Consider the following 57,671-nt stretch of genomic DNA (forward strand, 5'->3'; position numbering starts at 1 on the left):
CCGCGGCCGGCAATGCAAAGTATGCCCTTCTTTTTTAAATCGCAGGCCAGTAGAATGTGACCTTCGTAAATCCAACACTGGCTACGAGGTCGTCAGGCATGCCTAAAAGCGAAGCCAACTGCATCTTCTGCAAGGTCCGGTCGGGCGAGATCCCGTCGGAAAAAATCTACGAGGACGAACTGGTCTTCGTGATCAGGGACGTTAAACCGCTGGCACCGGTACACCTGCTGGTGATTCCCAACGAACACATTCAGACCCTACTCGACGTTCCGGACGAGCGGATCGACCTGCTGTCGCACATGCTCGACGTAGCGCGCAAAATGGCGATCCGTGAGGGGATCTCGAAAAAGGGATTCCGCATCCTGATCAATACCAACTCCTGGGGCGGTCAGGTGGTGTTCCACCTGCACTTGCACGTCATCGGCGGCAAGCCGCTCAAAGGCTGAAATGCATCTCAAGCTTACCCTGGTTTCGATATTCGTTGCGCTGTTGCTGGCCTGCCCGGTCTACGCCGCGCAGCAGACCGCGGCGCAAACATGCGCTCAGGACACGGCCTGCCTAATCGACCTGCTGCAAAACGGCGGCATGTCGCACAAGCTGCAGGCCGCCCGCGAACTGGGCTCCCTGGCCGACCCGGCGGCGGTCAACCCGCTGTATGACGCGGCCCGGTCCAACGACCAAATGCTGGCAACCATCGCCGTGGCCTCCCTGGGACGGATCGGCCAGCCCGCCGCAGCCGAGCTGATTAAACTCGCGGGCCAAAGAAACCCCTTTGTACGCGCCGCCGCGGTCGAGTCGCTGGGCAACCTCAAGGGCGACGAGGTCGCCAGCGCGCTGGTCCAGGCCACGCACGACAAGGACCGCAACGTACGCGCCGCCGCCGCTATCAGCCTAGCGGGTACGGGCTCGAGCAGGGCCTACATCGCCATCGAGCCGCTGCTGCGCGACCGCTCGCGCAGCGTGCGCGCCTCGGCCGCCAAGGCGCTGGGAATCCTGGGCGACCCCAAGGCCGCACCATCACTGGCCGAACTGCTCGACGACATGGACCTCGAGGTTGCCCTCGAGGTCGTGGCCGCGCTGGTCAAGCTCGGGCCCGAGGCCTCGAGCGCACCGCTGATCGAGCTGACCGGCAAGGGGCCCTCGTTCATCCGGGCGCGCGCTTGCACCACCCTGGGCATGCTGCGCGAGCCGTCCGCGGTCAAGCCGCTCATCGACTGTCTAACGGCCTCGGATCCCAATCTGGTACGCGCTGCGATCTACGGGCTGCAGCTGATCGGCGATGCGCGGGCAATCGCACCTTTGAAAAATCTTCGCTACAATCTCCAGCAGGTGGACGGCAAGCCGATCTATCAATGGGCTGCCGAGGCCATCGCGAACATCGAATCGCAGCAGGGCGTCCGGTAGTAAGCCGCCGGGGCGCCCGCCCCGGTTGCAAATGAAACTCTTCGAACCCAGGTTCTCCAAAACATTCTGGTGGTGCCTGACACTGCTGTGTCTGGGGTGCATCGTGGCGCATCACGCGGCGCACAATCTGTGGCAGATCATCTTGCTGCCCAGCGAAACCCGGGTGGCGCGGTTGGTCCCAGGGACGGTTAGCATTGAGCGCCTGGAGCGCGTCGGGACCTGGCGGCTGAGCGACTCGGCGGGGCAGGTCAACTACGCCATCTTAACCACGGCGGTGGAACCCGAGGTGGAAGGCTACCGCGGGCCGATCAGCGTACTGATTGCCATCGACTCTCAGGGACGAATCAGCGCCGCAGAGCTGCTTGAACATCACGAGACCCCGTACTACATCAACCTGCTGCTCGAACAGCGCTTTATCGACCGGCTGGTGGGGCTCGACCTGAGCGCGGCTGATCCGCAAGTGGACATGGTTTCCGGGGCCACGGTCAGTTCGCAGGCGATCCTGCGCGACGTGAGCGCCTCGTCGCTCACATTATTGCACGGCCTCGGGACGCTACAGGTCGACGCGCCGCCGTTGCAGATCGATTGGTACCGCGCTGCGCTGGCGCTAAGCGCACTGCTGTTTGCAATCGCAGCCTTGGCCTTACGCTCCAGGCTCCCTTGGCTGCGCTGGGTAGTGTGGATCATCAACTTGGCGCTGGTCGGGCTGTTGTTAAAAGCGCCGCTAAGCTTTGCCGGACTGGCCGACCTGGTCGCGGGCAGGCCGCCGGGCGCGCTTAATATCGACGCGGCGCTGATCCTCTACGCGGCGCTGCTGGGCTCGCTGCTCTTCGGACGCTTCCACTGCCGGGCGGTCTGCCCGTTTGGCGTTATGCAGCGCTTGGTTGCCGCGGCGTCTCCGGTTGCACGTCGCTCGACCGGGTCCGCGGGCGCAAGCGCCGTGTTCCTCGCGCAAATGCCGCTGCTGGTGCTCGCCGGTCTGACAATCGCCACCTTCGGCTGCGGGCTGTGGTCGATCGCGCCGTTCGAGCCATACGCGCTGCTGTTCAGCGGCTGGCGCGATCCGCTACGCCTGGCCTACGCCGGGCTGGCGTTGCTGCCGTGCCTGTTCTTCCCGCTGTTCTGGTGCCGCTTCGTCTGTCCCACGGGCGCGGGCCTCGACCTGGTATCGCGCCTGGCACGGCGTCGGATACGGCCCTGGACCGCGACAAAGGATCGCGACGATGAGCAGTAGAGCGCTGCTGCTGGTCTGTTTCGCCCTGGTGCTCATGGCTGCGCTGCTGGTCGCCTGGTACAATTTCGAGGCTGAGCAGGCGGTGATCACCGGCCACCGCAAGTTCGACGTCGATCGAGTTGAGCAGCTGATCGACGAGTCGCGGCTGTCGGGCAGAGAGGCCGCCTACTACCTTGATCAGCAGGAGATCGAAAGTGGCCGCTGAGGCAATGGTCCAGTGCCTGCTGTGCCCCAAGAGCTGCCGGCTGCTTCCCGGCGAGCGCGGCGACTGCCGGGCGCGGGTCAACCTCGACGGCAAATTGATCAGCCTGGTCTACGGCAAGGTCTGCTCGGCCAACATCGATCCGATCGAGAAGAAGCCGCTGTTCCACTTCCTGCCGGGCAGCAGCGCCCTGAGCGTGGCCACGGCCGGATGCAACCTGCACTGCCTGAACTGCCAAAACTGGAGCATCAGCCAAGGCGACCCCGAGGATGTGGAAAACTTCGACCTGCCGCCGGAGCAGCTGGTGCAAAGCGCGCTGTCCAACAACTGCAGCATGATCGCCTACACCTACACCGACCCGGTGATCTTCTTCGAGTACGCCCTGGACTGCTGCACCCTTGCCGCGGAACGCGGCCTGCGCAACGTGCTGGTCAGCGCCGGGTTTATCAACCGCAAGCCGCTGCAACAGCTCGCACGGGTGACGCACGGCGCGAACATCGACCTCAAGGCGTTTTCCGACGACTTCTATCGCCGGGTGACCACCGGCCGACTGCAGCCGGTGCTCGACGCACTGGTGACGCTCAAGTCCGCGGGCGTCTGGCTCGAGATTACGAACCTGGTGATCCCCACGCTCAACGATGACGAGGCGCAGGTTAGACAGATGTGCCGCTGGATCGTACGCGAGCTGGGACGCGACACGCCACTGCATTTCTCGCGTTTCTTCCCGCGCTACAAGATGCGCGACCTGCCGCGCACGCCCGCCGCGACCCTGCAGCGGCTGCGCAGTCTGGCGCAATCCGAGGGACTGGACTACGTGTACGTGGGCAACCTTGGAAATCCGCAGTTCGAAACAACCTACTGCCCAAGCTGCGGCGCGGCCGCCATAGTCCGCCGGGGGTACTCGATCGTGCAATACGATTTGCACAACTCAGCGTGCGCCGCATGCGGCCGCCGGCTCCCAGGAGTATGGGAATGAGCGCCGGATCGCGTAGGCGTTTTATCCGCGGGCTGCTCTTTGCCCTGGCTGCAATCGGCGTGGACCGACGTCGGGGCTCGAAGCGCAGGCCGCTTGGCGATACAATCAACGGCAGGCTGTCCAAACACGAGGCAGCCCACTACACGGTTTTGAAACGGAACAGAGGGAAACACCAATGAGACCCGTCTTGATCGGCGTTGCGCTGGTCGCCGTACTGCTGCTGGTTCTTTGCAGCGGCTCGTGCAAGTCGGCCGAGGAACCGGCCGAGCAACAACCGGGGGCCGAGCAGGGCCGTCCGGTTGGTGCGAACAAAGACAGGAGCGATGTGATGGAATCGGTTGCAGCCGGACGTTTCTATCCCGGGCAGAGCCGCAAGCTGACCCAGGAAGTCGACGAGTATCTGCGCCAGGCCGACGTGGAACAGATCGAGCAGGACGTCTTCGGCCTGATCTGTCCCCACGCCGGATACGTCTACTCCGGGCCGGTGGCGGCCTACGCCTACAAGGCGGTGCGCGGCAAGGTCTACGATCGGGTGGTAATCATCGGACCGAGCCACTACGCGGCCTCCTCGGGCGTCTCGGTGCTGGACAAGACCGAATACCGCACCCCGCTGGGCTCGCTGAAGATCGACACCGAGTCCGCACGCGAGATCGTGCGCAAGGCCAGCTGGGCCGACGACGCGATCGGCCTGTTCAGCCAGGAGCACAGCATCGAGGTTCAGTTGCCGTTCGTGCAGACGGTGATCCCCGACCCGCAGGTGGTGCTGATCGCCATGGGCTCCCAAAGCCTCGAACTCTCCACGCGGCTGGCGCAGCTGCTCGACGAGCTGTTCGCGGATAAGCGCGTGCTCTACATCGCCAGCAGCGATTTGAGCCACTACCATCCCTACGATGCGGCCCAGGCCATGGATCACCAGACGCTGGATTTCATCGAGCGCATGGACTCGGCCGGTCTATACCAGGCGACGCGTTCGCGCGATGTCGAGCTGTGCGGCCTGGGTCCGGTGCTGACGTTGATGGAGCTCTACCGCCTGCGCGGCGGCCAGGACGTGCGCGTGCTGCACTACGCCAACTCCGGCGATACCTCGGGCAGCAAGGACCGGGTGGTGGGCTACGGCGCGGTGGCGTTCGTCGGCGGCGTACAGCGTTCGGCGGGCACGGGCGAGGGCGGATCGCAGGACGAGTACCTGACCAAGCAGGAGAAAGTCGAGCTGCTGCGCTACGCACGCCAGACCGTGGAGACCTTCGTGCGATCCGGGGATAAACCCGATTTCGAACCGCAGAGCCCCACGCTGCGGGCCGACGGCGCGGCCTTTGTCACGCTGAAAAAGCACGGGGACCTGCGCGGCTGCATCGGGCAGATCATCGCCCGCGAACCGCTGTGGCAATCGGTGCGCGACATGGCCGTGGCCGCGGCCAGCCAGGATCCGCGCTTCCCGGCGGTGCGGCCCGACGAGCTGGACGAGCTGCACATCGAGATCAGCGTGCTCACGCCGCTTATCAAGGTCGAGAACGTCGAGTCGATCGAGGTCGGACGCGACGGGCTGCTGATCCGCAAGGGAATCCGCCAGGGTCTGCTGCTGCCGCAGGTGCCCACGGAGTACGGCTGGGACCGCCGAACCTTCCTCGAGCAGACCTGCCGCAAGGCCGGGCTGGACTTCGACGACTGGCAAAGCGGAGCCGAGATCTACAGCTTCCAGGCGATCGTCTTCTCCGAGTGAACCCTTGCCCGGCAAACGCGCAACAGCCGCGGAATGCGGCGCCTGAGCCAGCCTTGCCTTTTGCGCCGGGCGGCTGATATTTTGGAACCACAATGACATGCTCTTTGAATCCTGAAGATGCGAGGGGGGTCTACCTCAAGACCTTCGGCTGCCAGATGAACGAGCTGGACTCGGCCAAGATGCTCTCGCTGCTCGTAGCGCACGGCTATCGCCGGGTGGACGATCCGCGGCAGGCGTCGCTGATAGTGATCAACACCTGCTCGGTGCGCGAGAAGGCCGCGCAAAAGGCACGCTCGGAACTCGGTCGGCTGGCGCGCTTCAAACGCCATCGACCCGAGCTGGTGATCGCCTACGTCGGCTGCGTTGCGCAGCACGAGGGCGGCGCGGCGCTGGCGCGCGAAGCAGGCTGCGACATAGTGCTGGGCACCGGCGACCTGGACCAGCTGCCGCAGTTGGTTCAGCGCGTCAAGCGCCACGGCAGTCGGCTGGCGTTGACCGACGGGCTGGGACGCGATCCGTTCGCCCACGTGCTGCACGAGCCCACGGGGCCCAGCGCCTTCGTGGCTGTGATGCGCGGCTGCGACAACTACTGCTCTTACTGCGTCGTGCCCTTTGTCAGAGGTCCGGAGGTCAGCCGTCCGCGGCCGCAGATCCTGGAAGAGGTCAGGCACCTGGTGCGCGGCAATGCGCGCGAGATCGTGCTGTTGGGACAGAACGTCAACTCCTACGGCAAGGGCCTCTACAGCCGTCTGCGTTTTGCCGACCTGCTGCGCTCGGTCGCCGCGGTCCCCGGGGTAGAACGGGTGCGATTCGTCACCAGCCACCCCAAAGATCTGGACAGCGCGCTGATCAGGGCGATGGCCCAGGTGCCGCAGGTTTGCGAGGCGATCCATCTGCCGGTGCAGTCCGGGTCGGATCGGGTGCTGCGGCGGATGAACCGCGGCTACAGCACGCAGCGCTATGAGGAACTGATCGCCGAGCTGCGCGAGTCGCTGCCCGAAGTGGTTCTGACTTCCGATCTGATCGTCGGCTTCCCCGGCGAGACGGACGAGGATTTCGAACGGACCTGCGAGCTGATCGAGCGCGTGCGGTTCGCCGACTTCTTCTCGTTCATCTACTCGCCGCGGGCTCCGGCGCGCGCGGCAAAGTGGGAGGACGACGTTCCCGAGCCGGTCAAGCTCCAGAGACTCCAGCGGCTGCACAAGCTACAGCGCCCGATCACCATGGATCACCATCGGGCGTTAATCGGCCATAGAGTGGAAGTCCTGGTCAGCGGCACCAGCAAGCTCGACCCCGCGCATCTCAAAGGTAGGACCAGGGGCGGACAGATCGTGAACTTCGTCCCGCAAGAGGCCCGGGTCGGCGAGTTGGTCAACGTGTTGGTGTGCGCGGCACACGCCAACAGCCTCTCGGGCAAACAGTGCTGAAGCGAGTGAGGCACGCAAGATGTTAATCGAGATGAAAATCAACGGGCTGGCAATGGATCCCTACACCAACATGCCGATTGTGATCCTCAAGGACCTGGAGCTGAAGCAGTCGCTGCCGATCTGGATCGGCATCCTTGAGGCCAGCGCCATCGCCACGGAGCTTGAGCACATCGTGCTCTCGCGCCCGATGACCCACGATTTGCTGAAAAACATCCTCGATCAGCTCAACGTCCAAGTCGAACAAGTGCAGATCGTCGACCTGCGCGACAACACGTTCTACGCCAAGATCAAGCTGCTGATCGACGAACAGACGATCGAGATCGACGCGCGCCCCTCGGACAGCCTGGCGCTGTCGTTGCGCACCGGCGCGCCGATCTGGGTCGACAGCTCGGTGATCGAGAACTGCCGCAGCATCGAGCTTTCAACCGAAACGACCGAGATCGACTGCGAACAGCACGAGAAACTCGCCGAGCTGCTCGAGACCCTCAACGACAAGGACTTCGGCAAATATAAAATGTGACCCTGGATTATTTTCCTTGCCCAGATTCAACCAACTATTTTCGATCCTACGCGGATCGCCCGCGGCCTGGCTTTACGTGCTGGCTGCCGCAGTGACGATCTTCGTTGCCAGCTCGCTTGAGTCGACCGGCGTGCGCCAGATTGTTGCGCACCAGGACAAGCTGCTGCATTGCGCGGTGTACGCGGTTCTGGGACTGCTGCTCGCCCGAGCCCTGGGCATCAGCCGAAACTGGAACAGCAGCAGGGCGCTGCTGCTGACCGCCGCGCTACTCAGCGTTGCGTACGGTCTGAGCGACGAGCTGCATCAGTCCTTTGTTCCCACGCGGCATTGCGACGCGTGGGATCTGGCGGCCGACGCCTTGGGCGCTGCGATCGGCGCTGCGCTGTACGTCTTTATCTCCGCGCGCCCCAGAGCAATTGACAAGGGTAGGGCGGCTGAATAGAATAGCGCCCCGGCCAAGTACGCCGTAGCGGGGGAGTATATCCTGTGGCACGAAAAAAGGTTAAAATTACAAGGAAAATGCTGAAACAGCCCGACGAGTTCGTCAGCACGACTACTGAGGCGATCTCCTGGGCTGCCGAGCATTACCGCCTGCTGGTCGCAGTGGGAGCGGCTCTGTTGGTAGTGCTTAGCGCCGTGTTGATCGTGCGCAACATCCAGCATACCCAAATGGTCAAGGCCAACGAGTTGTTCGGCCAGGCCAACGTCGCCTATAACGCGTTCGTCGATCCAACGGGGGAGGGCGTTGACGCTGAGGGCGTGCGGCACCAGATGGTGTTCAAAACAGAGCAGGACAAGTTCAGCAAGTCGCTGGAGAGCTTCGAGCTGGTGACCGAGAAATACCCCGACACCTCGGTGGGCATGCTCTCGCTGATGTTCTGCGGCCACTGCCTGGTCAAGCTCGGCGAGTACGAGCGCGCGCGTGAATATTACGATCGCTTCCTTAAAACCGAATTCGACGACCTGTTCATGAGGCAGCTGGCGCAATCGAGCATCGGCGAGACCTACATGGCGCAGTCCCAGTGGGACGCGGCGTCGCAGTCCTTCGAACTGCTGTCCAACGAGGCGCTGGACAGCCTGCGGCCCTCGATCCTGTTCAACCTGGGCATGAGCCAGGAACTCGGCGATAAAACCGATCAGGCGATCGCGACCTATGGCACACTGGTCAGGGAGTACGCTGGCAATCCGCTGGCAAAGTCGGCCATGGAACGCACCGCGGCCCTGGGCGGCAGCCCGTTTGGCTCCGGCGCGAATCCTGACGAGCCGAACATCCGGCTGATGCCGATGGATCAAACCCTGGACATCGGGGAATAAGGCTGGTTTGCAGATGATCGTGATCAGCGGCAGACAAAGGGCGACCCTGGCGATACTACTGATAACGGCCCTGGCGCTGCTGCTGTGCGGATGCAACAGCGGCACGATCGGCGCGCGGGTGATCGTCTCGCCCGACGCCTTTGTCCAGCGCGCCGCGTTGCCCTACAAGGTCAAATGGGTCAAGGATCTTGGCTCGGGCGAGCGTTACATCGACGACACGCCGTTCGAACGCTCAGTGCCCCTGGTCGTGGACGAGACAATCTACGTGGGCTCCACAGCCGAAATCTTTACCGCGCTCAACGCCCGCACCAGCAACCTGATCTGGCAGTTTCAACCCGAGGGAGCCGTGGAGTCCACGGCTGCGGTCGATAGCGACAAGGTCTATTTCGGCGACAGTAACGGCAAAATTTACGCCCTGAATCGTGATTACGGCGACCTGGTCTGGTCCTACCGCACCAAGGGCGAGATCCTCTCGAAATTGACCGTCAGCAACGACGTGGTCTACGCGGCCACGAGCTTCAACCGCGTGCTGGCGCTGAACGCGAACAGCGGCGAGCTGCTGTGGCTGGCCGACCACGATCCGGCCGACGACTTCACCATTCGCGGAGTCTCCAGTCCGCTGGTGACCAAAAATGCGATCTACGCCGGTTACGCCGACGGCAGCCTGGCGGCCATCGACCCGGCGACGGGTAAGGAGCTGTGGTCGAACACGCTCAAGCGCGGACAGCGCTTCATCGACGTGGACGCCACGCCGATACTGCACAAGGGTCGGCTCTACGTGCCCAGCTTCGACGGCAAGCTGTATTGCCTTGAGGCCGACACCGGAACGATCGTCTGGAGCTTCGAGCACGGCGGCGTGAGCCGGGTGGCGATCCACAACGGCCGGATCTTCTTTTCCAGCGACGATAATCAGTTCTACGCCGTGAGCCTGCAAAACGGCGAGCTGATCTGGTCGTTCAACGTCAAGGCCGACTACGAGCTCGACTCGATCTACAAGAGCAAACGCTCGCGCAACCAGATCCCGGGCCAAGCGGCGATCGTCAACGACGTGGTGGTCTTCGCCAGCATGTCCGGCTACGTCTATGCGCTGGACATGCAAAGCGGCGTAAAGCGTTGGACCTACTTGCCCGGCGAGGGAGTCACCAGCGGCGTGGTCGCCTATAAAGACCGGCTGTATTTCCTGTCCAACGCGGGCAAGCTGTACTGCCTGCGTCAGTCCGGGCCGCCGCAGGGCTACTGATCGATCCACAAAAAGCGTGGGGCATTTTCCGGAACAGGGTATTTTTTCAAACGCTCTAGTTGACATAATATATCTTATCGGAACTTCTATTCGGATTAAATCCTATGCCCTCATGGCCCTATCGGTTAAACTCCCACGCCGTACACAGATCCCGCTTGGAGCGTCCAAACCTTGTTACTTAAGTCGATAGTCCTGGGCATCGTTCAGGGGCTCACCGAGTTCCTGCCCGTGTCCAGCTCCGGCCACTTGGTGATCGGCCAGCGGTTGCTCGGGCTGGAGCCGGACTTGCTGTTCGACGTACTGGTTCATTTCGGCACGCTGCTGGCCGTGCTGGTGGTGTTTCGCCGCGACATTTACCAAATCATCATTGACTCGTTGCGTTTTATCAGACGACCTCGAGGAGCGTTGACCAACGGCTCGCGCATGGCGTTGATGATCGTGATCGCCAGCGTGCCCACGGCCCTGATCGGCCTGGCATTCAAGGATTGGTTCGAGTCGCTTTTTCAGCGACCGGCGTTGGTCTCGATCACTCTGGCGCTTACCGGCGTCTTGCTGCTGGCCACCCGCTGGTCCGCGCATCCCAGCCGCGACCTGTCGCGGATGACGATCTGGATCGCGCTGTTGATCGGCACGGCCCAGGCCCTGGCGATCATTCCGGGAATCAGCCGTTCGGGAGCCACAATCGCCGCCGGGCTGTTCCTCGGACTCGAACGCGAGTTGGCGGGCCGCTTCGCCTTTCTGATCGCAATTCCGGCGATCCTCGGCGCTGTAGCTCTTCAGGGATCATCCATTGACCTGACCGGACTTGATACGAGCTATGTTTTAGCCTTATTCTTAGGCGTGGCAGCCAGCTTTATCAGCGGGCTGATCGCGCTTTACGCCTTGATCGGCATCGTACGTCGCGGCAAGCTGTACCTGTTTGCAGCCTACTGCCTGCCGCTGGCTTGCATATACGGCATTTTCTGTTTAATTACAGGAGTTTAGCATGAAAAGGGCTCTAATAACGGGCATTACCGGCCAGGATGGCTCGTACCTTGCGGACCTGTTGCTTGAAAAGGGGTACGTGGTCTCAGGCATGGTGCGCCGATCAAGCACCGAGACTTTCAGCAGGATTGAACACATCCGCGATCAGATCAGCATCGTTCAGGCCGACCTGCTCGACCAACTAAGCCTGATATCGGCCATTGAGAAGACCGAGCCGGACGAGGTCTACAACCTGGCCGCGATGAGCTTCGTACCCACATCCTGGAACCAGCCGGTACTCACCGCGGAGTTCACCGGCGTGGGCGTGACGCGCGTGCTTGAGGCGATCCGACAAGTCAATCCCAAGATCCGCTTCTATCAGGCGAGCAGCTCGGAGATGTTCGGCAAGGTCCAGCAGGTTCCGCAGACCGAGAAGACCCCCTTCTACCCGCGCAGCCCCTACGGCGTGGCCAAGGCCTACGGACACTTCATCACGGTCAACTACCGCGAGAGCTACGACCTGTTCGCCTGCTCGGGCATCCTGTTCAACCACGAATCGCCGCGTCGCGGCCTGGAGTTCGTCACGCGCAAAGTTACCAACGGCGTGGCGCGGATTAAGCTCGGACTGGCCGATCGACTCGATCTGGGCAATCTCGACGCGCACCGCGACTGGGGATTCGCCGGCGATTACGTCGATGCGATGTGGCGCATGCTTCAGCAGGACGAGCCCGACGACTACGTCGTAGCCACGGGCCAATCCCACAGCGTGCGCGACCTGGTCCAGGCCTCGTTCGATCACCTGCAGCTTGATTATCAACAGTACGTACATGTCGATCAGTCGCTTATTCGTCCGGCCGAGGTCGACCTGCTGATCGGCGACGCGAGCAAGGCCAAGCAGAATCTCGACTGGACGCCCAAGGTCGATTTCGCCGGTCTGGTCGGAATGATGGTCGACGCGGACATCGAGCGGCTCAAGGAGCAAACGGCCTAATGCGGTTGCTGGTCACCGGGGCCGAGGGGTTTGCCGGCAGCCATCTGCTGCAACGGCTGATCGAGGACGGCCACGACGTGGTGGCCTCGATCCTGCGCAAGGACCATCCGTGCAACCTGGTCCACGTTCCCGGCGACTACCAGGTCCACGAATGCGACCTGCGCGACAATCAGGCCGTGACAACGCTGGTCCACGAGGCGCGGGTCGACGCGATCTGCCATCTGGCGGCGATCGCCTTTGTGCCCCAAGCTTTGGCCGATCCGCGACGAGTGGTCGAGACCAACGTACTGGGAACGCTGAACCTGCTCGAGGCGATCCGCACCCTCGAATCCGACAGACCGCGCCTGCTGTTCGTCAGCAGCGCCGAGGTCTACGGCATCCAGCCCACCGAGGCTTTCCCGCTGACTCAAAACACGCCCATTGCGCCGGTCAACCTCTACGCCTCGACCAAGGCCGCGGCCGAGGTGCTGGTCGGCCAGTACGCGCGCGCTTTCGGCGTCGAGTCGATCGTCGTGCGGCCGTTTAACCACGCCGGACCGCGCCAGGAGCCGTGCTTCGCCCTGCCCAGCTTCGCGCGACAAATCGCCTCGATCGAACACGGCGCTCAGCCGCCGGTACTCAGCGTGGGCAACCTCGACGCCCGGCGCGACCTGCTCGACGTGCGCGATGTGGCCCGGGCCTACGAAGCACTGATCGCAGAGGCGCAGCCCGGCTGCGTCTACAACCTGTGCTCGGGCAAGGCGCGGCGCATCGGCGACCTGCTGCAAAAACTGCTCGATCTTTCAACAGCCCAAATCGAGGTCCGGCCCGATCCCGCGCGCATGCGCCCCAGCGACATTCCGCTGATGGTCGGCAACAATCAGCCGATCGTGAGCGACCTGGGCTGGCGACCGCAAATCGAAATCGAGACAACCTTGAGCGACATCCTGGAATACGCGCGCGCCTCAATCGAATAAGGTCCGGCACAGGCCGATGCGCCCTCGCCCCCCCTCCCTCATTGATCGCCGCAACCTGTTGCCCGCGCTGCTGGTCGGCCTGCTGTTGCTCGAACTGTTGCTGGGGCTGGCCTGGGTCGAGCTCGGCGGCGTGGGCATGGGGATCTTCGAGATCCGCAACGCCCGCGAGATCGCGGGCCACATCCCCGGCGACCTGCCCGGATTAATCCAGCGCTGGAACGCCCACCACTACTACCCGCCGGGCTACGACAGCGCCCTAGCCCTGGTCTACGCCGTGGTGCAAAACGATGCTTCGGGCCTGCTGATCTTCAACTGGCTGCTGCTGTGCCTGGGCTGCTGGGGGATGGTCGATCTGCTGGGCAGGCGCGAGGGCGCGATCGCCGCGATGCTTTTCAGTCTATTACCCGGGGTGTCGTTGGGTCTGCACCTGGCCGCGCGCGAGTACGCCCTGACCTGTCTGATGCCCTGCCTACTCGCCGCGCTGTATCACAGCGACGGACTGCTGCGGCTGCGGCGCACGTTGCTCGCCGCGCTGTGGTTCTGTCTGGCAATGTACGCCAAATGGACCTTCGCGGCCCAGGCGCTGATCCCGGGGATGGCGTTTCTAATCGCCGGAAGCAGCGTTCGGCCGCTGCGTCTGCGCACCAGGCTGGTCAACCTCTGCGTCGGCGGCGCCCTGTGTCTGGCTCTGCTGTCCGCGTGGTACCTGCGCGGCCTGGATACTCAGGCGTTGCTCTTCGCCTCGGCCAACGACCCCAGCGATCTGAGCCTGTGGCAAACGCTGAGCTATTATTTGCGCAGCTTGGTGAACGACCAGCTGCTGTGGCCCGCGGCGCTGCTGGGCCTGGCCGCCCTGCCCCTGGCGCTGTACAGCCGCCGGAGGATGGCGCTGCCCGCGTTGCTGTGGTTGATCGGCCCGATCGTGGTCTTTACGCCCTTGGCCCATTGCGAGGCGCGCTATATCCAACCGGTGGTGGGCGCTGTCGCGCTGCTCGCGGCCCTGGCCCTGACCGCACTCCCCTCGCGGCGCGTATTGCAGCCGCTTACCATTGCGGCGCTGGTGCTGCTGGGGTTGTACGGGGTGACCCTCGATAAATTCCAGCGGCCGATGCTGCTGCGCGACAGCGGCACGCGCGTGCAGGTCAACGGGCTGTCCTGCTTCGGCCTGGCCCGGGAATACGTCGACTGGCTGGATCAGACCCTGCCGCGCTACGGCGTTGAGGGTGCTCCGGCGCGGGCAATGCTGCACCCGCTGTCAGCCAACGACGTGCTGCTCGGACCCGAGATCGTAGGCTACGAGCTGTTGCGCCAACGCCGACGCGCGTCCGGCCCGTGGTCGGTTGAACTGATGACCCACGAGCGTTTGGGCGAGTTCATCTGCGATCTGGGTTCGTACGACCTGCTGCTGATCCCCGATCAGTTGGCGCAAGCCACGCTCGACACTCAGCGCAGCATGGCCCGCGGCTGGCTCTCCGAACAGGATCCTGCGCTGGAAGAGCTGATCGATTGGTCCGACCCGGCGTTGCTCGGATCGATTGAGCGCCAAATGCGACCCGTGGCGCGTTTTACCTCGTATTGTGCGGCGGGCGGAAATCGCGGATCGGGGATTACGTTGTATCAGCGCAAGATCCCCGGCGAGCCCCCTGCCCCGCAATGCGCACTGGGACTGCTCAGCGAATCGCCGACTCTCTACTGATAGTTCGTGTTGATTACAGGTCGATCGGTTTGTCGTAGCCGCTGAGCTCGACGTAGCCCTGGCCCGAGACCGTCTGGGAGCCCAGCGTCCCCTGCACGCCCACGGCACCCTCCCAATAGGTGATCTGGGTCAGCCGCGGCCGGACCTCCTGGTCGCGCAGCACCGGCAGCACCACCAGGTCCACGTCGTATTGCGGCACCTTGATCCGCCACGAGGATGGGTACTTGGCGCGCGACTCCTCGCTGGTCCAATAGCTCAACGGCCTGATCTCGAAGCTCTCGGAGTAGAAGTGCTCGTAACTGCCATCGGGCATTACGATCGTCCCGGACGAGCACGGATCGATCCCGCCGTCGCTGGTGTGCAGCGTGAACAGCATCAGCTCGTGATCGTTGTCCAGCTGAATCGAGAACCAGTCCCAGCCGACCAGGTTCTCGGCGATGGTCGGCGAGAGCACCTCGTGGTCCATCCAGGCCTGGCCGCTGACGCGTAGCGGCTCGCCGTCGCGCACCATCGTCCCCTTGACCTCGAGCCTGGTCAACGAGGTGTAGTACGAGGCGCCGCCTTGCTCACCCTTGCGCGAGTAGCCGTTCTCGCCGTGAAGCACCGGCGGCTTGAGCGGGTTGACCAGCAGGTCAATGCCGTAGCCGGGCATCTGCGCGCTGAGGTACCAATCCTCGCCCAGTTGCATCGCCCGCCAGTCCTCGTTCCAGAGCACGAATTTGTCGCTCGACGCACCGCCGCGCAGCGGCTTTTTCAGCCCGATGCGCTCCGCTTGATTAAAGGTGCGGCCCTGCATGTCGGTGATCGTGAAGTGCGATACGTAGGCCGGATTGGAGACCCACCAGACCGGCACACCCAGCCGGAACTCGCCCTCGGTGTGCTTCTTGAAAAACACCAGCTCGAATCCGTAACGCTCGCCGTTGTCGGCCTCGAGGTGTCCGGTGAAGTACCACCACTCGAGGTAGTAATTATCGTGGGCCCAGTGATCGCGCGGAAAGCTCAGCTGATAGTCGGGTTTGACCGGATTGTGCAACGGCGAGTTGGGGCAGCCGCCCAGGGTCGTGAGCGCAAAAATCAGCGCCAACAACAGAACGATCCTGCGCATCAGGCCACGCTCCCGACCTCGAGCTTGGTCAGCCACTTCAGCGGTTTTACATATCCGGTGAGTTCCACAAAGCCCTTGCCCGTGACCGGCACGCCTTGGCAGGTGCCGCTGACGCGCACGCTGCCCTCCCAATATTGCGTAAGGGTCTTGCGCGTGCGCATCTCCTGTTCGGGCATTATCGGCGTGATCTCCAGATCGACCTGCTTGTCCGGAATGCGTAGCCTCCAACGCACCGGATAGGTAACCTTGCTGCGCGGGCTGGTCCAGCTCTGGAGCGTCTGAAGCTCTATCTGCTCAAAATCGATCGGCTCGGGCGGGCCCTGAGCCGGCACCAGCAAGCCCTTACTGTAAGTGTCGTAACTGCCGTCGTGCAACGCCAGCATGTAGAGCATCAGCTCGACGTCGTTGTCCAGCCGCAACGAGAACCAGTCCCAACCGCGTTGCTCGGGTCGCAGCTGATAGCTGCCGAACTCGTGATCGTGCCAGGCCCGGCCGTGGACCGCCTGGGGCACACCGTCCACGAACAGCACGCCGTCGGCCTCGAGGTTGGTGTAGCTGATGTAGTGCGTGCCCCGCTGCTCTCCCTTGGCGAAGTAGCCGCCCCGGCCCTGCAGCACCGGCGGCTTGTTCGGCCGCAACAGCAGCGTTAAATCAAAACCCTTCATCCGCACACTGAGCAGGAAATCGTCGTCGATCTGTTTTAACGACCAGTCGCCGTTCCAGACATAGAGCCAGTCGTACATCACCCCGGCGTTGCCGTTCTTGTCCTCGTGATCGCGGGCGCGCCGCTCCTCGTAAAAGTGCGTCCCGGCGTTCTCGTCGATGATCGCGAAGTGCGCCATGTGCGCCGGGTTGCTGTAGTTCTTGATCGCGATGGATCCGGCGATCTTGTCCTGGTCCGTGCGGCGGGAGAAGAAGGTCACCTCGAAGGCGTACTCCCGGCCGTCCTCGGCGTCCAAATGCCCGGTGAAATACCACCACTCGGTTCGGTAATCGCGATGGCCCGCGTTGTCTTGCGGCAGCTCGATGCGGTTGTGCGGATCGGCCCGTCGATAGACCACGTGCTTTGAAGCGCACCCGGCGATCATCGCCAGCGCCAGCATGACCGCCGCAAGGCGCAGGGCGCGTCGAGCGCGGTTCAGACGCAAGGCGTCAGCCCCTCTTGCAGTTGATCGGGCAGCGGTCTGCCGGTGCGTAGGGCTGCCAGCTCCCAGGTGTAGTCGTAGAGGTGCAGCCCCTTGGAGCTGGCGATGATCTCGCCGTCGTCCACGCCGATCTCCTGGGCCATGTCCTCCTTGACCATCTGCAGCGCGGCCAGGTTGCTGGGTAATCCGGCCCACAAATCCCAGGAACGGAAGTAGAGAATGAAGTGCAGCTTGCCGTCGCGGATCCGCGTGTCCACGCCGCGCAGGCACGGCGGGTCGTCGTAGTCCAGGGTCTTGGCGCTGCCCACGGCCATGTAGGCTTGGTTGGTATTCGGACCCTGCTCGCGATACATCTTAATCACCTTGGGGATCTGCACGGCCAAGTCCTCGCCGTAGGTGTAGATCTCGTTTTCGCTTTTAGCGTCGGTGATCAGCTTCTCCAAGTACTGTTGCACGTACTCCATATCGGTCGGCGGCGGGATCGACATGCCCGGCGGCATGTCCGGGATCAGCGGCCGCTGTGAGGGATGCTTGATGCAGATCGAGACGAAGTCGTACTCCAGCCGCCGATGCCCCTGCCAACTGCCGCGATCGATCTGGTAATCCGAGCCCTCATCGAAAATCGAGTAGACCGCTTGAAACCACGCGTCCGGAATATCCCGGGCCTCGATATGTACACATTTCATCGTTTTTACGAGTCCCCACAGATGTGTCGAGCGTAGTTCTATATAGCACAGCCCCAGAAGCATGAGAAGCGGCTCCGGCCGCGGTTGGACGCTGCCTCATTCGGTTGTGGACACAGTGTAGCTGCCGGTGCGCTGGTTGCTGTGGGCTCCGCACTCGTCCTCCCAATAAACCTGCCAGGTATGTTCACCGACCGTCTCCGTGGGCAGTCGCAGCCCATAGGTCGTGCCCGATTGCTCCGAAGAACATGCCAGCCAGTCGGGCAACAGATCGTCCATCACCTGCCATTGCTCCGAGTCGAAGCGATACCAGAATTCGCCGCCGCTCAAATTGCAGTCGCGGTCGTTGTAGTCGAAGGTCACGCCCAGTTCGTCAAAGTCGAAGACATCCACCGGACGCCCGCTGTAGGTCATCTGCTCGTCCAGCGTGCCGTTGACCCAGACGTAGACCTGTCCCAGTTCCGGCGCGGCGTTGCACAGCGAGCAGGATGTGTCGTAGTACAGCGTGAACTTCTCCTTGGTCGAGAGCCCGTGCTTGTCGTAGATCTTCACCGCTCCCAAATGCGGGCCCCGGTAGTCCGGACAGGGGATGTCGTGCGTGGCGCGGAAGTGCCCGCGGTCCACCGGGTCGCGCTCGAGTCTGATCCACAGGTAGCCGTCGAAGAAAAACACTTTGCTCGAGTCCACGTCGCTCAAACCCTCCGGGTCGTCGACCCAGGCTTCGACGTTGACGAAATCGCCCGGGATCAAAGGGTCGTCGGCATCGAGTCCGCTGGTCAACTGATAATCGAGTATTTGCGGATGTCGTGTTTCGTCTTTCTGCTCAGCGCACCCCGCGGCAAGCAGGACCGCGCAGAGCAACAATGCCGGCAGTCTGAAAATGCGCATGCTCATTCCTCCCCGCCGGAGTTCGACTGTAGATAGACGATACCTTCCATTGAGGTCAGGCGACCTACGTCGTCCCGGGCAATGAACCAGACGCTGTGCAGCCCATCCTGCTCGATGTTGTCAAACGTGTGATGCACGACCCACAGCCACGGCCGGTTCGGATCGACCACCATGTGGCTGGTCGAATACGGCCCCTGGAATTCGACGGCCGCCACGTCCTGGTACCCCTCGGGGTCGTTGACCTCGGCCTCGACCAATACGCGATCGCCCTGGGCGCAGGGATCCTGCTGATCCTGACAGTCGTCGATCGATACGCTGACAAACCACGGCGGCCCCTCGTCCCACTCCGGCTCGTCCTGGTCCAGCCACGGCTGATCGTCGTCTTCTTCCCACGCATCGTCATCGTAGTCGCAGTCCAGATCCATGTAGCACGCCGGTCCCAGCAGCAGCAGCAGCACCAATCCCGCGAAAATCGATCTATGCATCGTCCTCCCCCTGTGTTGCGCAATAGCACACGCAAAGTACGGGCCAAGAATCGGGCTGCTCTCTTAATCTTCTTGTTATTGATGGTTAATCCGCCTTGGTTGCCCGCTACGTCAACAATTAATATCCGCCCGGGCAACTCAATTTTTCGTTACCAGTCACGAATCTCTAATAGTGGCTATGCGCCTGGTTGTCATGGATCACGGAATATTGTATTAAGGACTTCGCATTTGCCGATCGAAATTCGATCACAAAAAATAAAAGCATATCTAAGGACACCACTTCCATGAAGAGGATACGCCTATGATCAAGTTCAGCGAAATGCAGCTAAAAACGCCGCGCTTCATACGTGACGTGTACCTTGTCACCGGGGGGATGAGCGAATTCCGCCGGGCCTTCCCCGAACGCAGGACCGAGGAGCTGTGCATCGAGTCTCTGCAGGAGGCGGCGGGCTACATCGGCATGACCGCGCAGGAGTTGAAGAAGTACATCCACACCTGCTACTACGGCCACTTTGCCGACCACTTCGGCGATCAGCTGCTGGGCGAAGCGGTAATCCACGACCGCCTCGGGCTGGATCCTTTGGGCAACATCGGCGTCAAAACCGGCGGCGCCACGGGCGGCTCAACAATCTGGGAGGCTGCCAAAACCATTGCCAGCGGTTATTCGGATTGCACCCTGGCTATGGGCTGGGAGCGGATGGACGAGGTGCCCACGGACGAGGGCAACCATCTGATCTCCTGCGCCGCTGATAAAGACTGGGAAACTCCCCTGGGCCACATCTACACCGGCTACTACGCGGTGATGGCACAGAAGTACTGGAAGGTCTTCGGCAAAGAGCAGGACTCGTTCCGCCGCACCATGGCCGAAATCTCAGTCAAGAACCACGGCTACGCCTGTCACAATCCCTTTGCCCACTCGCCGATGAAAATCACTGTCGACGATGTGATCAACTCCCAGATCGTTGCCTATCCGTTGCGCGCGCTGGACTGCTGCCTAATGAGCGTGGGCGCGGCCTGCGTGATCCTCTGCGACAAGGAGACGGCCTACAAGCTCACCGACGATCCGCTGCTGCTGTACTGCGCCGCTGGATCGCACACTCTGCGCCCGGCCGATCGCCGCAACATGGAGATCCCGTTGCTGCCCAACGAGAGCCCGGACCAGTATGCGAACCTCGAAACGGAGTTCCCGGGCAGCGAACGCTATCCAGGCTTCACCGGCTTCCTCGCCGCACGGATGGCCGCCTATTACGGCTATCGCATGGCGGGCATCAAAGATCCCACCGAGGATCTTGACTTGGTCGAGCTACACGACGCATTCACGATCAGCGACATCCAGACCTATGAAGATGTGGGCATCCGGCCCTACGGCCGAGGCCGCGAGTACGTGGAGAGCGGCGATTGCTACCACACCAACCCGCAGACCGGCGGACCGGGCAAGCTGCCGGCCAACATCTCCGGCGGGCTGATCGGCTGCATGCACGCCGTGGGGGCCACCGGCATCATGCAGGTGATCGAAAGCATGCACCACGTACACCATCGTTGGGCCGAGATCCACGGCGACACCAAGCGTTGGGAACGTTACGGCAAGCAAAAACCCGCCGACTGGCAGGATCTGCAGGTCAAGGACGCCAAGCGCGCCCTGGCCATCAGCCACGCGGGAGTCGGCAGCCACGTCACCGCCACGATCCTCGTCAAGCCCGATGCGCGGCTGGACAAATAGGGAGGTCAATGATGGGTAAAAGAGGCACAGTGTCGGTCAAGAACGACCGCTATTACTTCGACGGCGACTTCCACGTCATCTATCCCAACACGCCGATCTGCAACCAGGACGGCGATCTGTGCGGCGTGACCAACCCGCGCGACATGACCTACGTCCACTCCTACGGCGGCGAAGCACCGTTCTTCGCGGGCATCGCAAAGGGCAAGCTGCTGGCCACGCGTTGCGACAACCCGGACTGCGAGTCGGGCTACAAATCGATCAACATCCCGTTCCGCACACACTGCCCGGATTGCCTGGACAAGGCCACGGTGATCGACCTGACCCAGGTCGCCAACGACACGGCCAAGGTCCATACCTTTATGCTCTGCGAGCGCTCCGGCGCGTTCAACACGCTGCCAAAGCCGATCAAGTTCATCAACGTCGAGTTCCAGGGAGCGGCGACGATCCTGATGAGTTACTTGCCGGTGGGCGAACCGCAGATCGGTATGCGCGTGGTGCCGATCTTCCGCACGGTGGAGCCGACCTACACCATCACCGACTTGGCGTTCGTACCAGAGGGGACCGCGGCCGCGGACCTGCCCGAGGGCTTCACGTTCTCCAAGTAGTCTTGCTATTGAACGGCTGCACACGGGGCGTCCCTTCCGGGCGCCCCGTTTTTTCATTGCTGCGCCGACTGTCCGACCAAACCGTTCTCGACCAGATACTGCGCCAGCAACCGGGCCATCACCGCGCTGCCGTACTCGTTGTAGTGGCAGTAGGTCTGGAACAACTCTTCCCAGTGATGGTCGGCCAGCAGCAGCGGCTCAATTAGCAAAAACGGGGCCGAGTGTTTGCGCGCCACCTCTTCCATGGTCAGGTCGAAGGCCTGCGTGTGCTGCGTGGTGGCCTCGGCCACAAATACGATACGGCCACCGCGATTTTCGATTTCGTCGGCCAGCTCGTCGAGGTTGCGAAAGTACTCTTCAGGCGAATTGACCAACTGCTCGCGAAATTTCAGCCGGGCCAGAATCGCCAGCCGCACGGCGATGTTATACAGCGACGAACGCGCTAACAGCCGCTGCATTGAGGCGATCATGCGTACCTGCTGCGGATCGGACGCTCCGCCGTAGGTCTCGAACCACTGACGCTGGGTCATCACTCCGCGGCGGGACTGCTCGTAGTCGTTGTTCCCGGTGTAGACGATCACCAACTCCGGTTCCAGGTCGCGGCCCACGTCGCGGAACATCACCATCAGTTGGTAGCTGGTCCAGCCGCTAACCCCGCTGTTGATCACCTGTGCGTTGACCCCGGATTCGATCAACCGCTGCTCAAGCTGCCGGGTCCAGCGCGCTTTGGGTGCAACGTCGTGCCCCTCGGTGCTGCTTCCGCCCAGACAGAGGATCACCATGCGCTCGTCCCCTGCCCTGCTTTCGATCTCGATCTTCTCCGCGCGTTCCTGCAAATCCCACAGATAGATCCGCTGGTTGATGTCCAGCGGCAGCCAACCCAGGCGCTGGTCCTCGAGCATGTCGGCGGTCAGACCCCGCGGCTTTGCAATGGCCTGTAGCGGACTGGCGCGGACAACGGCCTCGGCCGTCAACAGGCCGCCGAACGCCAGTGTGAACAACAGTAGGTTGGCGAACCTGATCCTCGGTAAAATCAGCAGCGCCTGCATTGCCAGCAGAACGCCGAGCAGCAGCCCGAGGTAGAGCAAAATGTTCGCATGCAAAATAATCACCGCCGGAACGCTGAGCACCAGCGGTAAAAAGACCAGTGCGTTTAACAGGCCGGCGCGCCCCCTGCCTCGCGTGCCCAGCAGCAGGCTCAGAAATGCGAACGAAAAGATCCAGGCGATCAGCGGCCATGTCAGCACCCGATCGACCGCCACCAACGTCGAACACAGTCCCGCGAGCACGATCACGGCGGCCACGGTCAACGGTCGCGTTCCTGGCTTTGTCGCATCCTGCACAGGCCGCGCTACGTTGCTCAACAGCTCCTGCCCTACTCGTAGCGGTACTACGTAAAGCAGCAGCCCGGCCCAGACCAGCTCCATCGGCACGTCGAAATACACGGCCAGCGCGCCGACCGCCAGGAACACGATGTAGGTCAATAGACGCAGAGCAGCCAGGGCCTGCCGTCGCAACACAGTGCACAGCGCCGCGTCCGCGAACAACGCACCGCCGCAGAGCAGCAGCACGGGGAACAGGCGTTGGATGACGAACTCGTTTACTCCGGGAGTGGCGCGCAGCAGCAGCGGATCCGCGGGCCAATAGACAAGGGTTGCCAATGCCGCGAGATAGCCGCCCGCCAGGGCAAAAGGCATCAACAGTGCGCCGAGCATTCCGCGCGCCAGACGCGCGAGCTGCGTACCTCCGGAGCCCGCCGTCGTCAGTTCCATTTCAGCGCCCGTCTCGTTCGAGGGCAGCCTGGAATAACGCCCTGGCCCGGGCCGCGGCCGGACGTCCGGCCTGCTCGTCGACGATCTGCTGCATCAGCTCCAGCGCCAGATCCATGCGCCCCTGCTGCAACGCGCACTGCTGCCTGACCAGCAGGTAGTCTGCGCGCAGACGGGGCGTCTGTTCCCGCTGGGCCACAGTGGCGTCGAGCAGCTCCAGCGCCTCGTCGCAGCGTTGCAGCTCGGCCAGGGCCCGGGCCTTCACCGCATCGGCCTCACGCGGGTCTTGTAGTCCAAGGGGGTTGTGTTGCACATGACGCGCGACGCTTAGCGCATCTTGGGCTTCGCCGACTTGCAGCAGCTCGCGCGCCATCGCCAGCAGCTCGCCCGGCGGTCTGTCGGTCGGAGAGACCAGGAACGCGGCGGCCAATCCCAGCAGCGCCCCGCAAACAAAGCACGCGACTGCCGCCCGGACCGGATTATTCATCGATTGAGGGCGTTAACTATCGGAACGTTGAGGGGCGTTCTCCCTGATGAACTTGGCGATGCTCTCGATCTTGGTGCCGGGCGTGAAAATTTCGCGGACGCCCAGCTGCTTGAGCTGTTCGATATCTTCGTTAGGGATGATCCCTCCGCCGAAGAGCATCACGTCGTCGAGCTTGTCGTGCTTCATCAGCTCGAGCACCCGCGGGAAGAGCGTCATGTGGGCTCCGGATAGTATTGAGAGCCCGATCACGTCTACGTCCTCCTGAATCGCGGCGCCAACGATCATCTCGGGAGTCTGATGCAGCCCGGTGTAAATCACCTCAAACCCCTCATCGCGCAGTGCGCGGGCCACAACCTTGGCCCCGCGGTCGTGGCCGTCGAGCCCGGGCTTGGCGATCAGGATGCGGATCTTGCGTTCCATGACTGGCTCCTTAGAGATAGGCCGGGTCAACGTATTCGCCGTAGACCGGTTTTAACGCTCCGATGATCTCGCCCTCGCTGGCGTAGGCCCTGACGCAGTCCAAGATGTGGGGCACGATATTCTCGTCGTTGCGCGCCGCGCGGGTCAGCTCCTCGAGGGCCTTGTCGCAAACCGCGGCGTCGCGCTCGTTGCGCACCTTTTGCAATGCCGCCACCTGTTCGCGCTCAACCTGCGGATCGATCTTCAGCGTCTGGATCGGCGCTTCCTGGTCATGCACGTACTTGTTGACGCCGACCATGGTTTTAATCCCGGCGTCGAGCTGCCGCTGGTAGTGGATCGCCGCGTCCGCGATCTCGCGCTGGGGATAGCCCGACTCGATCGCGGCGATGATTCCGCCCATCTCGTCGATGCGCTCGATGTAGGCCATGGCCTCGCTCTCGAGCTTGTCGGTCAACGCCTCCACCGCGTAGCTGCCGGCCAGCGGATCGATGATGTTGGCCGCGCCGGACTCCTCGGCGATGATCTGCTGGGTGCGCAACGCCACGGTGACCGCCTCCTCGGTGGGCAGGGCGTAGGTCTCGTCCAGGCTGTTGGTATGCAGGCTCTGGGTCCCGCCCATTACAGCTGCCAGCGCCTGGATCGTGGTGCGCACGATGTTATTCAGCGGCTGCTGTGCGGCCAGCGAGCAGCCCGCGGTTTGGGTGTGGAAACGCAACATCCACGAACGCGGGTCACGCGCGCCGAACCGTTCGCGCATCACCCGCGACCAGATGCGTCGCGCCGCGCGGTATTTGGCGATCTCCTCGAACAGGTCGTTGTGAGCGTTGAAAAAGAAACTCAACCGCGGGGCGAAGCTGTCGACGTCGAGTCCGGCGTCCACGCAGGCCTGCACGTAGCCGATGCCGTCGGCCAGGGTGAAGGCCAACTCCTGCACCGCAGTGCTGCCCGCCTCGCGGATGTGGTAGCCCGAGATGCTGATCGTGTTCCAGCGCGGAACGTGCTCGGAGCAGAAGGCAATGATGTCGGTGATGATCTTGATGCTCGGCCGGGGCGGAAAGATCCAGGTCTTTTGCGCGATGTACTCCTTGAACATGTCGTTCTGGATCGTGCCGCCGATCTTGTCCCAGCTCACGCCCTGCTTTTGGGCCACGGCCATGTACATGCACAGCAGGATCGCTGCCGGCGGGTTGATCGTCATGCTGGTCGTAACTTTATCCAGCGGGATGCCGTTGAACAGCACCTCCATGTCGCGTAGCGTGTCGATCGCCACGCCGCAACGCCCGACCTCGCCGGCGCTCATCGGATCGTCGCTGTCGTGACCGTAGAGCGTGGGGAAGTCGAATGCCACCGAGAGCCCGGTCTGCCCCTGCCGCAGCAGGAAATGGAAGCGCTCGTTGGTCTCGCGCGCCGAGCCGAACCCGGCGAACTGCCGCATGGTCCACAGTCGGCCGCGGTACATCGTGGGCTGCACGCCGCGGGTGTAGGGATACTCCCCGGGCCAACCGAGCTTTTCGGCCGGGTCGAAATCGGCCATCTCGTCCGGCCCGTAGATCGGATCGACCTCGAGGTCGGAGGTGGTCGTAAAACGAAAATCGCGTTTCTTGGGATTCTCATCTTCGGGCCGATAGACCCGCTGAATCCATTGCTGTTTCTTTTTCATTGATTCAAAGTCCGCTACTGGATTTCGGCTCAGCGTCATTTGCCGTGGAACACGTGGTAAACGTCCTCAAAGTTGATGTTGAAGCCGATCTCCATGTAGTCGTAAGCGTTCTTGTAATAACCGCGGCCGTCGCCCAGCGAGTTGCCCGGCAGGACCTTGGCCACCTCGCGCTCGGCCATGAACAGATGCGCGTAGGCGAAGTCGAGGCTGAAGCCCCAATAGTTGATTGTGAATCCGCCGCAGGCTCCGTGCTTGTCCGTGTCCGGCCCGCCAAGTCCCGTGGTCTCCTCGGGCACTGCCCCTTGGTCGAAAAAATAGCCGCAGCGCATGCTGAAGTTTTTGGAGTAGTCGTATTGGGTTCCGGTCCGCAGGCTCCAGGTGTCTTTCCAGTAGCATGGCATGAAGAAGTCGGCGAGCAGCTCCTCTTTATCCAGGTCGACCGGGTAGCCCTCGACCTTGCTCCACTCGATCCAGACCGCGTCGAACTCCAGGTCCCACTTGGGAAGCGGGATGAAGCGCACGCCGAAGCGCACCTGTTGCGGGAAGGTTATCTCGACCGAGATGTCGTCCTTGTAGACATCCATGCCGACGAACGAGGCGTAGGGCTCGGGCAGTTCGGCCTCGATGAAACCGGAGAGCACCAGATTGTAATCGGGAAGGTAGCTTCCGCCGAACTCGAGCCAGGGCAAAGGCTGGATCAAAATTCCCGCCATGTAGCCCGGGTTCCAGTCGTCTTTAGCCACGAAGTTGGCGATGACGTTGTAGGCCGGCAGCTTGTCGCCGAGCAGCGATACCGAGTAGTGGTCGTTCTTGCCGAATGAAACCAGTTGGCCGCAGGCTCCCAGCCGCAGCCAGCTCAGTGGCTGCCAGCCCGCTGCCAGCGTGTAATAGATAGCCACGGTCGTCGTCTCAACTGTTCCGCTGACTCCGCCCAGCGATTCCTCGGGATAGCGTGCCGTGACCCCCGGAGGTCCGTAGGCGCCGAAGGCGAAGGTCCAATGCTTGAGGTGGAAGTCTGTGGATAACGCGCCGAAGGGGATCGGGTCAAGCGGGTTACGGTTAGTTACGAACTCACCGTACGGCTCGCGCTGGTACCAAATCTTGTACATGTCGAATTTGCTCGAGACATAAAGATTGGTGCCCTTGATTTTGGTCAGGCCGGCCGGATTGTGCCAGATGCAGGTCAGATCGTCGGCGCGCACGGCCATCGCCGCACCGCGTCCCACCGCCTTGGCCCCGATGTCAGGCTGATAGAAACCGGAAGCCAAGGAGGCTGCGGGCAATGCTAAAATTGCCGCCAACGCTCCGAGCAAGATAATACAATGCCACGCGGATCTCCCTCGCCTCATCCCCCAGCTTCCCCCTGTTACTCCGATTTGCTATCTCATCAGCTGCCGTAAAGCGCGTCCGCCAAGTATTTCAGTTTGTGGTGGATTAGTCTATCCCGCGCCGGCCAGCCCTTTTCGTTAATAGCCCGCAGCTCGTAGAACTCTTTGAGCATCAGCTCCATGTCCGGAGCCGAGCCCTCGGTCGGTCCATCCTGGATCGGCGTCATCATCCGCTTGCTCAGCTTGTCGTCCTCGCTGCCGCTGCCGAACAGATTGGTCAGGCCGCGCTTTAAGTACCACAATCTTTCACCGAGCTCGAGGATCTCTTCCTGGGTGTACTCGAAACCTGTTACCGCGTTGACCATCTCCAACGCCTGCGTCAGGTTGAGTATCATTGATCCCAGGTTGCAGAACACCGCGCAATGGGAAAAGAACTGACCGTAGTTCTGAGCGTGAATGTTCATCTGGGCCTTGCCCACCGAGGTCAATCCTTCGATATCGTCGCAAAGATCGTCGATCTCGGGCACGTACATTCCGCCGCCCTCGATCGGATACTCCAGGCTGTTCATGTGGCACGCGCCGCGATTGCTTACCGCGTAGGCCAGGCCGTAGCCGTGCGCCGACCGCGGGTCGTGCATCGGCGCTTCGAGGCCGCGCACCGTGCTCAGGAAGTCCTCGCCGAAGCCCAGCTCCTTTGCCGCCGCGGCGCTGCCTTTGGCCAGCAACGCGCCGAATCCTTTTCCGGCCGCGATCTGTTTGGCCAGCTGGATTATCGTCTCGCTGTTGCCCCACGTAAGCTCGAGGCCGCCGGTCGTATCGGTGTCAATCAGTCCGCGCTCGAAACACTCCATGGCCCAGGCGATGGACGCGCCGGCGGTGATCGTGTCGATCCCCGCGCGGTTGCAGATCTCGTTGGCCTTGGCTATCGATTCCATCGAAGGGTTGAGCAACATCGTACCGAAGGTGCCCATGGTCTCGTACTCCGGGCCGGGCCCCTTCTCCATTTGGAACGGACCGTCCGCTACCGCTACCTCGCGCTTGCAGGCTACGGAGCAGCTGTAACAGGTCTTGTTGCCGGTCAACACCTTGTCGCCGTAGGCGATGGGGGCGATATCGTCGAACTGGTCCCATTCGCTGATCTGCCAATTCTTCATCGGGATGTCGCCGGAGATGATTCCCAGGTCCATGTGGCTCGCAGTGCCGAATGCGCGCAGCCCCTCGATGGTGATGTTGCCGTCGTACAGTTCCTTTAGTTCTTTCTTTAACACATCGAAACGCTCGGGAAGCGCGATCTTGGGTTTACCGCTTCCACGGACCCACAGCGCTTTGAGATTTTTCGAGCCGCAGACTGCTCCCAAACCCACGCGGCCTGCCAGATGCCCCTTGTTGTTGACCATGTTGGCGATCGGCAGCAGCTTCTCGCCCGCCGGACCGATGGTGAAGACCTGGCCGCCCTTGTTCGAGTCGCCCCGATAGTCGGCGATGATGCGGTCGGTGGCCTCGTAGGTGTCCATTCCCCAATAGGCCGATCCGTCGCGGATCTGCACACGGTCGTCGTCGATCGCCAACACTACAGGTTTATCCGACGCGCCGGTGATCACGATCCCGTCCCAGCCGGCGAACTTGATCTGCGGTCCGATGAAACCGCCGACGTTGGCTTCGCCCAGTACGCCGGTCTGCGGGCTCTTGGCCAGCACCTCGATGCGGCACACGGCGTTCATCCGTACACCGGTCAGAGGTCCGGTCATGATCACCAGCGGATTGCGCGGATCGAGCGGGTCGATGTCCCAGTTGGGATTGAGCAGGTCGAAAAATAGTTTTACGCCCAGCCCCGATCCGCCGATGTACTCGCGGCTGACCTCGGTCGGAATCTCGATAGTCTCAATTGCGGACGTGCTCAGATCGACCTTGAGCACCTTGCCCGTGTGGCCACCGTATGTCATCAGATAAGCCCCGTGGAATTCAGTAGATGTTGAACTCGCCGTATCCGTTGTCGTCGAGGTACTTGGGGTACATCGTGTAGGTCGGCTTGATCGCGGGCAGCAGCTTGAGGATCTTGGGAATCGGGCCCTTGGCCACCATCTGCTTGCGTGTCAGCGCGGCCATCAGGTTTACCTTGCCGAACCAGAACTTGTGCGCGATATCCGAGGTCATGCTCATCTCGACCAGGGCCGGCGAGTCGTTGTCGTTGATCACGACCCTCAAAGCATCGCCGGAGCAATCGATGTACACGCTGACTTCGGGATCGGTGTACTTGAAGCGGATGGTCAACCCACTGGCCAACAGCTTGTCCGCAACCGCGGGCGTCTGGGCCACGAGGTCAAAGAAGCCGCCGATTACCTCGCCGAATTTCTCGCCTGAGTCGAATAATGCCATTTTTATTTCCTCCAGTCGGTCCTGTATTTATTTACGGGCCGGGCCGGGTCGGCTCGCTTCGTCTCGGATCTTTTCTTAGTAGGCCGCCTTCAGAGTCTCGAGCACCGCTTCCTCCTCGACCTCGCGAGGGTTATAGAAGGTCGTGCCGTCCATTACAGCAGCTGCCGCGATCTTTTCCAGGCCGTCCTCGGGTACACCGGCCTGGCTAAGCTTGATCGGCAGGCCCGAGGAAGCGGCGAGCTTGTCTTGCAGCTCGCGCACCGCGTCGATCGCCTTGCGCGCGGCCGAAATCTCGTCCAGGCCATGGGTGTCCAGCCGCATCACCTGCGCCAGATCGCTCATCTGTTTGGGCACTTCCTCGAGGTTGTACTCCATACCGTAGGGCAGCAGGATCGCGTTGGCCACGCCGTGGGGCACGCCGTAGAGGCCGCCGGTGGCATGGGCCATCGAGTGCACGACTCCGACCATCGAGTGGCTGAAAGCCGCGCCGGCAAAGGTCGCGGCGACCAATACCTTGCTGCGCGCTTCGAGGTTGTCGCCCTGGCTGACCGCGATCGGCAGAAACTCCATCAGCATCCGAACCGCCTGCGAGGCGAAGGCGTCGGAGGCCGGATTCTTCTGCAGACCCCAGAAGGCCTCCATCGCGTGGGTCAGCGCATCCATGCCCGTGGCCGCCGTAAGCTGCGCGGGCAGGCTCAGCGTCATCTCCGGATCGAGCACCGCCAGATTGGGAAGCATGTGCTTGTCCACGAAGCTGTTCTTGGTGTGGGTCTCCTCGTCGAGGATCACGGCCACCATCGTCACTTCCGAGCCGGTTCCCGCGGTGGTCGGAATCACGATCAGCGGCCGTAGCGGCTCGGTCAACGTTTGTGCGCCGGAGTAGTCGTTCAACAGGTCGCCGCCGTTGGTGAACAGGATGTTCGCGGCCTTGGCCGAGTCGATCACGCTGCCGCCGCCGATCGCCAGAATCGAGTCGGCCCGCGCGTCGCGCGCCTGATCGCAGATCTGCTTGACGATCTTGATCTCGCTGTTGGGCGGAACCTGATCGAACACACCGGCGATCTCTAAGCCGCCGCTTGTGATCCCGTCCAGCACCGGCTGGACCAAACCGACCTTCTTATAGAGAATTTCATCGGTGACAACGAATGGTCTCTTAATTTTTAAATCGCTGATTTCCGCGCTGAAATCCTTGGCCAGACCAGGTCCGTATACAATCCTGGTGGGATGCCAAAACTCAAAAAAATCCGGCAGCATAACCGATGTCCTTTCGTTTTATTGCCCTAGATTGCGAGCAATTTGATAGCACGCACATCCGGGTGTGTCAATCCAGAGTCACCGCGTTGTGATTTCCGTCTTGACCGCAATCTGACGCTGTCAGCAAGTGAGCTGCAATGATACACCACGCCGCCTGGAGTCGAAAGCGTAAGGCATCGCTTGATCGCTGCTGCGGCCGCGGATACAATCGGCCGCCATGAGTTCAGAAGTAAAGTTCAACGCCAAGTCGCGGCAGGCATCACGTCGGCTGCTGGTACTGCTGGAGACCGTAGAGGACTTCGAGCAGAACCTCGACCTCTACGTGCAGGACGGCGGGCAGATCGACGAGGATTTCCTGCCGACACTCGACCGCCTGCGGCAGCTGATTACCGAGGATTCCACAGAACTCGCCGGGGTGCTGTGCGAGGTCAGCGAGCCGTTTCAGGAGGGGCTGCTCGAATGGGCGGTCGCCTACAAGCGCGCCGACATGCTCGAGGCCTGGCTTTCGCACGCCGACCGCTCGATGGCCAAGGTAATCAAACGGCTGGCGCACACGCTCAAGACCCAGGGGATCCAGATCGAGGATCGGCGCGAGCGGCGCTCGTTGAAGATCGAGCCGGAGAAGCTCGAGGCGCCGCCCTCGCTGGTCAGCGCCACCGACAGTCAGGGCGAGCACGTTGTCTGGCTGGCGCGCGAAAATCCGCGCGGCGTGCGCACGCTGCAGGCGATCCTCTCTCCACAGCGCGGCGTGGCCAATTTCGACATGTACGAGGTCTCGCGCAGCGAGTACCGCAAGATGATCCGCGAGATCACTGTGGGCGACGAGTTCTTCATCACCGAGGCGCCCACCGCATACGCGTTGTACCTGCTGCGGCGTTACGTCGACATAGGGCAGCCGCCGGATCGTTTCATCACCTCGCTGACGATGATCTCATCGGGCATCGAGCCTCCGGCCGACGACCCGCTGCTCTCGACGCTCCCCGCGCCTACCGACGCAATCGCCGCGGAGGTGATGCGAACCAGCGACCGCTTGCACGATCTGGAGCCGTTCAAGCATTTCGTGCCCGACCGCAGCGCTGTGATGGATCTGGAACACAAGCTGTACAACCTGGAGCACAGCGAGCTGATGGTCGACGAGCAACAGCGCCGCGAACAGATCGGTATCACCCTCAACAAGGCGATCGACGACTTCTTTAAGAGTTCGGCCGTGATCCAGCGGATTCGCGACATGGCCGCACTGTTGCACCTGATGGGCCGTCCCGAGCAACGCAACTTGGCGCGGGCCACGGCCGAGCTGCTGGAAAGCGGCGAGTGTTTGCCGCACACGGTTCCGTTCGCATTGCGCACGTTCAGCAAGATCTTCACGCGCTGGCCCCTCGACGCCCCGGAAGAGACCGAACCCGAAGCGGGCTCCGAGTCCGGCGGGCTGATCGTGGCCGGACGATGATTCGATGAGAGTCGCGCTGGTCCATCCGCCGGAGTCGGTCCAGAGCATCGGCTCCGAGATCGTTCAGCACCCGATCAACATCGCCAGCATCGCCGCCTACATCCGCCGCGAAAACGACGCCGAGGTCGAGCTGTGGGACTACGCCGTGCTCGACCACCCCAGCGAGGACTTCCGCGAACGGATGCGCCGCTTCAAGCCGCAGATCGTCGGCTTCTCGTGCATGACCCCGTTGATCGTTCAGGGGGCGGAGTTGGCACGGATCGCAAAGCAGGAAGACCCCGAGGTGTTGGTCGTGGTCGGCGGGCCCCACGTTTCGGCGATCCCCGAGCACACCCTGGAGCAATACGAGAGTTTCGACATCAGCGCCATCGGCGAGGGCGAACAGACGATGTCCGAGATCATCCACGCGCTGGAGCACGGACTGCCGCTGGAGAACATCGCCTCCACCGCAGTGCGCATTGACGGCGCCATCCGGCGCAACGAGCTGCGTGATCTGATCCACGATCTGGACGACCTGCCCTACCCGGCCCGCGACCTGATCGACCTCGAGCTGTACAAGGGCTCGAGCTCGCCGGGCCTGGACAGCTCGTTGCAGCGAATCACCGAACTGTTCACCTCCCGCGGATGCCCGATGAATTGCATCTTTTGCGCCAGCGCAGTGACGCACCGCAACAAAGTGCGTTTCCGCTCGGCCGAACATGTACTTGGTGAAGTGCGACAGTGCGTCGAGCAGTACGGCATCCAGCATTTCACCATCGACGACGACACCTTTACCTACGGCCACAAGCGGCTGACCGCGATCTGCGATGGGTTGCGCGAACTGGGCGTAAGCTGGGATTGTGACAGCCGCGTGGATTCGGTCAATCCCGAGGTGCTCAAGATGATGGCCGACTCGGGCTGCAAAAAGATCGCCTTCGGCGTTGAGACCGGCAGCCCGCGGATGCTCGAACTGATCAAGAAACAAATCACGGTCGAGCAAATCGAGGACGGCTTCGACTGGGCGCATCGCGCCGGAATTCTCACATCAGCCTTCATCATGATCGGAAGCCACCCCAGCGAGACCATCGAAGACCTCGACCAAACCCTGGCCCTGATAAAGCGCATCCGCCCGGACTTCGTGCTGGTCTACATCGCGGTGCCCTACCCCGGGACCGAGCTGTACCACATCATGCACGACCAGGAGCTGGTGTTCACCGAGGACTGGAACGAGTACGACATCGTGCGCACGATCCCCAAGTGGCGCACCGAAAACTTCTCGCCCGATCAACTCGTGGCCCTACAAGAGAAGCTCTACCGCAAGATCTACTTCACGCCGCGCTTTATCGCGCAAAAGCTGTTCGCGATCCGCTCATTGGACGACTTCCGCTATATGTGGGACAAGGGATTTTCGCTGCTGAGCTTCCTGGGCGACCGGCGCAAGCAGAGTAAAATCTCGGCGCCTTCCGGCGACTGACCGTTCCGCGTCAGCCGTTCCTGGAAATCTTGCGCAACAACATCAGCTCGCGAAACCCGCGCCTGATGGCGCCGGCCGATCCGCCGGTCTGAAGTCCGCTGGGCCGCGGACGGTGGGCGATCGGCACCTCGACCCAGTCCAGGCCGGCCTGCTTCCAGCGCAGGAAGATCGCGGCGTTGATCCCCGGTCCCTGGATCTGGAGCTGGTCAAGGCGCAATGCGTCGCGCGCCTGCCTGGTCATCAGCTTGAAAGCACAGTTCACGTCGCGCACCCGCACGCGCAGCAGTACGTTGACCATCGCAGTCCAAACCCTGCCGTAGAGCAACCGGTGCCAGGGGTCGGCCCGCGGGCTGCGATAGCCCACAACCACATCGACCCCTGCGCTTTGCTGCGCCGCAAGCAGCGTACCGATTTGCGCGAGGTCGAACTGCAGATCAGCGTCGGAGAACATGATCAGCTCCGAATCCGCAGCTGACAATCCGCTGATCAGCGCCGCGCCGTAGCCGCGGTTGTGCGGATGATGTACGGCCGTAATCAGCGGATCGGCCAGAGCCAGCTCGCGAATCAGCTCGGTGGAGCCGTCGTCCGAGCCATCGTCAACCAGCACCAGCCGCGCAGCGCAGCCGCAGGCCTCCAGCGCTGCGCGCGCCTGAGCCACCAGCGCCGGGAGCAACTGGACCTCGTTGTAAATCGGGAAAACAGCGCTGATATCGGCCATCGACGAATCCTAACCATCGCCCGTGCGCTTTACAAGGCGACCCCTGATCCTCCCCCCGCGTTCTTGACACCTCCAATGCGCCGTGATACTTAGCCCAAGCATCTGTTAATTGAGGGTTATATTGAGTAAGACCGTCCTGCTCGCACAGCATAGCAGCACCATTGATCAGGCCGTGCGCCTGAGCTTGGCAGGCTATGGCCTGCGCTATGTGGTGTGTAAAAGCAGTGAGCAGATCGTTTCCGCCTGCAGAAGCAATCAGCCGCACCTAGTGATCTGTGACCTGCGTTCGGGAAACGACCGCATGCTCGAGGTCTGCAATCAGCTCAAGTCCGACACCGAGCTGCAAACGATCCCGCTGATCGTACTGCAGTCCCAGGGCTCGGAGCCGTTGGAAGCGGCGGATCATCAGCTTGAAAAACCGTTTCGCGCCGAGCAATTGCGCGAGTTGGTCGAGACCTCGTTCAAGTCCGGGGAGGCCCGCGCCGACGACGCGGCAGGCCGCGACTCGATGATCTACCACCAGATCTACGACCCTGACACCGGAAATATGGTCGACGAATCGATCATTCCCAAGGAATTGGGCGGAACCTTCAGCCCGCTGTCCGGGATTGAAGCGGACTTCAACCCGACTGCGGACGCGCAGTCCCAGGAGCCTGCCGCCACGCAGCTCAATGCCGAGCAGTATCAACGACTGACCAAGGCCGTTGAAGAACAGGTATCGCAGATCATCTCCCAGTGGCTGGAAAAATACGCCGAGAAAGAGCTGCGCAAGGTCATTGTATCCAGCGCCAGGGACGTCATCGAAAGCAAGATCGACCAGTCCCTGCCCAAGCTGATCCAGGGCGTAGTCCGGCAACAACTGCTGTCCCTTAAAAATAAACGCTGACCGGGTCAACCGGTTAAACTACCGAATCACCACCCCACGTTGGGTTGACGAGGACGATGATGAGCGATAGCCGCAGCAACGAGATGGAAAAGACCTACAGCCCCGACGATCTCGAACAGCGCTGGTACGAATACTGGGAACGCATCGGCGCGTTCCGCGCCGGCGAGGGCGACGAACGCGAGGCGTTCTCGATCGTGATCCCCCCGCCCAACGTCACCGGCTCGCTGCACATGGGGCACGCGTTCAACAATACGCTGCAGGACATCCTGGCGCGCTACCACCGGATGATCGGCCACAACGTGTTGTGGATGCCCGGCACGGACCACGCGGGGATCGCCACCCAAAATGTGGTCGAGCGCCAACTGGCCGCCGAGGGCAGCTCGCGCCACGAGCTGGGCCGCGAGAAGTTCATCGAGCGCGTCTGGGAATGGAAGCAACAGTACGGCGACCGGATCATCGAACAGCTCAAGCACATGGGCTGCTCCTGCGACTGGGACCGCCTGCGGTTCACAATGGACGAGGGGCTGTCCAAAGCCGTGCGCAAGGTGTTCGTCACCCTCTATAAAGAGGGGCTGATCTATCGCGGCCAGTACCTGACCAACTGGTGCCCGCGCTGCGAAACCGCACTGAGCGACCTCGAAGTCGAGCACGAGGACCAGCAGGGCCATTTGTGGCACATCAAGTATCCGCTGGCCGACGGCAGCGGCGAATTGATCGTGGCCACCACCCGGCCCGAGACGATGTTCGGCGACACGGCGGTGGCCGTTAATCCCGCGGACGAACGCTACGCGGATTTCATCGGTAAGCAGGTGGTCCTGCCGCTGGTGGGCAAACAGATCCCGGTGATCGCCGACGACTATGTGAGCATGGAATTCGGCACCGGCGCGCTGAAGATCACCCCGGCCCACGACCCCAACGACTTTGAGATCGGCCTGCGACACAGCCTGCCGATGGTCAAGGTGATCGACGAGCGCGGAGTCATCGCCTCGGACGTGGAAGAGACCGGGCGCTACGCGGGCATGGAGCGCAACGCGGCGCGCGCCGCGGCCGTGGCCGATCTGGAGTCCCAGGGGCTGCTGCACAAGGTCGAGGACTACGCGAGCTCCGTGGGGCACTGCTACCGCTGCAAGGAAATCATTGAGCCCAACCTCTCGGTGCAGTGGTTCGTCAAGACCAAACCGTTGGCCGAGCAGGCGATCAAGGCGGTGCGCGATGGACGCACGCGGATCGTGCCCGAGCTGTGGACCAAGACCTATTACAACTGGATGGAGAACATCCGCGATTGGTGCATCAGCCGCCAGATCTGGTGGGGACACCGCATCCCCGCCTGGCGCTGCCCCGAATGCCCCGACGTGCTGCTAGTCGAAGAGATCGATCCCACGAGCTGCCCCAACTGCGGCGGCAAACTGGTCCAGGAAGAGGACGTGCTCGACACCTGGTTCTCCAGCGCGCTGTGGCCGTTCAGCACCATGGGCTGGCCCGAGCAGACCGACCTGCTCAAGACCTACTACCCCACCAGCTGCCTGGTTACGGCCTTTGACATCCTGTTCTTCTGGGTGGCGCGGATGATGATGATGGGGCTCAAATTCATGGACGACGTGCCGTTCCATGACGTGTACATCCACGCCCTGGTGCGCGACGAGCACGGTCAGAAGATGAGCAAGAGCAAGGGCAACGTAGTCGACCCGTTGGTGATCGTCGACGAGTTCGGAGCGGATTCGTTCCGCTTCACATTGGCCAGCCTAGCGGCCCAGGGCCGCGACGTCGCACTCTCCAAACAACGCATCGCCGGCTACCGCCGGTTCGCCAACAAAATCTGGAACGCCGCGCGCTTCACCCTGAGCCACCTCGAGGGCTTCGAGCGTCCCTCGCAAGCGCCCTGCCCGCAGTCGCTGCCCGACCGCTGGATCCTCTCCAAGTCGCGGCACACGGCGCAACTCGTGGGCCGGGCGATCGAGGAGTTCCGTTTCAACGACGCGGCGATGTTGACCTACGACTACATCTGGCACACGTTCTGCGACTGGTACTTGGAGCTGATCAAACCCGCGCTGTATGACGACGACGCGCCCGCGGAGCAGCGCGAGCTGACCAAGCACGTGCTGTGCACGGCGCTGGACTCCCTGCTGCGCATGCTGCATCCATTCATGCCCTTTGTCAGCGAGGATCTCTGGCAGCGACTGCCGGGCACCGGCGAGACGATCATGCTCAGCGAGTTCAACCCGCTGGGCCAGGAGCTGGTCGACGACGAGGCCGAGAGCAAGATGGATCTGGCGATCGAGGCGATCACCGCGATCCGCACGATCCGCGGCGAGATGAACATCGCCCCCTCGGTGAAAATGCAGGCCGTGGCGGTCGGCGACGAGCAGCAGCTTTCCGTGCTGCGCGGACTGGCCGACCTGGTGCGCGACCAGGCCAAGCTCGAGAGCCTGATTGTCGATCCCGCGGCCCAGCGCCCGAAGACCGCGGCCGTGGCGCCGTTGGGCTCGATCACGATCTACGTGCCGCTGGCCGGCCTGGTCGACCTCGAGGCCGAAAGCACGCGGCTCAACAAAGAGATCGACAAGGTCGATAAAGACCTCTCCAAGATCAAGGCCAAGCTGGGCAACGAGAAATTTCTCACCCGCGCGCCCGAAGAGGTGGTCCAGCTCGAGCGCGAGCGCTACGAGCAGCTCGACGCTCGAAAAGCCAAGCTCGCCGACGCGCTTGAACGCATTGAACTGATCCGCAGCGAAAGTGCGGTCTGAGCGATGTCCGGGGCGCTGAAACGTGAAATCAGTCGCGTAGTACGCCAGGCCCTACGCGAGGATTTGGGACCGGGCGACATCACCTCGCATCTGACTTTGCCACAGCGGATCGAGGGCTCGGCGCGGATCGTCGCCCGCCAGGAACTCGTGGTCTCGGGGATCAACTGCGCCGCACGCGTTTTCGAGATCGTGCCCGGCAAGGTGCACTGGGAACAGTTCGTGGAGAACGGCCAGCGGATCCAGCGCGGAACCGAATTGGCGCGGCTGCACGGTCCGGTCTACGCGCTGCTCGCGGGCGAGCGCGTGGCGCTCAACCTATTGCAGCATTTCTCAGGCATCGCCAGCACCACCGCGCGTTACGTGGCGGCGGTCAAAGGGACCCACGCCAAGATCGTGGACACGCGTAAAACCATGCCCGGTCTGCGCATGCTGCAAAAGGCCGCCGTGGTTCACGGCGGGGGCGAGAACCACCGCATGGGCCTGTACGACGCAATCCTGATCAAGGACAACCACGTCGACGCCTGCGGCCAGCTGAACTGGGCCGTGGCCATCGCGCGCTCGCGCATGGAGCAGCCGCTGCCGATCGAGGTCGAGGTGCGCACACTGAAAGAGCTCGAGATGGCGCTCGAGGCCGAGGTCGAGCAGGTCCTGCTGGACAACATGCGGCCACAGATGATCCGCCGCGCGGTTAAAATCATCCGCCGCACCCGTCCCCAGACCCTGATCGAGGCCAGCGGCGGCGTGATGCTACGCAGCGTGCGGGAAGTCGCCCTGGCCGGGGTCGACCGGATCAGCGTCGGCGCCCTGACTCACTCGTCCCAGGCGGTGGACATCGCGATGAAGTATTACGAATGAGCTGGGCCGCCGCGCTTAACCTGCTGGAGCGCGAAGACACGCTGTCCGGCGAACAGCTCGGCGAGCTGCTGGGAGTCAGCCGCGCCGCGGTTCACAAAGGCGTGACCCGTTTGCGGCGCGAAGGATATCGCATCGAGGGGACCGCGGGCCGCGGCTACCGCCTGCTTGAATCCGCATCGCCCTACTGCCAAATCGAGATCGAACGTCGGCTGCTCAAGGCCGGCTCGAACCTGCCCGTTGTTTTCCGGCGCGAGTGCGACTCGACCAACAGCCTGGCCCTGAGTCTGGAGCCCTCACAGGACTGCGTGGTGGTCGCGGACAGCCAGCGCGCCGGACACGGTAGGCGCGGACGCGATTGGGTTTCGCCCGCGGGCTGCAATATCTACCTCACACGACTGTTCGAGCGTCGTCTCAATGCCCAGAGCGCGTCCGAGCTGGTGCTGGTCGCCGGAGCCGCCTGCGCCGCGGCGCTCAATTCTCTGCCCGGAATCCAGGTCGGACTGAAATGGCCCAACGACATTTACGCCCAAGGCGCAAAGCTCGCCGGCATCCTGGTCGAGGGCGCGCTGGTGGAAACCAGCCTGGTGCGCGCGGCCGTGGGGATCGGGATCAACGTCAACATCGACCGCCGCGAGCTGACGCGCCGTATCGATCGTCCGGCCACCAGCCTGCTGGAGCTGACCGGCCGTTGCATTGCGCGCGGCGAATTGGTCGCCCAGATAGTGTTGCAACTGGATAAATGGTATGCTCAGTGGCTGAAGGCAGGTTTAAGTAAAGTATTATCCATATATAGCAAACTAGATGTTATCAAAGATAATGTTATCGAAGTTGATCTGGCTGATCGCACGTTGGAGGCCCGATCTGAAGGGATCGATCAACAGGGTCGGCTGCTGGTCGTCACAATGGATGGAGAGCAGTTGTGCCTGAACTCCGGAGAGGTGACGATTCGACCGGCAACAGGAGTGATTGATGCTGCTGGTAGTTGATGTCGGAAATTCGAACATCGTCCTCGGGATCTACCGGGACCAAGAGCTGATCGCACACTGGCGCTTGGCGACCAACGTCAAGCAGACCTGCGATGAGTACGGGATGATGCTGCTGCAGTTGATGCAGCACAGCGACCTGGACAGTAAACAGGTCGACGGCTCGATCATTTCCTGCGTGGTTCCCCCCCTGCTCCAATCGTTTGAGGCCATGGTTCGGATCTATTTCAACGTGCGGCCGCTGGTGGTCGGCCCCGGAATCAAGACCGGGATGCCGATCCTTTACGACAATCCGCGCGAGGTCGGAGCGGACCGCATTGTCAACGCGGTGGCGGCCTACGAGCGTTTCAAGCGCGCCCTGATCGTCGTGGATTTCGGCACGGCCACGACCCTCGACGCGATCAGCGAGCGCGGCGAATACCTGGGCGGGGCGATCTGTCCGGGGATTACGATCAGCATGGAGGCGCTGTTTCTTAAGGCGAGTAAGCTGCCGCGCGTAGAGCTGACCAAACCCAAACGGGTAATCGGACGCAACACGGTCAACTCGATCCAGTCCGGCATCCTCTACGGCTACGCCGGGCTGGTCGATCGACTGATCGAGCGCATGTCGCAGGAGATGGACGGCAGCCCCGTTGTCATCGCCACCGGCGGCCTGGCCGAACGAATCTCAATCGAGGCCACGCGGATTGAGCACACCGACAATATGCTGACCCTGGAGGGCCTACGGGTAATTTTCGAGCGCAATCCGTAATTCAAGCGCTACAATTGACCATCTATGTATGGTGCTTATTAACAAAATTCTCTTGACCATGCGTAATCATCGAAATAGATTATGCTTTTGACATAGCAGAAGAAAAAAGCAGCAGAAGAGACATGCCCAAAGCAGTATCCATATTCGCCGGATCGTTCAGCGATACGCACCCGGCTGCGGTCTTATTGGGGATCAACCAGCAACGGGAAAGTGGGGCGCTGTACCTAACCCGCGACAGCGTATTTAAGAAAATCTACTTCCGCATGGGCCTGCCGATGCTGGTCGAGAGTTCGCTGATTCGCGAAGGCATCATCCGGGTGCTGTGCGACGAGCAACGGATCGACAAGACGATCGTATTCGACGTTGTGTCCCGCGCCGTCGAAAACGAGCGTAAACCCGAGGAACTGATCGTCGAATCCGGCCTGATCAGCGGCCACCAGATGCAGGAACACTTGCGCACCAACATCGAGAACCGCCTGATCGAGTGGATGTGCTGGCCCGACGGCGAGTATTGGTTCGAGTTCGGCGAGGAGCCCCCGGAAAACCTGCGCGGCCTGGTGATGAGCTATAAGATCTCCGCCGCGGTTTGGAACAAAATGCACTCCGGCCTCGGGGTTCGCCGACTGGAGCACGCCCTGAAGCAGGACATGTCGAGCATCGTCAAGGTACTCAGGCCGACACAGGATATCCAGGCGGCGATGCACCTGAAGTCGGAGGAGATCCGCTTGCTGCGGATGCTCGACGGAACTCAGACCATCGAGAACCTCTCGTTGACCGAAACCATGGAGCACAAGCGCGTCCTGGCGTTGATCTTCGTGCTGGGCATGGCCGGCGTCGTTTCGATCAGCACCCCGATCGAGCATGAAGCGGCTCCGGACAACAAGCGCGACGCGGCAGACCTCGAGTTCGCAAGGCGGGTGCACCAGGAGCGCGGCCAGATCGAGGAGCGCAACTACTTCGAGATGCTGCGCATCGGACGCGATTTCGACGACGAGCAGCTTCGTCGTGCGTATTACACGCTGTCGCAGCGCTATCACGAGGACAAACTGTTCACCCGCAGCGATCCGGAGACGCGCCAGATTGCCGACTCGATATTCCAAAATCTGACCATCGCCTTCGAGACCCTGGGCGGCTACAAACGCTTCCGCGACAGCGGACGCTACGTGGCGATGATGCAGCATCACGAGGAGTTCCAATCCAGCCGCGAGAGCCGCCTGCGCAGCCTGCTGCCCTACTTCGACGCCTGCAACGCGATGACGATCGGCGATTCGACGCGGGCGCTGCAATCGATCCGGGAAGCGATCGACACCTATCCGACCGAGAGCGAGTACCACGGAATCAAGGGCGAGCTGTCGCTGCAAACCGCCAATGACAAAATCTCGCGCAAGGACGCGATCAGCGTACTTAAAAAATCGCTGTCGCTCGACGGAATGTGCGAGCGCAGCCTGCTGACCATTGCCGGAGCCATGGAATCCGACGGCAACCTCGAGGAGGCGGCCAAATACTATCGCCGATTGCTGCGCATCGATTCGGAGAACCGCAGCGTGCGCCGCACTCTGCGCGACATTATGCGCCGCCGTAAGGACAGCCTCTCCTTCCGGGTCGACGACGATCAGCGCAAAGTAATCGCCGAACTCAAGGTCGAAATCGAGGACTACCTCAAACGAATCGAGAACGCCAACCACTTCCAGATTCTCAACCTGCCGATGGATTGCGACGGCGACCAAATCAAGAACGCCTACTTCAAACTGGCCAAGAAATTCCACCCGGACCACATGCGCAACATGCCCCTCAACCGCGAGATCGAACCGCTGGCCGAGGAGCTGTTCATGCGCATCAACCAGGCCTACCAGGTGCTGATTTCCGAGCAGACCAGGCGGCTGTACGAGCGCTCGTTGCGCGTCAGCGAGCAGCAGAAGGCGATCGCCGCCAAGATCAGGGGCGGCACGCGACCCGAGGACCAGTTCAAGCAGGCGCTGATGCTGGTCAAGGACCGAGTCTGGGATCAAGCCCTCGAAGTGTTCAACAAACTCACCCAGCAGGATCCGAAGAACGCCCAGTACGTGGCCTACAAGGTCTACTGCGAGTTCATGAACCAATTCCGCAGCAGCGCGGACGGCCCGCGCACGCTGATGCGGTTTGACGAAGCCTTCCGCGAAGCGCAAGCGTTGGGACCTGATAATCCGGACGTACTCTTCCTCTGGGGCCGGATGTATCGCGTGTTCGGCGATCTGCCGCGCGCCCGGATGCTGTTTCAAAAAGCGCTGAACATTGACGACGAACACATCGAGAGCCTGCGCGAGATGCGCCTGATCAAGTCGCGCATCGACGACGAGGAGAGCTCCTCGAGCGGCTTGCTCGGCAAATTGCTCTACGGCCGCCCCAAGGAAGAATCCGCCGAGGGTAAGTCGACCAAGACCGAATCGAAAAAAGAACAGCCGGACGACCAAACCCCGTGGTACAAAAAAAAGCTGTTCTAGCCCGAATTATCCTTTTTCCTAGGAGCCGCGAATGACCAGAACCCCTAAGGATCCCAATGGCTAGTCGGATCCTTGTCGTTGAAAACGACGACGGCGAATGGGAATTCCTCAGCGAGGTATTCAACGTTCGCGGTGAAACCGCAGTACGCGCGGTCAACGGCGATCAGGCCCTGGAACTGCTGAAAAAGAAGCCGGGCTGGGGCCTGATAATCATCGAATCGCTGCTGCCCAAACGTAGCGGAGCCGAGCTTTGCCTGACAATCAAGGAGACCGCCGAGGGCCGTCAGACGCCGGTGCTGCTGATCGGCTCGATCTTTAAAAACTTCAAAATTGCTCAACAGGCAAAATTCAAGTTCCGCGCCGACGACCTGCTGATCAAGCCCTTCACCCTGGACGAGCTGGAGCAGAAACTCTCGTTGCACCTCGAGGGCATGTCCCTGGAACAGTTGCAGCAGCTCGATCAAAAACGCATTAAGGGCTCAGAGATCGACGCCGCGCCTCCGGCCAAGTTGGACCTCGCCGGCAGCCTGGAGAATATCCGCGTCGGCAGGCTGCTGTCGTGGATCGCCGAACACGAGGAGACCGGCGCCCTACGGGTTGTCGCCGGACAGTCGGTGCGCTGCGTTTACTTCAAGCGCGGCAAGATCGTTTACGCCTCGAGCCGCTCGTGCGGACAGAGCTTGGGCCAGATGCTGCTAAAACGCGGCGTGATCGACCAACCGACGCTGGTGCAATCGCTGCAACAGATGATCGAGCACGACCGCCGACAGGGCGAGGCGCTGTTGCAGATGCAGGTGCTCACGCCGCACCAGCTCTACAAGTCGCTCTCCGAACACGTCGCTCGGATCGTCGTCGACCTGTTCTCGATCCGCGTCGGCGCCTATTACTTCGAGCTGCTCAGTGGCGTGCCCGGCTTAAACCTGGCGCTGCAGATCGATCTGAGCGCCATCGTCTTCGAGGGAATCCGCCGCTACTACAGTCCCAGCGGCCTCGAGGAGGAGTTCAGCGAGCTGTCCAAGTTCTACATCCACCCGGTGGTCGGCGGCCCGTTCCAGATTCCGAACCTGTCGCTGAGCAGCCAGGAGAAGCGCTTCGCCTCCTCGATCGACGGTTCGGCCAACGCGTCGGATGTCTTTGAATCGACCGACATGGGAGACTTCGACGTGCGGGCGCTGACGCTGGGAATGATCATGCTCGGGTCGGTCAAGCTCGACATGCTGCCCGCCTCCGAACACCCGCAGCAGGGGGGCATCCCCTACGGGCAACCCGACCGCTCCAAGAATAACGACGTCAACGCCTATATGGACGAGATCGAGACGCTCTACAACCGTCTGCGCAGCGCAACCGAGGCCGAGGCGCTCGAGCTCGATCAGGAGCAGGACGCCGATTCGGCGTTAAAGGCCTACATTGTCGCGGCGACCTCACTGCACAACCGCCTGCTGTTCTCTAAAGCTTCGGCCATCGCCCGCGCCAGGGCCGACGCCTCACTGCTGATCCTGCACTCCGCCTACTCCTCGTTCGCCTTGCCCGACCTGGATCCCAACGCGGTCAGGCCGGCCCCGGAACCCGACACCCGTTCGGTCGACAAGGCCGACGTGATCCGCGCCTCGCTGGAGTTCGTCAACGGCAGAGCGAAGTTCGACGACGCCCAATACAGCGCGGCGTTCGAGCTGTTCGAGCGATCTTCGCAGCTCGACCCCCTGCGCGGCGAGTACTTCGCCTGGAGCGGATGGGCGCTGTTCAACGAAGCCCTGGTTACCGCCGACGAGCAAAAGAACGAACGCGCCCGCGAGCTGATCGATCACGCGCTGATGCTCGACCCCAACCTGTCCGACGGCCACCTGTTCAAGGGATTGACCCACAAGCACTCCGGCGATATGCCCTCGGCGGAAAACTCACTGGAGTTCGCCGCCGACCTGCGTCCGAACCACGCCCAGACGCTGATCGAGCTGCGGGAGATCTATCGGCGGAAGCGCCTGGATCAACAGAACATCAAACGCAACGTCATGGACAGCGAGGCGCTGAAGGCCTACATCTCGCACATCGAATCCTGGTACCAGGCCCAAGCCGCCAAGAACCTCTACGAGTTGCTCAGCTTGAGTCCGGAAGACGACCCGCGGCAGGCGCGACAGATCTACTTCGACCTGGCCGAGACCATCAGGCCGCCGAAGATCTACGCCAACAGCCCGCTGTTGATCCAGGAGATGGCCGACGAAATCTTCCATCGGCTGACCGAGGCTTACGAGACGATCAGCGATCCGCATAAACACGAGCTGTACCAGCAAGAGCTCGAGCGCAATGAGCAGCCGCTGGACGAGGCCACCCTCTCCCAGTGTCTTGAACAGGCCCAGACCCTGCGCAAACGCGCCCAATCGATGTTGGAAGCCAACGACATCCGCGGCGCTGGCCAGCTGTTCAAGCGCTCCCACGCCACCCACGGCGAGGACCTTCACAGCTTGGTCGGCTACGGCGAATGTCTGTATCGCGATTACTCCGGATTCGGCATCTCCAAAGCCCAGGCGTTTCAAAAGGCCAAGGGTATTATGCACCAGGCGCTCAACTCCGATCCGACCCTGGCCAAGGCCCACGCGGTGCTCGGGCGAATCTATCTGGACGAGCACAAAATCGAACTCGCCGAGGAGGAGTTCGACAAGACCCTCGAGCTCGATCCGCGCAATCTGCAGGCGCTCCACGGCTTCAGAATGCTGCACTCGGGTCAGTGGCACGAACGTCGACGACAGCAAACCAAGGCCGGCAACGAGGAGCTGCAGCTGCTGCGCGACGAGCTTGAAAAGCGCTACGACAAATTGTACGGCGTCGACTACGTTCAGGCCCTTGACGTGTCGATCGACTCCGAGGACGAAGACGTCGATGGCGCCTACCGGCAAAAGATCGAGGAACTCTCCGCTCTGGACAACGCCGATCTGATGGACTCCGACTCAGTGACCAAGGTGCTGGTCCACCAAATCCGGCGTCGACTGTCCGACGCAGACTGGATCCTTTCGACCTCCGAGGGCAGGACCGCGGTGGCCAGCACGTTGAAGTCGCGCAAGGAACGCGACAGGATCCACCGCGTCAAAGAGTTGAACACGGCTCGCGAGTGCATGGAGCTCGGATGGGACGCTTTGCGCGATAAGGACATGCAGACCGCCCAGGCCGCATATTCCCGGGCAACGCGGCTCGCCCCGGGTTCTGGTCCGGCCAAATCGCTGGTGGCATTGTGCCGTTGGCGCAGCGCGGCCGAGGGTGAGCCCGGACTGGAACAGCGCAACGAGGCGTTGGATGCCGCACGCGAGGCGTCCAAGGTCGATCCCGACGCCTGGGAAGTCTGGTACGCCCTGGGGCTAATTCAGAAGGCACGCGGCAGCACCAAGGAGGCGATCGCCTGGTTGAAAAAGGCCGCCGCCCTGGCGCCCAACGTCCCCGAGGTGCAGCGCGACCTCAAGCTGCTGTCCTCGCGCAGCAACACCGAAAAGGTCTATCTCAAGGATTTAATCGTCGATCGTCTGAAGAGCCTTTTTCGCCGCAATAAAGGCTAGCGCGATTCTTTCTTGCCGCCGCCCGTCAACTGATCGCTGATCCGCGCCTTGTAGTACAGATATCCCGCCAGAATCACCGTGCACAGTAGGGTCAGCGTCATGCCCATCGCCCGCCAGCGTCCGGCCAAAGAGATCGTCATCGTCAATCCGAATACCAGGCCAAAGACGCTGGGCAGAACCAGCCCCAGCCAGATCTTGGATTCCTGCTCTTCAAGACTCTTGGCGTGCGTCGGAATTGCGATGACCTGAATCAGATGTTGGCGGTTGAGCCGGGCGATGCGCCGCTTTTCGATCGGCAGCCGCTCGTCGTCCACCGACTCGCTATAGCGGCGGATCGCCGTTTTGATCAGAGAATTGCGCAGACAAAATCCGACGTAGCGGTTGTGCGTCTGCTGGTCGAGTTCCGCTGCGCACACCTCGCTCCAGAGCTGTTCTTCGGCGGCCAGTTGTTCTGCTGAGAGTTGATTGACCTGCGGCGTAAGATAGTCGGGGCGATCCTTGCGATCCTGGTCAGTCAACTATTTAAACCGTTGGCGATCGGCCAGCGCCTTGCGCGCGGTAACAGCCAAAATGCCGGGCACCTGTTTGCTCTTTGAAAGATGCGCCAAGTCCCGGTCGTTGAGCATGGTCATGTATTTGAGCGACAACGGGATCGGTGTCTTGGGATTGTTCACCAGCGCCAATTTCGTCTGATAGTTCTTGGTCCACTCGCGGCTGTTGGCGATAATCCTGATCAGCTCCTCTCGCGCAGTCTTGTCGCGCGAGAGCTTGAGCACCTCCTCGATGGTGATCCGCGGATTCTGCAGCACGCATTCCTGGATTATCTTGTTGGGACTTTTAATCAGGATCATCCTGGCTTCCAGCGATCCCTTAAGCGCCATCTTGATCTGATCCATGACCCTCATCTTCTTGACGCGGAAGGCCATCGAGCTGCGTTCCGTGCCGGTCAGCTCTTGATCGGGATCGACCAGGAATTCCTTGGCGAACTCCTCATCCTTCTCGAAGCTCTCCTTGGCCAGCTTATCCAGGTCGACGTGCTGCTTGAGCTCCTTCTCGGACATCGAGTCGAAGACCAAATCGTCGTATTGTTCCCCATGCTCCGCCGACTCTACGGCCTCGTCCATGGCCGAAGCTTCGGTGGAGGGGGCCTCCGGGGCCTGGGGCTCGATCCCTTCCGCCACCGGCGGGGCGAACTCCTCAAACTCGCGATCTTCGGGCGCCTCGATATTCAACAACCGCAGGAACTGTTCTACGCGATCGCGGATCGCCCGCGGCACAGCTGAGTTGCGTCTCAGGGCATTGTAAATCTGCGGAGCCTGCACCAACCGCGTCTGGTTGGCGGCGATGATATCGATCAGGCCGATGTCGGTCAGCGTCTCGGCCAGGAAGATTATCGTCTCGTTAGCGCAGGTGGGATTGAGCAGGATGCGCTCGTACATCGCCGGCAGCGCCAACTCCCTGCGGGCGAAGAAATCGAGCGCCTGCCAAGGAGTAGCCTGGGACGCCAGCGCGGTATCGATCAGGTTCGGCGGCAGCTCGTCGATACTCTCCTGCGCGGCCTTGGCGATCTGCTCGTCATCGTCCCGGTGCAGGTAGACCAGGGTGACCACCAGTTCCTGGGTGCCCATCGGCAGCAGTCCCTTGGCCGCCGCCATGCGCACGCCGGGTCCGGCGTCTTGGGGCAGAATGCTTCTTACCTGTTCGGGCAGCTCTTCCCAGGTGAGTTTTACACCTGTGTAGTTCTCATTCACGGTTCAGGCTCCAGCAAAAGCCGTTCGTGGCCACTTTCCAACCGCAACTATTCCTCGGACTCCCGTTTGCTTTCCTCGATGATCTTCGCCTGCAGATTGTGCGGCACTTCCTCGTAGCGACTGAAGCTCGAAACGTAGCAGCCCTTGCCGCTGGTCAACGAACGAAGGTCCGGCTCGTAGCGCAGCACCTCGGCCAGCGGCACCTGAACCCGCACCACCGAGTTGCGGCCCTTACTGTCGATGCCCAGCACCCTGCCGCGCCGACTGTTCATGTCGCCCATCACATCGCCCGTCTTATCTTCGGGCACGGTTATCTCCATGTCGACGATCGGTTCGAGCAACGTGGGTTGGGCCTTTTGCATTGCCGTCTGGAAGCCCATTGAGCCGGCGATTTTGAACGCCATCTCCGAGCTGTCCACGGTGTGATAACTGCCGTCGACCAGCTGGACCTGGAAGTCGATCACCGGATAGCCCGCCAGGTGACCGCGCTCGGCGGCCTCGGATATTCCCTTTTCAACAGCGGGGATGTACTGGCGCGGGATCGACCCGCCGACGATCTTGTCGACGAACTGGAATCCCGAGCCGCTGGGCAGTGGATCGAGGTTGATCACCGTGTCGCCGAACTGTCCGCGACCGCCGGTCTGCTTTTTATAGCGGCCGCGCACTTCTTTGACCGAGGCGCGGATCGTCTCTTTATAGGGCACCTTGGGAGCTTTGAGCAGCACCTCCACGCCGAACTTGCGCCGAATGCGCTCGATCGTCATCTCCAGATGCCCCTGTCCCATGCCGGTGAGGATCAGCTGTTTGGTCTGGGCATCGCGCCTGGTATGCAGCGAGGGGTCCTCCTCTTGGATCCGCTGCAGCGCGCTGGCGATTTTATCCTCGTCGCCCTTGGTCTTGGGCTCGATGGCAAAGCTGAGCGAACCATCGGGGATTTTAATCATGTCGAAAATCAGCGGCGCCTTGGCGTCAACGTAGGTATCGCCGGTGCGGGTATCCCGCTGTTTGGCCAGGGCGACGATGTCGCCGCAGACGATGTCGTCCACCGGCTCCTGCTTCTTGCCCTGCATCTTTAACGGCTGGCCGATGCGCTCGTTCGCTTCGCGTGTGGCGTTGCGGGCCTCGGCGTTGGCGCTCAGGCCGCCGCGGAATACGCGCAGCAGGTTGAGCTTGCCGGCGAACGGATCGACGATCGTCTTGAACACCAGGCCGGCGAACGCGCCATCGGTCGCGGGCACTACTTCGATCAGCTTCTCGACATCGGATACGTCGTGGGCTTGCAGCGGCGGGACATCCAACGGGCTGGGCCCCGAGCCCTCGATAAAATTGAGCAGCAGGTCAACGCCGATGTTCAGCGTGGCCGAACCGCTGAGCAGCGGGACGATCGAGCCCTGGCTCAGCCCCTTGCCCAGCGCCGCCACCAGTTCCTCGGGCTGGAGTTCCTGGTCTTCCAGATAGCGCTCCATCAGTTCGTCGTCGCTCTCGGCGATCGACTCGATGGCCTGCATGCGCAGTTCCTCGATCCTGTCGGTCATCGTCTCGGGAATCGGAATCTCCTCGCACTTGCCCGAGCCGTCCTTGGCGTAGCGATAGGCCTTACCCAAGAGCACGTCGACCACTCCCTCGAAGGCGTCCTCCTGGCCGATGGGAACAACCAGCGGAACCGGAATCACCTTGAACGTCTGCTTGATTTCTTCGAGCACGGCGTCGAAGTTCGCGCGTTCGCGGTCGAGTTTGTTGATATACAAAGCCCGTGGCTTCTTTTGCTCGACGGCCAACTCCCAATAGCGTTCGGTCTGGACCTCGATCCCCGAGGCGGAGCAGATCACCATCAGCGCCATGTCGATCGCGGACATCGCGTTGCGGGCATCGGGCACGTAGTTGGCGTCGCCCGGCGTATCGATCAGGTTGATCAACGTCTTGCCGTGCTTGATGTATCCGACTGCCATGCCCAGGCTGACCTGGCGGTCCATCTCCTCGGGCTCCCAATCCATCACAGTGTTTTTATCGGTGATTTTTCCCAGGCGGGTGAGCATCTTTGCGTTGAAAAACATCGCTTCGGCCAGGCTCGTTTTGCCCGAGCCTCCATGGCCGAACAGGCCGATGTTTCGGATCAGCCTGGGGTCGTGGCTCTTCATCAGAACTGACTCCTTTCCATGCTTCGCATCCTGCGGCCCACAGGGCCGATGACAGCCGCAAACGATTCTTGCCGTATATCGCTATTCGGGGGAAAACCCCGTAAAAAGGGGAACCTTGGTATCACGATAACGATCGACTGTCAAGAAATCCCGGCCAGGGTGCGCAGTGGCGACCGATTGACTTTATTCTGTCTTTTGGTACTCTACGATCGCCCTTAGATCTGGGATTAGGCCATACCCAACAAAAGTCAACCTCAGCGGAGACTGCCAGTGAAGCGATCTTTGACCTACTCTGACGCCGGCGTTGACATTGAGGCGGGATCGAATCTGGTCGAAAGAATAAAGCCACTGGTGCGCGCGACGTTCCGCCCCGAGGTCATCACCGAGATCGGCGGTTTCGCCTCGCTTTTCAAGCTGCACATCGACCAGTGGAAAAACCCGGTGCTGGTCAGTTCCACCGACGGTGTGGGCACCAAGCTCAAGATCGCCTTTATGATGGACAAGCACGACACCGTGGGGATCGACCTGGTGGCAATGGTGCTCAACGACGTGATCGTCAACGGCGGCCAGCCGCTATTCATGCTCGACTACTTCGCCACGGGCAAGCTCAAGATCGATACTGCGGTGCAGGTCATCCGCGGCATCTCCGAGGGCTGCTCCCAGGCCGACTGTTCGCTGATCGGCGGCGAGACCGCCGAGATGCCCGACTTCTATCCCGACGGCGAGTACGACCTGGCGGGGTTCGGCGTAGGAATCGTGGAGAACGAGGAGATCATCGACGGCAGCCAGATCCGCGTGGGCGACAAGCTGATCAGCATCGGCTCCAGCGGCCTGCACTCCAACGGCTACTCGCTGGTGCGCAAGATCGTCTTCGACCGGACGAAGTGCGGCCTCGAGGATCACATCGACGAGCTGGGACGCACGCTGGGCGAGGAGCTGCTCGAGCCGACCAAGATCTACGTGCGCACGGTGCGCAACCTGCTGCGCGACTTCCCGATCCACGGCATCTGCAATATCACCGGCGGCGGTCTGACCGAGAACATCCCACGCATCCTTCCCGCGCGCTGCCGCGCCATATTGCGCAACGGCTCGTGGGAGATCCCGCCGATCTTCGAGTTCCTCCAGCGCTCCGGCGAAATCGAGACCGCCGAGATGAACCGCACCTTCAACAACGGCATCGGCATGGTGTTGATCGTCCCCGAACAGGAGACCGACAACATCTCGATCCGGCTCGAGGGACTCGGCGAGAAGGTCAGCGTGATCGGCGAGATCGTCGAACGTAAAAACGACGAGACTGCGCTGCAATTCGAATAGCAAATGTTGGGCAAGCTCTTCGACGCGGTTGTCATCGGCACGGAAATTTCCGGCCTGATCGCCGGCGCTCTGCTGGTCAAGCGCGGATACAACGTGCTGGTCGTCGACGTCGCCTCAGACAAGGTCGAGCTGCACAAGGAGGGCTACCTGCTGCGGCGGGCCAAGCCGTTCTTCTTCGGCTTCGGCCAGGGGCACGTGTTCAGCGACATCTTCAACGAGCTGGGCATCCCGTTTCTCGAGAAAAAAAAGTTCGTGCTCGCCGAGCCAGCGTTTCAGCTGATTCTGCCCCAGAGCAGACTGGACTTCCCTCCGGGTCGCGAGGCCCAATTCCAGCTGTTGGAGCACAACCTGGGAACCGATGCCAAGGGACTGCGCACGTTTTTCACCGAGATCGACCGCTACCACGACCTGGTGAGCACGATCTTCGCCAGCGACGTGGTCTATCCGCCGGCCTCGACCTCGGACCGCTGGAAGTTCAACCGCGCGACACGCCCGATCGCCGCGGCGCTCAAAGAGAACGAGAAAACGTCGTTCGACGAGTTCGTCAGCTCGTTCAACCTCTCGACCGTTTCGCAGAAGATCGTGCGCTCGATCCTCTACTACCTGTCGAGCCTGCAATGCGAGAACGTCACCCTGCTGCGCGCGGCCTACCTACTGGGCAGCACCCACCGCGGACTGGTCACGGCCGAGGGCGGGATCGCCCTGCTCGAGTCGCTGCTCAAGGAGCGCATCTCGAGCTATCGCGGCAAATTCCACCAAGCCGACCAGATCGAAGAGGTCGTAATTCGCAAGGGCAAGCTTTCGGCGATCCGCTTCCCCGGCGAAAAGGACGAGGTGCGCTGCCGGCACCTGCTGGTCAGCTCCAATCCCAAGACCTTCTTCCCCACGTTGCTGCCGCGCGCCTACCGCCGCCAGTTCCGCGAGCTGTGCGAGTGGGAACAGCTGATCCAGACCGAGTTCACGCTCTACGTCGGCATTGACGACGATGTGGTGCCCGTGGGCATGCACGACAACCTGATCCTGATCCACGACCCCGAGCGCGAGCTGTGGGCGCACAACCTGCTGTTCCTCAACCTCAGCCCCCGCGAGAACGAGTTTTACGCGCCCAAGGGCAAGCGGCTGCTGCAGGCCACCTGCCGGCTGAACTTCCGCGAGGACTTCGGTCTGAACGACGCCAAGCAGCTCTCCGAGCGGATCGTCGAGGTGCTGCGCGGGCTGATCCCGTTCCTGGACGAGCACATCGACCGCATTTTCGTCGAGGAGAGCTTCAAGCTCTACAAGCGCCGCCTGGACGTCGATCTGCTGGCGCGCATCGAGCCGATCGACACGCTGGGCCTGGGGCACCTGACCAACCGCACCCCGCAAAAAGAGGTGCTCTATGCCGGACGCGCGGTGCTGCCCGGAATGGAGATGGAGGGCGAGGCGATCTCGGCGATCACCGCTGCGGACATCTTTTCCAAAAGTTTGATGAAAAAACGCTGAGCAACCGATTGGACATGCCCGGCGGATTGTGATAAATAAACGCCCTCGTTTTTATCAGAGGTTTGAAATGAGTAGAGTTTGCGAGATATGCGGCAAGGGAAGGCTGGTTGGTTACAACATCAGCCATTCGCACATCAAGACCAAGAAAGTGCAGCTGCCCAACCTGCAGCGGATCCGCATCGTCCAAGACGGTACGGTCAAGCGCGTGCGGGTCTGCACCTCGTGCATCAAAGCCGGCAAGGTCCAAAAGGCGGTTTAACCGCACTGCTATTCGTCGATATGGGGCGGGCCGCGAGCCCGCCCTTTTTATTTGCCGTCCGGCGCTTCGGCCTCAGCCCCCAACCGGGTTGCGCATCCGCTCGACCCGGATCACTCCCTTGATCTTACGCAGGGCGCGGATCATGTGATCCAGCTGCTTAACGTCCCTGACCTGCAGGCTGAAGGTGTGGTCGGCCTGCTTATCGTGGGTCGTCTCGATGTGCACGCGGGTGATGTTTACCGACTCGGTGCTGATCACCTTGGAGATCGCGGCCAGCATCCCGGGGATGTCCTCGGACGTGATCCGGATCGTGGCTTGCGACAGGTCGTTGGCGGCCAGGTCCCATTCGACCTCCACCTTGCGCTCCTCCTCCTCGGCCTCGACTTCCGGACAATCGGTGGAGTGGATCGTCACCCCCCTGCCGCGGGTGATGAAGCCGACGATCGGCTCGCCGGGCAGTGGGTTGCAGCAACGCGCGATGCGGAACACGACGTCGTCCACTCCGCTGACTCTGATTCCCCGATTGCGACCGCGCAACGGAGAAAGTATTTTGCTGATCGCGCCGCCCTCTTGTTTGGGCTCGGGCTTGTCCGAAGCCGCCTGGGGCGCGAACTCTGAGACCACCGGCTTGGTCGTCACCTTGCCAAAGCCGATCAGCGTCAGCAGCCCCTCGAAATTGCCAGCGCCGAACTTCTTGGCGATCTCTTCGATCCGCTCGTCGCGCTCGACTTTGTTCAAACTGATCTTGTAGCGCCGTAGTGCTTTCTCCAGCAGGCTGCGCCCCAGGCTCATCGCCCGCGCGCGCTCCTCTCGCTTTAGAAAAGAGTTGATCTTGTTGCGCGCCTGGGGGGTCTTGACGATTTTCATCCAGTCGCGGCTGGGGCGCGCGCTCTTGCTGGTGATGATCTCCACGCGTTCGCCGCTTTTAAGCTGGTACTTCAGCGGCACCAACGAGCCGTTGACCCGGGCGCCGCTGACGCTGTTGCCAACCTCGGTATGGATCGAATAGGCGAAGTCGATCGGCGTGGCCCCCTTGGGAAAGCTCTTGACGTCGCCGTGGGGCGTAAAGACGTAGACCTCGTCGGGGAACAGGTCGAGTTTGACCGAGTTGAGGAACTCCTCGGGGTCCTCCAGGTCGCGCTGCCACTCCAGCAGCCGCCGCAACCAAGCGAACTTGTGGTCGTCCTGAGGATTGAAGTCCACACCCTGTTTGTAGCGCCAATGCGCGGCGATCCCCTCTTCGGCCAGGGCGTGCATCTCGTTAGTGCGGATCTGGATTTCCACCCGCTCGCCGTAGGGGCCGATCACCGTGGTGTGCAACGACTTGTACATGTTGTCCTTGGGCAGCGCGATGTAGTCTTTGAAACGCCCGGGGACCGGTTTCCAGATCGAGTGGATCACTCCCAGCACCTCGTAGCAGTCCTGCAATCCCTCGACCACGATACGAAAGGCGATCAGGTCGTACACCTGCTCGAAGCTCAGGCCTTGCGACGTCATCTTCGACGCGATCGAATGCACGTTCTTGATCCGGCCCATCACGTCGGCTTTGATCCCGTGCTCGTCGAGAATCTCCTTGAGCAGCCGAATTACTTCCTGGACATACTTCTCGCGCTCGCGGCGCCCCTTCTTAAGCTTTAGCGTGATCTTGTAATACTCGTCGGAGTTCAGCACGCGGAACGAGAGATCCTCCAGCTCGGTCTTGACCGCCTGCATCCCCAGCCGCTGGGCCAACGGGGCATAGATCTCCATGGTCTCGCGCGCCACCCGCTGCTGCTTCTCTTTGTTCAAATGCTCGATGGTGCGCATGTTGTGCAGCCGGTCGGCGAGCTTGATCAGGATCACGCGAATGTCCTTGGCCGTGGCCAGAATGATCTTCTTGAAATTCTCAGCCTGGGCCTCGGCCGAGCTGCCGAAGCTCATGCGGCCAATCTTGGTCACGCCGTCGACCAGCCCCGCGATCTCCTTGCCGAAGACCTCGGTCAGCCGCTCGATATTTACTTGCTCGCAATCCTCCAGCGTGTCGTGCAGCAGCCCGGTGGCCACGCTGGCCACGTCCAGCCGCATGTTGGCCAGCTGGTTGGCGACTTCCAGCGGGTGGATCAGGTACGGCTCGCCGGACTGGCGCAACTGCCCGGCGTGGGCTCTGGCCGAAAAAATATAGGCCCGACGGATCAGATCGAGATCCGCCTCCGGGTTGTACTTCGCAACCCGGTCGATAATTTCATTGAGCCTGATCATCTGTTGAAACCCGCTCCTGCCGCGATCTGCGGATCCAGCCGACTCAGGGAGCGTTCGAGCCGGCACTCGTCGGCCCGTTGTGCGTCGCCGCCCCGGATGTAGTTGACGATCGAAAGCAGGTCCCGGGCCGCCGCGTCGAACTCGTCGTTGATTACCACGAACTCGGAACTGCCCAGATAGGACATCTCACGCCGAGCGTTGGCCAGCCGTCGCTGGATTACCTCGTCGCTGTCGGTTCCGCGCTGCTCCAGCCGTTGGCGCAGGGTCTCCATGCTCGGCGGGACGATGAAGATCAAGCGCGCTTCGGGCAGCGCTCCTTTGATCTGCACTGCGCCGATCCCGTCGATTTCGAACAAAACGTCCACACCCCTGGCCCGAATACGTTCCAGGTCGCTGCGACTGGTGCCGTAAAAGTTGCCGTAGAGTTCGGTGTGTTCGAGCAGTTCGCCGTTGTGCAACATGCGCTCGAACTGTTCTCGATCAACGAAATTGTATTGCTCGCCGTTGTGCTCGTTTTTTCGCGGTTCGCGGGTGGTGGTTGAAAGGCTCAGCTCCAGCCCCTGGGCATGTTCCAACAGCCAGTGGACCAAGCTGGTCTTCCCCGTACCCGAAGCCCCTGAAATTACGAAAACGCGTCCCGGATGCTCCATCGTATTACTACTCAATATTTTGGACTTGTTCCTTCATCTTCTCAAGCTCGCCCTTGACCTCCAGCGCCAGCTTGGTCAGCGCCAGCGACTGTGTTTTGGCCGACATCGTGCTGATCTCGCGCAGGCACTCCTGGATCAGAAAATCGAGGCTGCGGCCACAGATTCCGCCGCGATTGAGCGTCTTGCGAATTTGTTCCAAGTGGCTGCGCAGCCGCGTCATCTCCTCGGTGATGTCGGCGCGGGAGGCCAGATACGCGGCCTCCATCTGAAAGCGATTCTCGTCGAGCTCCATCCGGCTGGCCAACGATTTGAGCCGTCCCTCGAGCTTTTTACCCAGCTCCTGCCTGGCCTGCGGCAGCCCGGCCTCGATCTGACCGATCAGGCTGATGATATCTTTTGCCCGGCCGGCCAGATCCTGGGCCAACACCGCGCCCTCGGTGCGCCGACTCAGATCGTGATCGCGCAACGCCTTACGCATCGCGGTCTCTGCCACGGATTGCTCCGCCGCGCTGGCCTCGGTCCGCTCGGAAACCGTGATCACTCCGGGCTGGCGCGCCACCAGCTCGAGGCTGACCTGATCGTCGAGCCCAGCCGCGTCGGCCAACTCGCGCAATGCGTCGGCCACCTGTTTGGCCAGCGCCCGATCCACGCTCGCCGTGCGCGCCGGGGCTGAACCGCGATCAAGACTTAGGTTGCACTCAATCCGGCCGCGCGCCACCTTCTCGCGTACGATCTCACGCAAGCGCGGCTCGAGGTGTGCCAAGGCCGTCGGCAGCCGTAGATTGATATCGAGATAGCGGCCGTTGACGCTGCGTAGCTCGACATTCACGTGGGCCTGGCCGCGCTTGGCCTTGCCCCTGCCGTAACCGGTCATGCTTCGAATGGCACTCATCGCGTTCTCCGATCGATCAGATATTTTTCGCGCAGTCTGGAGAGCAGCCCCAGTAACTGCTGTTCACGGTAGTCCGGGTGGGTCCAGGCCAGCGGCTGGAAATTGCCGTCTTGATATACCAACCTCAGTTCGGCGTATATCCCGTGGTCCAGGTAGATCCGTTGCGCTGCGGGCTTGCCCGTCGCCAAAATCAAGCTCCCCTCGCTGAGCAACTCCGGATCGATGTTGACGCCGCGTCGGCCCTGTTCAGCGAACAGGTCCTCCAGCTCGTTCGTCTTGAGCTTGATCTCGACCAGCCGCCGCGGGCTTACCAAGTCGCTGAAGACCGCCAGCCGTCTGAAGATCGGGCTCCCCATCTCTTTGTAATAGTAGTCCGAATAATCGAACTCCTCGCTCTGTGTCAGCAGCTCGATTGGACCGAAGCTTGCGATCAGGCTATCGATCGCCCCCTGCTGATCAGCATCGCGGCCCACGAGCAGCTCGCAGATCAGGCGCGACAGATGAGGTTCGCTCAGAGTGCTCA

51 protein-coding genes (2 of these 51 only partly in view) are annotated in these 57,671 nt (G+C 61.8%); 29 read left to right on the top strand and 22 right to left on the bottom strand.

Translation table 11 applies throughout. From position 1 onward, the window contains the following. Nucleotides 1-98 precede the first annotated feature (98 nt). From P9M14_12440 to P9M14_12510, 15 genes are all read left to right on the top strand, one after another. A complete protein-coding gene (locus tag P9M14_12440; GenBank protein ID MDP8256550.1) occupies nucleotides 99-446 on the top strand; it encodes a histidine triad nucleotide-binding protein in 348 nt (115 codons plus the stop codon). 1 nt (nucleotide 447) lies between these two features. Further along, nucleotides 448-1,404, top strand: coding sequence for a HEAT repeat domain-containing protein (locus P9M14_12445; protein ID MDP8256551.1), 957 nt, complete (start codon nucleotides 448-450; stop codon nucleotides 1,402-1,404). A 31-nt stretch (nucleotides 1,405-1,435) separates the two neighbouring features. Beyond that, a complete protein-coding gene (locus tag P9M14_12450) occupies nucleotides 1,436-2,638 on the top strand; it encodes an FMN-binding protein (GenBank protein ID MDP8256552.1) in 1,203 nt (400 codons plus the stop codon). After that, on the top strand, nucleotides 2,628-2,843 hold the full coding sequence (locus P9M14_12455) for a hypothetical protein (GenBank protein ID MDP8256553.1): 216 nt from the start codon (nucleotides 2,628-2,630) through the stop codon (nucleotides 2,841-2,843). Before P9M14_12450 ends, P9M14_12455 begins: the two co-directional genes overlap by 11 nt. After that, nucleotides 2,833-3,816, top strand: a complete 984-nt coding sequence (gene amrS / locus P9M14_12460; protein MDP8256554.1) for an AmmeMemoRadiSam system radical SAM enzyme — start codon at nucleotides 2,833-2,835, stop codon at nucleotides 3,814-3,816. The genes P9M14_12455 and amrS overlap by 11 nt, the downstream gene beginning before the upstream one ends. Nucleotides 3,817-3,991: 175 nt before the next feature. Further along, nucleotides 3,992-5,536, top strand: a complete 1,545-nt coding sequence (gene amrB, locus P9M14_12465; protein ID MDP8256555.1) for an AmmeMemoRadiSam system protein B — start codon at nucleotides 3,992-3,994, stop codon at nucleotides 5,534-5,536. 104 nt (nucleotides 5,537-5,640) lie between these two features. Continuing rightward, nucleotides 5,641-6,963, top strand: coding sequence for a tRNA (N6-isopentenyl adenosine(37)-C2)-methylthiotransferase MiaB (gene miaB, locus P9M14_12470; protein ID MDP8256556.1), 1,323 nt, complete (start codon nucleotides 5,641-5,643; stop codon nucleotides 6,961-6,963). A gap of 19 nt (nucleotides 6,964-6,982) precedes the next feature. Next, nucleotides 6,983-7,483, top strand: a complete 501-nt coding sequence (locus P9M14_12475) for a bifunctional nuclease family protein (protein ID MDP8256557.1) — start codon at nucleotides 6,983-6,985, stop codon at nucleotides 7,481-7,483. Between the two features lie 16 nt (nucleotides 7,484-7,499). Next, nucleotides 7,500-7,925 (top strand): VanZ family protein, encoded by a 426-nt coding sequence (locus P9M14_12480; protein ID MDP8256558.1) that lies wholly within the window; start codon nucleotides 7,500-7,502, stop codon nucleotides 7,923-7,925. A gap of 77 nt (nucleotides 7,926-8,002) precedes the next feature. Continuing rightward, a complete protein-coding gene (locus P9M14_12485) occupies nucleotides 8,003-8,797 on the top strand; it encodes a tetratricopeptide repeat protein (GenBank protein ID MDP8256559.1) in 795 nt (264 codons plus the stop codon). A 13-nt stretch (nucleotides 8,798-8,810) separates the two neighbouring features. After that, on the top strand, nucleotides 8,811-10,037 hold the full coding sequence (locus P9M14_12490; protein MDP8256560.1) for a PQQ-binding-like beta-propeller repeat protein: 1,227 nt from the start codon (nucleotides 8,811-8,813) through the stop codon (nucleotides 10,035-10,037). Nucleotides 10,038-10,208: 171 nt separating this feature from the next. Then, nucleotides 10,209-11,021 carry an undecaprenyl-diphosphate phosphatase gene (locus P9M14_12495; GenBank protein MDP8256561.1) on the top strand — a complete coding sequence of 271 codons (813 nt, stop codon included), beginning with the start codon at nucleotides 10,209-10,211 and terminating at the stop codon, nucleotides 11,019-11,021. A 1-nt stretch (nucleotide 11,022) separates the two neighbouring features. After that, nucleotides 11,023-11,991, top strand: a complete 969-nt coding sequence (gmd, locus tag P9M14_12500) for a GDP-mannose 4,6-dehydratase (GenBank protein MDP8256562.1) — start codon at nucleotides 11,023-11,025, stop codon at nucleotides 11,989-11,991. Beyond that, a complete protein-coding gene (locus P9M14_12505) occupies nucleotides 11,991-12,947 on the top strand; it encodes an SDR family NAD(P)-dependent oxidoreductase (protein MDP8256563.1) in 957 nt (318 codons plus the stop codon). The genes gmd and P9M14_12505 overlap by 1 nt, the downstream gene beginning before the upstream one ends. A 16-nt stretch (nucleotides 12,948-12,963) precedes the next feature. Continuing rightward, on the top strand, nucleotides 12,964-14,643 hold the full coding sequence (locus tag P9M14_12510) for a hypothetical protein (GenBank protein MDP8256564.1): 1,680 nt from the start codon (nucleotides 12,964-12,966) through the stop codon (nucleotides 14,641-14,643). 13 nt (nucleotides 14,644-14,656) lie between these two features. On the opposite strand, the gene P9M14_12515 is transcribed toward P9M14_12510, so the two are convergent. The 5 genes from P9M14_12515 to P9M14_12535 form a co-directional block, all read right to left on the bottom strand. After that, nucleotides 14,657-15,748 carry a lipocalin-like domain-containing protein gene (locus P9M14_12515; GenBank protein ID MDP8256565.1) on the bottom strand — a complete coding sequence of 364 codons (1,092 nt, stop codon included), beginning with the start codon at nucleotides 15,746-15,748 and terminating at the stop codon, nucleotides 14,657-14,659. Further along, complete coding sequence (locus P9M14_12520) at nucleotides 15,748-16,896, bottom strand: lipocalin family protein (protein ID MDP8256566.1); 1,149 nt, start codon at nucleotides 16,894-16,896, stop codon at nucleotides 15,748-15,750. The genes P9M14_12515 and P9M14_12520 overlap by 1 nt, the downstream gene beginning before the upstream one ends. Further along, on the bottom strand, nucleotides 16,887-17,579 hold the full coding sequence (locus P9M14_12525; protein MDP8256567.1) for a thymidylate synthase: 693 nt from the start codon (nucleotides 17,577-17,579) through the stop codon (nucleotides 16,887-16,889). Before P9M14_12525 ends, P9M14_12520 begins: the two co-directional genes overlap by 10 nt. 96 nt (nucleotides 17,580-17,675) lie before the next feature. Next, on the bottom strand, nucleotides 17,676-18,464 hold the full coding sequence (locus tag P9M14_12530) for a hypothetical protein (protein ID MDP8256568.1): 789 nt from the start codon (nucleotides 18,462-18,464) through the stop codon (nucleotides 17,676-17,678). Between the two features lie 2 nt (nucleotides 18,465-18,466). After that, nucleotides 18,467-18,949 carry a hypothetical protein gene (locus P9M14_12535; GenBank protein MDP8256569.1) on the bottom strand — a complete coding sequence of 161 codons (483 nt, stop codon included), beginning with the start codon at nucleotides 18,947-18,949 and terminating at the stop codon, nucleotides 18,467-18,469. Nucleotides 18,950-19,250: 301 nt separating this feature from the next. Here P9M14_12535 and P9M14_12540 point away from each other — a divergent pair, with 301 nt between their 5' ends. Beyond that, nucleotides 19,251-20,669: a hypothetical protein gene (locus P9M14_12540; GenBank protein MDP8256570.1), complete on the top strand. Its 1,419-nt coding sequence runs from the start codon at nucleotides 19,251-19,253 to the stop codon at nucleotides 20,667-20,669. Nucleotides 20,670-20,680: 11 nt separating this feature from the next. Then, nucleotides 20,681-21,274: a hypothetical protein gene (locus P9M14_12545; protein ID MDP8256571.1), complete on the top strand. Its 594-nt coding sequence runs from the start codon at nucleotides 20,681-20,683 to the stop codon at nucleotides 21,272-21,274. Between the two features lie 53 nt (nucleotides 21,275-21,327). Here P9M14_12545 and P9M14_12550 read toward each other — a convergent pair whose 3' ends face one another. From P9M14_12550 to P9M14_12585, 8 genes are all read right to left on the bottom strand, one after another. Beyond that, the gene (locus P9M14_12550) at nucleotides 21,328-23,046 is read right to left on the bottom strand and encodes a GDSL-type esterase/lipase family protein (GenBank protein MDP8256572.1); all 1,719 of its coding nucleotides are present in this window, start codon (nucleotides 23,044-23,046) and stop codon (nucleotides 21,328-21,330) included. Between the two features lies 1 nt (nucleotide 23,047). After that, complete coding sequence (locus P9M14_12555; GenBank protein ID MDP8256573.1) at nucleotides 23,048-23,530, bottom strand: hypothetical protein; 483 nt, start codon at nucleotides 23,528-23,530, stop codon at nucleotides 23,048-23,050. A gap of 12 nt (nucleotides 23,531-23,542) precedes the next feature. After that, the gene (locus tag P9M14_12560; GenBank protein ID MDP8256574.1) at nucleotides 23,543-23,950 is read right to left on the bottom strand and encodes a cobalamin B12-binding domain-containing protein; all 408 of its coding nucleotides are present in this window, start codon (nucleotides 23,948-23,950) and stop codon (nucleotides 23,543-23,545) included. 10 nt (nucleotides 23,951-23,960) lie between these two features. Continuing rightward, nucleotides 23,961-25,610 carry a methylmalonyl-CoA mutase family protein gene (locus tag P9M14_12565; GenBank protein ID MDP8256575.1) on the bottom strand — a complete coding sequence of 550 codons (1,650 nt, stop codon included), beginning with the start codon at nucleotides 25,608-25,610 and terminating at the stop codon, nucleotides 23,961-23,963. A 35-nt stretch (nucleotides 25,611-25,645) separates the two neighbouring features. Then, nucleotides 25,646-26,878 carry an outer membrane protein transport protein gene (locus tag P9M14_12570; GenBank protein ID MDP8256576.1) on the bottom strand — a complete coding sequence of 411 codons (1,233 nt, stop codon included), beginning with the start codon at nucleotides 26,876-26,878 and terminating at the stop codon, nucleotides 25,646-25,648. A 119-nt stretch (nucleotides 26,879-26,997) separates the two neighbouring features. Continuing rightward, nucleotides 26,998-28,881, bottom strand: coding sequence for an aldehyde ferredoxin oxidoreductase family protein (locus P9M14_12575; protein ID MDP8256577.1), 1,884 nt, complete (start codon nucleotides 28,879-28,881; stop codon nucleotides 26,998-27,000). Nucleotides 28,882-28,900: 19 nt separating this feature from the next. Next, nucleotides 28,901-29,314, bottom strand: a complete 414-nt coding sequence (locus P9M14_12580; protein MDP8256578.1) for an SCP2 sterol-binding domain-containing protein — start codon at nucleotides 29,312-29,314, stop codon at nucleotides 28,901-28,903. A 75-nt stretch (nucleotides 29,315-29,389) separates the two neighbouring features. Beyond that, a complete protein-coding gene (locus P9M14_12585; protein ID MDP8256579.1) occupies nucleotides 29,390-30,568 on the bottom strand; it encodes an iron-containing alcohol dehydrogenase in 1,179 nt (392 codons plus the stop codon). 217 nt (nucleotides 30,569-30,785) lie between these two features. On the opposite strand from P9M14_12585, the gene P9M14_12590 reads away from it, so the two are divergent. Both P9M14_12590 and P9M14_12595 read left to right on the top strand, forming a co-directional pair. Continuing rightward, nucleotides 30,786-32,015, top strand: a complete 1,230-nt coding sequence (locus P9M14_12590) for a hypothetical protein (protein MDP8256580.1) — start codon at nucleotides 30,786-30,788, stop codon at nucleotides 32,013-32,015. Between the two features lie 4 nt (nucleotides 32,016-32,019). After that, nucleotides 32,020-33,468 carry a radical SAM protein gene (locus P9M14_12595; GenBank protein ID MDP8256581.1) on the top strand — a complete coding sequence of 483 codons (1,449 nt, stop codon included), beginning with the start codon at nucleotides 32,020-32,022 and terminating at the stop codon, nucleotides 33,466-33,468. Nucleotides 33,469-33,478: 10 nt separating this feature from the next. Here P9M14_12595 and P9M14_12600 read toward each other — a convergent pair whose 3' ends face one another. Continuing rightward, nucleotides 33,479-34,186 (bottom strand): glycosyltransferase family 2 protein, encoded by a 708-nt coding sequence (locus P9M14_12600; GenBank protein ID MDP8256582.1) that lies wholly within the window; start codon nucleotides 34,184-34,186, stop codon nucleotides 33,479-33,481. 121 nt (nucleotides 34,187-34,307) lie between these two features. Here P9M14_12600 and P9M14_12605 point away from each other — a divergent pair, with 121 nt between their 5' ends. The 7 genes from P9M14_12605 (at nucleotide 34,308) to P9M14_12635 (ending at nucleotide 46,424) form a co-directional block, all read left to right on the top strand. Beyond that, nucleotides 34,308-35,072 carry a hypothetical protein gene (locus P9M14_12605; protein MDP8256583.1) on the top strand — a complete coding sequence of 255 codons (765 nt, stop codon included), beginning with the start codon at nucleotides 34,308-34,310 and terminating at the stop codon, nucleotides 35,070-35,072. Between the two features lie 59 nt (nucleotides 35,073-35,131). Further along, nucleotides 35,132-37,816, top strand: a complete 2,685-nt coding sequence (locus P9M14_12610; protein MDP8256584.1) for a valine--tRNA ligase — start codon at nucleotides 35,132-35,134, stop codon at nucleotides 37,814-37,816. Nucleotides 37,817-37,819: 3 nt separating this feature from the next. Next, a complete protein-coding gene (gene nadC / locus P9M14_12615) occupies nucleotides 37,820-38,671 on the top strand; it encodes a carboxylating nicotinate-nucleotide diphosphorylase (GenBank protein ID MDP8256585.1) in 852 nt (283 codons plus the stop codon). Beyond that, the gene (locus P9M14_12620; protein ID MDP8256586.1) at nucleotides 38,668-39,657 is read left to right on the top strand and encodes a biotin--[acetyl-CoA-carboxylase] ligase; all 990 of its coding nucleotides are present in this window, start codon (nucleotides 38,668-38,670) and stop codon (nucleotides 39,655-39,657) included. Before nadC ends, P9M14_12620 begins: the two co-directional genes overlap by 4 nt. Continuing rightward, nucleotides 39,641-40,405: a type III pantothenate kinase gene (locus P9M14_12625; protein MDP8256587.1), complete on the top strand. Its 765-nt coding sequence runs from the start codon at nucleotides 39,641-39,643 to the stop codon at nucleotides 40,403-40,405. The genes P9M14_12620 and P9M14_12625 overlap by 17 nt, the downstream gene beginning before the upstream one ends. A 122-nt stretch (nucleotides 40,406-40,527) precedes the next feature. Continuing rightward, a complete protein-coding gene (locus P9M14_12630) occupies nucleotides 40,528-42,885 on the top strand; it encodes a DnaJ domain-containing protein (protein ID MDP8256588.1) in 2,358 nt (785 codons plus the stop codon). Between the two features lie 56 nt (nucleotides 42,886-42,941). Continuing rightward, entirely contained in the window at nucleotides 42,942-46,424 is a 3,483-nt protein-coding gene (locus P9M14_12635; GenBank protein MDP8256589.1) for a DUF4388 domain-containing protein, read from the top strand. On the opposite strand, the gene P9M14_12640 is transcribed toward P9M14_12635, so the two are convergent. From P9M14_12640 to fusA, 3 genes are read right to left on the bottom strand one after another with little or no spacing between them, the layout of a single operon-like run. Continuing rightward, nucleotides 46,421-46,942 (bottom strand): hypothetical protein, encoded by a 522-nt coding sequence (locus P9M14_12640; GenBank protein MDP8256590.1) that lies wholly within the window; start codon nucleotides 46,940-46,942, stop codon nucleotides 46,421-46,423. The genes P9M14_12635 and P9M14_12640 overlap by 4 nt on opposite strands. Further along, nucleotides 46,943-48,175 (bottom strand): hypothetical protein, encoded by a 1,233-nt coding sequence (locus tag P9M14_12645; GenBank protein ID MDP8256591.1) that lies wholly within the window; start codon nucleotides 48,173-48,175, stop codon nucleotides 46,943-46,945. It lies immediately after the preceding gene. Between the two features lie 47 nt (nucleotides 48,176-48,222). After that, on the bottom strand, nucleotides 48,223-50,313 hold the full coding sequence (gene fusA, locus P9M14_12650) for an elongation factor G (protein ID MDP8256592.1): 2,091 nt from the start codon (nucleotides 50,311-50,313) through the stop codon (nucleotides 48,223-48,225). Between the two features lie 270 nt (nucleotides 50,314-50,583). On the opposite strand from fusA, the gene purM reads away from it, so the two are divergent. The 3 genes from purM (at nucleotide 50,584) to rpmB (ending at nucleotide 53,368) form a co-directional block, all read left to right on the top strand. Next, nucleotides 50,584-51,627 carry a phosphoribosylformylglycinamidine cyclo-ligase gene (purM, locus tag P9M14_12655; protein ID MDP8256593.1) on the top strand — a complete coding sequence of 348 codons (1,044 nt, stop codon included), beginning with the start codon at nucleotides 50,584-50,586 and terminating at the stop codon, nucleotides 51,625-51,627. A gap of 3 nt (nucleotides 51,628-51,630) precedes the next feature. Beyond that, nucleotides 51,631-53,109: a hypothetical protein gene (locus tag P9M14_12660; GenBank protein ID MDP8256594.1), complete on the top strand. Its 1,479-nt coding sequence runs from the start codon at nucleotides 51,631-51,633 to the stop codon at nucleotides 53,107-53,109. Between the two features lie 67 nt (nucleotides 53,110-53,176). Next, entirely contained in the window at nucleotides 53,177-53,368 is a 192-nt protein-coding gene (rpmB, locus tag P9M14_12665; GenBank protein ID MDP8256595.1) for a 50S ribosomal protein L28, read from the top strand. A 72-nt stretch (nucleotides 53,369-53,440) separates the two neighbouring features. Here rpmB and P9M14_12670 read toward each other — a convergent pair whose 3' ends face one another. Then, nucleotides 53,441-55,606: a bifunctional (p)ppGpp synthetase/guanosine-3',5'-bis(diphosphate) 3'-pyrophosphohydrolase gene (locus P9M14_12670; GenBank protein MDP8256596.1), complete on the bottom strand. Its 2,166-nt coding sequence runs from the start codon at nucleotides 55,604-55,606 to the stop codon at nucleotides 53,441-53,443. Further along, nucleotides 55,603-56,256 carry a guanylate kinase gene (gene gmk, locus P9M14_12675; GenBank protein ID MDP8256597.1) on the bottom strand — a complete coding sequence of 218 codons (654 nt, stop codon included), beginning with the start codon at nucleotides 56,254-56,256 and terminating at the stop codon, nucleotides 55,603-55,605. Before gmk ends, P9M14_12670 begins: the two co-directional genes overlap by 4 nt. Before the next feature lie 7 nt (nucleotides 56,257-56,263). Continuing rightward, nucleotides 56,264-57,148: a YicC/YloC family endoribonuclease gene (locus P9M14_12680; protein ID MDP8256598.1), complete on the bottom strand. Its 885-nt coding sequence runs from the start codon at nucleotides 57,146-57,148 to the stop codon at nucleotides 56,264-56,266. Continuing rightward, a protein-coding gene (locus tag P9M14_12685; protein ID MDP8256599.1) for a DUF4416 family protein crosses the window boundary here: on the bottom strand, nucleotides 57,145-57,671 show its 3' portion. Its footprint extends 1 nt past the window's final position; only the last 527 of its 528 coding nucleotides appear in the window; only part of the start codon is in view: it crosses the right edge, with 2 bases visible at nucleotides 57,670-57,671; the stop codon is at nucleotides 57,145-57,147. The genes P9M14_12680 and P9M14_12685 overlap by 4 nt, the downstream gene beginning before the upstream one ends. Next, a protein-coding gene (gene rfaE1 / locus P9M14_12690) for a D-glycero-beta-D-manno-heptose-7-phosphate kinase (GenBank protein ID MDP8256600.1) crosses the window boundary here: on the bottom strand, nucleotides 57,669-57,671 show its 3' portion. 1,002 nt of this gene lie beyond the right edge of the window; the window shows 3 of its 1,005 coding nt (coding positions 1,003-1,005); the start codon falls outside the window, past its right edge — the gene reads right to left on this strand; its stop codon occupies nucleotides 57,669-57,671. Before rfaE1 ends, P9M14_12685 begins: the two co-directional genes overlap by 4 nt.

Origin of the sequence: Candidatus Alcyoniella australis, from assembly GCA_030765605.1 — a bacterium.
GTDB lineage: Bacteria > Lernaellota > Lernaellaia > JAVCCG01 > Alcyoniellaceae > Alcyoniella > Alcyoniella australis.

Coding starts and splice junctions, on each gene's coding strand:
- P9M14_12440 (MDP8256550.1), top strand. CDS start 99: ATGCCTAAAAGCGAAGCCAACTGCATCTTCTGCAAGGTCCGGTCGGGC.
- P9M14_12445 (MDP8256551.1), top strand. CDS start 448: ATGCATCTCAAGCTTACCCTGGTTTCGATATTCGTTGCGCTGTTGCTG.
- P9M14_12450 (MDP8256552.1), top strand. CDS start 1,436: ATGAAACTCTTCGAACCCAGGTTCTCCAAAACATTCTGGTGGTGCCTG.
- P9M14_12455 (MDP8256553.1), top strand. CDS start 2,628: ATGAGCAGTAGAGCGCTGCTGCTGGTCTGTTTCGCCCTGGTGCTCATG.
- amrB (MDP8256555.1), top strand. CDS start 3,992: ATGAGACCCGTCTTGATCGGCGTTGCGCTGGTCGCCGTACTGCTGCTG.
- P9M14_12475 (MDP8256557.1), top strand. CDS start 6,983: ATGTTAATCGAGATGAAAATCAACGGGCTGGCAATGGATCCCTACACC.
- P9M14_12485 (MDP8256559.1), top strand. CDS start 8,003: ATGCTGAAACAGCCCGACGAGTTCGTCAGCACGACTACTGAGGCGATC.
- P9M14_12490 (MDP8256560.1), top strand. CDS start 8,811: ATGATCGTGATCAGCGGCAGACAAAGGGCGACCCTGGCGATACTACTG.
- gmd (MDP8256562.1), top strand. CDS start 11,023: ATGAAAAGGGCTCTAATAACGGGCATTACCGGCCAGGATGGCTCGTAC.
- P9M14_12505 (MDP8256563.1), top strand. CDS start 11,991: ATGCGGTTGCTGGTCACCGGGGCCGAGGGGTTTGCCGGCAGCCATCTG.
- P9M14_12510 (MDP8256564.1), top strand. CDS start 12,964: ATGCGCCCTCGCCCCCCCTCCCTCATTGATCGCCGCAACCTGTTGCCC.
- P9M14_12515 (MDP8256565.1), bottom strand. CDS start 15,748: ATGCGCAGGATCGTTCTGTTGTTGGCGCTGATTTTTGCGCTCACGACC.
- P9M14_12525 (MDP8256567.1), bottom strand. CDS start 17,579: ATGAAATGTGTACATATCGAGGCCCGGGATATTCCGGACGCGTGGTTT.
- P9M14_12530 (MDP8256568.1), bottom strand. CDS start 18,464: ATGCGCATTTTCAGACTGCCGGCATTGTTGCTCTGCGCGGTCCTGCTT.
- P9M14_12535 (MDP8256569.1), bottom strand. CDS start 18,949: ATGCATAGATCGATTTTCGCGGGATTGGTGCTGCTGCTGCTGCTGGGA.
- P9M14_12540 (MDP8256570.1), top strand. CDS start 19,251: ATGATCAAGTTCAGCGAAATGCAGCTAAAAACGCCGCGCTTCATACGT.
- P9M14_12545 (MDP8256571.1), top strand. CDS start 20,681: ATGGGTAAAAGAGGCACAGTGTCGGTCAAGAACGACCGCTATTACTTC.
- P9M14_12550 (MDP8256572.1), bottom strand. CDS start 23,046: ATGGAACTGACGACGGCGGGCTCCGGAGGTACGCAGCTCGCGCGTCTG.
- P9M14_12555 (MDP8256573.1), bottom strand. CDS start 23,530: ATGAATAATCCGGTCCGGGCGGCAGTCGCGTGCTTTGTTTGCGGGGCG.
- P9M14_12560 (MDP8256574.1), bottom strand. CDS start 23,950: ATGGAACGCAAGATCCGCATCCTGATCGCCAAGCCCGGGCTCGACGGC.
- P9M14_12565 (MDP8256575.1), bottom strand. CDS start 25,610: ATGAAAAAGAAACAGCAATGGATTCAGCGGGTCTATCGGCCCGAAGAT.
- P9M14_12575 (MDP8256577.1), bottom strand. CDS start 28,881: ATGACATACGGTGGCCACACGGGCAAGGTGCTCAAGGTCGATCTGAGC.
- P9M14_12580 (MDP8256578.1), bottom strand. CDS start 29,314: ATGGCATTATTCGACTCAGGCGAGAAATTCGGCGAGGTAATCGGCGGC.
- P9M14_12585 (MDP8256579.1), bottom strand. CDS start 30,568: ATGCTGCCGGATTTTTTTGAGTTTTGGCATCCCACCAGGATTGTATAC.
- P9M14_12590 (MDP8256580.1), top strand. CDS start 30,786: ATGAGTTCAGAAGTAAAGTTCAACGCCAAGTCGCGGCAGGCATCACGT.
- P9M14_12595 (MDP8256581.1), top strand. CDS start 32,020: ATGAGAGTCGCGCTGGTCCATCCGCCGGAGTCGGTCCAGAGCATCGGC.
- P9M14_12600 (MDP8256582.1), bottom strand. CDS start 34,186: ATGGCCGATATCAGCGCTGTTTTCCCGATTTACAACGAGGTCCAGTTG.
- P9M14_12610 (MDP8256584.1), top strand. CDS start 35,132: ATGAGCGATAGCCGCAGCAACGAGATGGAAAAGACCTACAGCCCCGAC.
- nadC (MDP8256585.1), top strand. CDS start 37,820: ATGTCCGGGGCGCTGAAACGTGAAATCAGTCGCGTAGTACGCCAGGCC.
- P9M14_12620 (MDP8256586.1), top strand. CDS start 38,668: ATGAGCTGGGCCGCCGCGCTTAACCTGCTGGAGCGCGAAGACACGCTG.
- P9M14_12625 (MDP8256587.1), top strand. CDS start 39,641: ATGCTGCTGGTAGTTGATGTCGGAAATTCGAACATCGTCCTCGGGATC.
- P9M14_12630 (MDP8256588.1), top strand. CDS start 40,528: ATGCCCAAAGCAGTATCCATATTCGCCGGATCGTTCAGCGATACGCAC.
- P9M14_12635 (MDP8256589.1), top strand. CDS start 42,942: ATGGCTAGTCGGATCCTTGTCGTTGAAAACGACGACGGCGAATGGGAA.
- fusA (MDP8256592.1), bottom strand. CDS start 50,313: ATGAAGAGCCACGACCCCAGGCTGATCCGAAACATCGGCCTGTTCGGC.
- P9M14_12660 (MDP8256594.1), top strand. CDS start 51,631: ATGTTGGGCAAGCTCTTCGACGCGGTTGTCATCGGCACGGAAATTTCC.
- rpmB (MDP8256595.1), top strand. CDS start 53,177: ATGAGTAGAGTTTGCGAGATATGCGGCAAGGGAAGGCTGGTTGGTTAC.
- P9M14_12670 (MDP8256596.1), bottom strand. CDS start 55,606: ATGATCAGGCTCAATGAAATTATCGACCGGGTTGCGAAGTACAACCCG.
- gmk (MDP8256597.1), bottom strand. CDS start 56,256: ATGGAGCATCCGGGACGCGTTTTCGTAATTTCAGGGGCTTCGGGTACG.
- P9M14_12680 (MDP8256598.1), bottom strand. CDS start 57,148: ATGAGTGCCATTCGAAGCATGACCGGTTACGGCAGGGGCAAGGCCAAG.